General features: G+C 76.1%; 57 protein-coding genes, 2 rRNA genes and 1 pseudogene (1 of these 60 only partly in view). 34 read left to right on the top strand and 26 right to left on the bottom strand.

Annotated elements, in window-relative coordinates; genetic code table 11:
* Nucleotides 1–451: the end of an ATP-binding protein gene (locus tag BM414_RS00280; RefSeq protein ID WP_175551351.1), read on the top strand. 2975 nt of this gene lie to the left of the window's left edge; 451 of the gene's 3426 nt are visible here — the last part of the coding sequence; its start codon lies beyond the left edge, outside the window; the stop codon is at nucleotides 449–451.
* Here BM414_RS00280 and BM414_RS00275 read toward each other — a convergent pair.
* Nucleotides 448–1215, bottom strand: a complete 768-nt coding sequence (locus tag BM414_RS00275; protein ID WP_093577469.1) for an SDR family oxidoreductase — start codon at nucleotides 1213–1215, stop codon at nucleotides 448–450. The two genes, BM414_RS00280 and BM414_RS00275, sit on opposite strands and share 4 nt — an antisense overlap.
* A gap of 71 nt (nucleotides 1216–1286) precedes the next feature.
* Here BM414_RS00275 and BM414_RS00270 point away from each other — a divergent pair, with 71 nt between their 5' ends.
* The 3 genes from BM414_RS00270 (at nucleotide 1287) to BM414_RS00260 (ending at nucleotide 5512) form a co-directional block, all read left to right on the top strand.
* Nucleotides 1287–2513, top strand: a complete 1227-nt coding sequence (locus tag BM414_RS00270) for an arginine deiminase (protein WP_245784350.1) — start codon at nucleotides 1287–1289, stop codon at nucleotides 2511–2513.
* Nucleotides 2514–2594: 81 nt separating this feature from the next.
* Entirely contained in the window at nucleotides 2595–4079 is a 1485-nt protein-coding gene (locus BM414_RS00265) for an MFS transporter (RefSeq protein ID WP_093577468.1), read from the top strand.
* Nucleotides 4076–5512, top strand: coding sequence for a M20/M25/M40 family metallo-hydrolase (locus BM414_RS00260; RefSeq protein WP_217644437.1), 1437 nt, complete (start codon nucleotides 4076–4078; stop codon nucleotides 5510–5512). The genes BM414_RS00265 and BM414_RS00260 overlap by 4 nt, the downstream gene beginning before the upstream one ends.
* Nucleotides 5513–5660: 148 nt before the next feature.
* On the opposite strand, the gene BM414_RS00255 is transcribed toward BM414_RS00260, so the two are convergent.
* On the bottom strand, nucleotides 5661–6596 hold the full coding sequence (locus BM414_RS00255) for a DUF5926 family protein (protein ID WP_093577467.1): 936 nt from the start codon (nucleotides 6594–6596) through the stop codon (nucleotides 5661–5663).
* A gap of 56 nt (nucleotides 6597–6652) precedes the next feature.
* Here BM414_RS00255 and BM414_RS00250 point away from each other — a divergent pair, with 56 nt between their 5' ends.
* From BM414_RS00250 to BM414_RS00240, 3 genes are read left to right on the top strand one after another with little or no spacing between them, the layout of a single operon-like run.
* The gene (locus tag BM414_RS00250) at nucleotides 6653–7861 is read left to right on the top strand and encodes a cytochrome P450 (RefSeq protein ID WP_093577466.1); all 1209 of its coding nucleotides are present in this window, start codon (nucleotides 6653–6655) and stop codon (nucleotides 7859–7861) included.
* Entirely contained in the window at nucleotides 7861–8523 is a 663-nt protein-coding gene (locus BM414_RS00245; RefSeq protein ID WP_217644432.1) for a DNA alkylation repair protein, read from the top strand. The genes BM414_RS00250 and BM414_RS00245 overlap by 1 nt, the downstream gene beginning before the upstream one ends.
* Before the next feature lie 32 nt (nucleotides 8524–8555).
* Nucleotides 8556–10172, top strand: a complete 1617-nt coding sequence (locus BM414_RS00240; RefSeq protein ID WP_093577465.1) for a long-chain fatty acid--CoA ligase — start codon at nucleotides 8556–8558, stop codon at nucleotides 10170–10172.
* 21 nt (nucleotides 10173–10193) lie between these two features.
* On the opposite strand, the gene BM414_RS00235 is transcribed toward BM414_RS00240, so the two are convergent.
* Nucleotides 10194–10523 carry a rhodanese-like domain-containing protein gene (locus tag BM414_RS00235; RefSeq protein WP_245784418.1) on the bottom strand — a complete coding sequence of 110 codons (330 nt, stop codon included), beginning with the start codon at nucleotides 10521–10523 and terminating at the stop codon, nucleotides 10194–10196.
* A gap of 84 nt (nucleotides 10524–10607) precedes the next feature.
* Here BM414_RS00235 and BM414_RS00230 point away from each other — a divergent pair, with 84 nt between their 5' ends.
* Nucleotides 10608–11123 carry a PH domain-containing protein gene (locus BM414_RS00230; protein WP_093577833.1) on the top strand — a complete coding sequence of 172 codons (516 nt, stop codon included), beginning with the start codon at nucleotides 10608–10610 and terminating at the stop codon, nucleotides 11121–11123.
* Complete coding sequence (locus BM414_RS00225; RefSeq protein WP_245784349.1) at nucleotides 11120–12634, top strand: PH domain-containing protein; 1515 nt, start codon at nucleotides 11120–11122, stop codon at nucleotides 12632–12634. The genes BM414_RS00230 and BM414_RS00225 overlap by 4 nt, the downstream gene beginning before the upstream one ends.
* A gap of 159 nt (nucleotides 12635–12793) precedes the next feature.
* Here the strand turns inward: BM414_RS00225 and BM414_RS00220 are convergent, their stop codons facing one another.
* A complete protein-coding gene (locus BM414_RS00220) occupies nucleotides 12794–13486 on the bottom strand; it encodes a response regulator (protein ID WP_245784348.1) in 693 nt (230 codons plus the stop codon).
* Nucleotides 13487–13548: 62 nt separating this feature from the next.
* Here BM414_RS00220 and BM414_RS00215 point away from each other — a divergent pair, with 62 nt between their 5' ends.
* From BM414_RS00215 to BM414_RS00205, 3 genes are all read left to right on the top strand, one after another.
* Nucleotides 13549–14295 carry a sensor histidine kinase gene (locus BM414_RS00215; RefSeq protein ID WP_093577463.1) on the top strand — a complete coding sequence of 249 codons (747 nt, stop codon included), beginning with the start codon at nucleotides 13549–13551 and terminating at the stop codon, nucleotides 14293–14295.
* 349 nt (nucleotides 14296–14644) lie between these two features.
* Nucleotides 14645–15505, top strand: a complete 861-nt coding sequence (locus tag BM414_RS00210) for a manganese catalase (RefSeq protein ID WP_093577462.1) — start codon at nucleotides 14645–14647, stop codon at nucleotides 15503–15505.
* A 38-nt stretch (nucleotides 15506–15543) separates the two neighbouring features.
* The gene (locus tag BM414_RS00205) at nucleotides 15544–15876 is read left to right on the top strand and encodes a hypothetical protein (protein WP_139245662.1); all 333 of its coding nucleotides are present in this window, start codon (nucleotides 15544–15546) and stop codon (nucleotides 15874–15876) included.
* Between the two features lie 115 nt (nucleotides 15877–15991).
* On the opposite strand, the gene BM414_RS00200 is transcribed toward BM414_RS00205, so the two are convergent.
* Nucleotides 15992–17635: a solute symporter family protein gene (locus tag BM414_RS00200; protein WP_175551350.1), complete on the bottom strand. Its 1644-nt coding sequence runs from the start codon at nucleotides 17633–17635 to the stop codon at nucleotides 15992–15994.
* On the bottom strand, nucleotides 17628–18026 hold the full coding sequence (locus BM414_RS00195; RefSeq protein WP_093577460.1) for a DUF485 domain-containing protein: 399 nt from the start codon (nucleotides 18024–18026) through the stop codon (nucleotides 17628–17630). Before BM414_RS00195 ends, BM414_RS00200 begins: the two co-directional genes overlap by 8 nt.
* A 150-nt stretch (nucleotides 18027–18176) precedes the next feature.
* Between BM414_RS00195 and BM414_RS00190 the strand changes: the two genes are divergently transcribed.
* A complete protein-coding gene (locus BM414_RS00190; RefSeq protein WP_093577459.1) occupies nucleotides 18177–19478 on the top strand; it encodes a Rieske 2Fe-2S domain-containing protein in 1302 nt (433 codons plus the stop codon).
* A gap of 95 nt (nucleotides 19479–19573) precedes the next feature.
* Here the strand turns inward: BM414_RS00190 and BM414_RS28960 are convergent, their stop codons facing one another.
* Nucleotides 19574–19747 carry a hypothetical protein gene (locus BM414_RS28960; RefSeq protein ID WP_175551349.1) on the bottom strand — a complete coding sequence of 58 codons (174 nt, stop codon included), beginning with the start codon at nucleotides 19745–19747 and terminating at the stop codon, nucleotides 19574–19576.
* 115 nt (nucleotides 19748–19862) lie between these two features.
* Here BM414_RS28960 and BM414_RS00185 point away from each other — a divergent pair, with 115 nt between their 5' ends.
* Nucleotides 19863–21077, top strand: a complete 1215-nt coding sequence (locus BM414_RS00185; RefSeq protein ID WP_093577458.1) for an MBL fold metallo-hydrolase — start codon at nucleotides 19863–19865, stop codon at nucleotides 21075–21077.
* A gap of 3 nt (nucleotides 21078–21080) precedes the next feature.
* Here the strand turns inward: BM414_RS00185 and BM414_RS00180 are convergent, their stop codons facing one another.
* Nucleotides 21081–21416, bottom strand: a complete 336-nt coding sequence (locus BM414_RS00180) for a substrate-binding domain-containing protein (protein ID WP_281246696.1) — start codon at nucleotides 21414–21416, stop codon at nucleotides 21081–21083.
* Nucleotides 21417–21692: 276 nt separating this feature from the next.
* Entirely contained in the window at nucleotides 21693–22565 is an 873-nt protein-coding gene (locus BM414_RS00175; RefSeq protein WP_093577456.1) for an Fpg/Nei family DNA glycosylase, read from the bottom strand.
* Between the two features lie 186 nt (nucleotides 22566–22751).
* Here BM414_RS00175 and BM414_RS00170 point away from each other — a divergent pair, with 186 nt between their 5' ends.
* The gene (locus tag BM414_RS00170) at nucleotides 22752–23462 is read left to right on the top strand and encodes a zinc metalloprotease (protein ID WP_139245661.1); all 711 of its coding nucleotides are present in this window, start codon (nucleotides 22752–22754) and stop codon (nucleotides 23460–23462) included.
* 45 nt (nucleotides 23463–23507) lie between these two features.
* Here BM414_RS00170 and BM414_RS00165 read toward each other — a convergent pair whose 3' ends face one another.
* Both BM414_RS00165 and BM414_RS00160 read right to left on the bottom strand, forming a co-directional pair.
* Nucleotides 23508–24998: an NAD-dependent malic enzyme gene (locus tag BM414_RS00165; protein WP_217644430.1), complete on the bottom strand. Its 1491-nt coding sequence runs from the start codon at nucleotides 24996–24998 to the stop codon at nucleotides 23508–23510.
* 35 nt (nucleotides 24999–25033) lie between these two features.
* Entirely contained in the window at nucleotides 25034–25420 is a 387-nt protein-coding gene (locus tag BM414_RS00160; RefSeq protein WP_093577454.1) for a hypothetical protein, read from the bottom strand.
* 132 nt (nucleotides 25421–25552) lie between these two features.
* On the opposite strand from BM414_RS00160, the gene BM414_RS00155 reads away from it, so the two are divergent.
* The 3 genes and pseudogenes from BM414_RS00155 (at nucleotide 25553) to BM414_RS28940 (ending at nucleotide 29680) form a co-directional block, all read left to right on the top strand.
* Nucleotides 25553–26443 (top strand): CPBP family intramembrane glutamic endopeptidase, encoded by an 891-nt coding sequence (locus BM414_RS00155; protein ID WP_093577453.1) that lies wholly within the window; start codon nucleotides 25553–25555, stop codon nucleotides 26441–26443.
* A pseudogene (locus BM414_RS31685) lies at nucleotides 26421–27647 on the top strand (AfsR/SARP family transcriptional regulator); the annotation flags it as partial. The gene BM414_RS00155 and the pseudogene BM414_RS31685, both read left to right, overlap by 23 nt.
* 1202 nt (nucleotides 27648–28849) lie before the next feature.
* A complete protein-coding gene (locus BM414_RS28940; protein ID WP_175551347.1) occupies nucleotides 28850–29680 on the top strand; it encodes a hypothetical protein in 831 nt (276 codons plus the stop codon).
* Nucleotide 29681: 1 nt separating this feature from the next.
* On the opposite strand, the gene BM414_RS28935 is transcribed toward BM414_RS28940, so the two are convergent.
* Both BM414_RS28935 and BM414_RS00145 read right to left on the bottom strand, forming a co-directional pair.
* A complete protein-coding gene (locus tag BM414_RS28935) occupies nucleotides 29682–30119 on the bottom strand; it encodes an SRPBCC domain-containing protein (protein WP_175551346.1) in 438 nt (145 codons plus the stop codon).
* The gene (locus tag BM414_RS00145; RefSeq protein ID WP_093577451.1) at nucleotides 30116–30613 is read right to left on the bottom strand and encodes a DUF309 domain-containing protein; all 498 of its coding nucleotides are present in this window, start codon (nucleotides 30611–30613) and stop codon (nucleotides 30116–30118) included. Before BM414_RS00145 ends, BM414_RS28935 begins: the two co-directional genes overlap by 4 nt.
* Before the next feature lie 176 nt (nucleotides 30614–30789).
* Between BM414_RS00145 and egtA the strand changes: the two genes are divergently transcribed.
* The 9 genes from egtA to egtE all read left to right on the top strand — a co-directional run bounded on the left by egtA (nucleotide 30790) and on the right by egtE (nucleotide 39219).
* Nucleotides 30790–32037, top strand: a complete 1248-nt coding sequence (gene egtA, locus BM414_RS00140) for an ergothioneine biosynthesis glutamate--cysteine ligase EgtA (RefSeq protein ID WP_093577828.1) — start codon at nucleotides 30790–30792, stop codon at nucleotides 32035–32037.
* Entirely contained in the window at nucleotides 32034–33317 is a 1284-nt protein-coding gene (gene egtB / locus BM414_RS00135) for an ergothioneine biosynthesis protein EgtB (RefSeq protein ID WP_093577450.1), read from the top strand. The genes egtA and egtB overlap by 4 nt, the downstream gene beginning before the upstream one ends.
* 2 nt (nucleotides 33318–33319) lie before the next feature.
* Nucleotides 33320–34009 (top strand): ergothioneine biosynthesis protein EgtC, encoded by a 690-nt coding sequence (egtC, locus tag BM414_RS00130; protein WP_093577449.1) that lies wholly within the window; start codon nucleotides 33320–33322, stop codon nucleotides 34007–34009.
* A 25-nt stretch (nucleotides 34010–34034) separates the two neighbouring features.
* Nucleotides 34035–35012: an L-histidine N(alpha)-methyltransferase gene (gene egtD, locus BM414_RS00125; RefSeq protein ID WP_093577448.1), complete on the top strand. Its 978-nt coding sequence runs from the start codon at nucleotides 34035–34037 to the stop codon at nucleotides 35010–35012.
* Between the two features lie 86 nt (nucleotides 35013–35098).
* A complete protein-coding gene (locus BM414_RS00120) occupies nucleotides 35099–35923 on the top strand; it encodes a DUF4397 domain-containing protein (protein ID WP_093577447.1) in 825 nt (274 codons plus the stop codon).
* A gap of 14 nt (nucleotides 35924–35937) precedes the next feature.
* Nucleotides 35938–36579, top strand: coding sequence for a class F sortase (locus tag BM414_RS00115; RefSeq protein ID WP_093577446.1), 642 nt, complete (start codon nucleotides 35938–35940; stop codon nucleotides 36577–36579).
* Nucleotides 36580–36674: 95 nt separating this feature from the next.
* Nucleotides 36675–37274, top strand: coding sequence for an RNA polymerase sigma factor (locus BM414_RS00110; protein WP_245784347.1), 600 nt, complete (start codon nucleotides 36675–36677; stop codon nucleotides 37272–37274).
* Nucleotides 37255–38040, top strand: a complete 786-nt coding sequence (locus tag BM414_RS00105; RefSeq protein WP_093577444.1) for an anti-sigma factor — start codon at nucleotides 37255–37257, stop codon at nucleotides 38038–38040. Before BM414_RS00110 ends, BM414_RS00105 begins: the two co-directional genes overlap by 20 nt.
* 48 nt (nucleotides 38041–38088) lie before the next feature.
* Complete coding sequence (gene egtE, locus BM414_RS00100) at nucleotides 38089–39219, top strand: ergothioneine biosynthesis PLP-dependent enzyme EgtE (RefSeq protein ID WP_217644429.1); 1131 nt, start codon at nucleotides 38089–38091, stop codon at nucleotides 39217–39219.
* 55 nt (nucleotides 39220–39274) lie between these two features.
* Here the strand turns inward: egtE and BM414_RS00095 are convergent, their stop codons facing one another.
* Nucleotides 39275–40657: an 8-oxoguanine deaminase gene (locus tag BM414_RS00095; RefSeq protein WP_217644427.1), complete on the bottom strand. Its 1383-nt coding sequence runs from the start codon at nucleotides 40655–40657 to the stop codon at nucleotides 39275–39277.
* Between the two features lie 119 nt (nucleotides 40658–40776).
* Between BM414_RS00095 and BM414_RS00090 the strand changes: the two genes are divergently transcribed.
* From BM414_RS00090 to pucD, 3 genes are read left to right on the top strand one after another with little or no spacing between them, the layout of a single operon-like run.
* Complete coding sequence (locus BM414_RS00090) at nucleotides 40777–41652, top strand: FAD binding domain-containing protein (RefSeq protein WP_093577442.1); 876 nt, start codon at nucleotides 40777–40779, stop codon at nucleotides 41650–41652.
* Entirely contained in the window at nucleotides 41643–42158 is a 516-nt protein-coding gene (locus BM414_RS00085) for a (2Fe-2S)-binding protein (protein ID WP_093577441.1), read from the top strand. Before BM414_RS00090 ends, BM414_RS00085 begins: the two co-directional genes overlap by 10 nt.
* Nucleotides 42155–44524, top strand: coding sequence for a xanthine dehydrogenase subunit D (gene pucD / locus BM414_RS00080; RefSeq protein WP_175551345.1), 2370 nt, complete (start codon nucleotides 42155–42157; stop codon nucleotides 44522–44524). The genes BM414_RS00085 and pucD overlap by 4 nt, the downstream gene beginning before the upstream one ends.
* Before the next feature lie 55 nt (nucleotides 44525–44579).
* Here pucD and BM414_RS00075 read toward each other — a convergent pair whose 3' ends face one another.
* Together BM414_RS00075 and alc are read right to left on the bottom strand one after the other, a co-directional pair.
* Nucleotides 44580–45341 (bottom strand): SDR family NAD(P)-dependent oxidoreductase, encoded by a 762-nt coding sequence (locus BM414_RS00075; protein WP_093577440.1) that lies wholly within the window; start codon nucleotides 45339–45341, stop codon nucleotides 44580–44582.
* Nucleotides 45342–45435: 94 nt separating this feature from the next.
* Nucleotides 45436–46425, bottom strand: coding sequence for an allantoicase (alc, locus tag BM414_RS00070; RefSeq protein WP_093577439.1), 990 nt, complete (start codon nucleotides 46423–46425; stop codon nucleotides 45436–45438).
* 83 nt (nucleotides 46426–46508) lie between these two features.
* Here alc and BM414_RS28930 point away from each other — a divergent pair, with 83 nt between their 5' ends.
* Nucleotides 46509–46670, top strand: a complete 162-nt coding sequence (locus tag BM414_RS28930; protein WP_175551344.1) for a hypothetical protein — start codon at nucleotides 46509–46511, stop codon at nucleotides 46668–46670.
* A 2-nt stretch (nucleotides 46671–46672) separates the two neighbouring features.
* Here the strand turns inward: BM414_RS28930 and allB are convergent, their stop codons facing one another.
* The 8 genes from allB to BM414_RS00030 are packed head-to-tail and all read right to left on the bottom strand — an operon-like array spanning nucleotide 46673 to nucleotide 53602.
* Nucleotides 46673–47986, bottom strand: a complete 1314-nt coding sequence (gene allB, locus BM414_RS00065) for an allantoinase AllB (protein ID WP_093577438.1) — start codon at nucleotides 47984–47986, stop codon at nucleotides 46673–46675.
* Nucleotides 47983–48666 (bottom strand): urease accessory protein UreD, encoded by a 684-nt coding sequence (locus BM414_RS00060; RefSeq protein ID WP_093577437.1) that lies wholly within the window; start codon nucleotides 48664–48666, stop codon nucleotides 47983–47985. Before BM414_RS00060 ends, allB begins: the two co-directional genes overlap by 4 nt.
* Nucleotides 48663–49340 (bottom strand): urease accessory protein UreG, encoded by a 678-nt coding sequence (ureG, locus tag BM414_RS00055; protein WP_093577436.1) that lies wholly within the window; start codon nucleotides 49338–49340, stop codon nucleotides 48663–48665. Before ureG ends, BM414_RS00060 begins: the two co-directional genes overlap by 4 nt.
* Nucleotides 49341–49358: 18 nt before the next feature.
* The gene (locus tag BM414_RS00050) at nucleotides 49359–50009 is read right to left on the bottom strand and encodes an urease accessory protein UreF (protein ID WP_175551343.1); all 651 of its coding nucleotides are present in this window, start codon (nucleotides 50007–50009) and stop codon (nucleotides 49359–49361) included.
* Nucleotides 50009–51730: an urease subunit alpha gene (locus tag BM414_RS00045; protein WP_093577435.1), complete on the bottom strand. Its 1722-nt coding sequence runs from the start codon at nucleotides 51728–51730 to the stop codon at nucleotides 50009–50011. The genes BM414_RS00050 and BM414_RS00045 overlap by 1 nt, the downstream gene beginning before the upstream one ends.
* Nucleotides 51730–52113 (bottom strand): urease subunit beta, encoded by a 384-nt coding sequence (locus BM414_RS00040; RefSeq protein ID WP_093577434.1) that lies wholly within the window; start codon nucleotides 52111–52113, stop codon nucleotides 51730–51732. Before BM414_RS00040 ends, BM414_RS00045 begins: the two co-directional genes overlap by 1 nt.
* Complete coding sequence (locus tag BM414_RS00035) at nucleotides 52110–52412, bottom strand: urease subunit gamma (RefSeq protein WP_093577433.1); 303 nt, start codon at nucleotides 52410–52412, stop codon at nucleotides 52110–52112. The genes BM414_RS00040 and BM414_RS00035 overlap by 4 nt, the downstream gene beginning before the upstream one ends.
* 59 nt (nucleotides 52413–52471) lie before the next feature.
* A complete protein-coding gene (locus BM414_RS00030; protein ID WP_093577432.1) occupies nucleotides 52472–53602 on the bottom strand; it encodes an epoxide hydrolase family protein in 1131 nt (376 codons plus the stop codon).
* Between the two features lie 109 nt (nucleotides 53603–53711).
* Between BM414_RS00030 and BM414_RS00025 the strand changes: the two genes are divergently transcribed.
* The 3 genes from BM414_RS00025 to BM414_RS00015 are packed head-to-tail and all read left to right on the top strand — an operon-like array spanning nucleotide 53712 to nucleotide 55710.
* The gene (locus BM414_RS00025) at nucleotides 53712–54074 is read left to right on the top strand and encodes a GntR family transcriptional regulator (protein WP_093577431.1); all 363 of its coding nucleotides are present in this window, start codon (nucleotides 53712–53714) and stop codon (nucleotides 54072–54074) included.
* Entirely contained in the window at nucleotides 54071–55015 is a 945-nt protein-coding gene (locus tag BM414_RS00020) for an ABC transporter ATP-binding protein (protein WP_093577430.1), read from the top strand. Before BM414_RS00025 ends, BM414_RS00020 begins: the two co-directional genes overlap by 4 nt.
* Entirely contained in the window at nucleotides 55012–55710 is a 699-nt protein-coding gene (locus tag BM414_RS00015) for a hypothetical protein (protein WP_093577429.1), read from the top strand. Before BM414_RS00020 ends, BM414_RS00015 begins: the two co-directional genes overlap by 4 nt.
* 132 nt (nucleotides 55711–55842) lie before the next feature.
* Here the strand turns inward: BM414_RS00015 and rrf are convergent.
* Both rrf and BM414_RS00005 read right to left on the bottom strand, forming a co-directional pair.
* Nucleotides 55843–55959: ribosomal RNA gene (gene rrf / locus BM414_RS00010) — 5S ribosomal RNA — on the bottom strand.
* A gap of 102 nt (nucleotides 55960–56061) precedes the next feature.
* A 23S ribosomal RNA gene (locus BM414_RS00005) occupies nucleotides 56062–56184 on the bottom strand; the annotation flags it as partial.

Below are 56184 nucleotides of genomic sequence, written 5' to 3'. Positions count from 1 at the left end.
CCCGCTGCTGCAGCTCATGGCCGTGCTGGCCGCCGCGGAGTCCGGCGACCTGGCCGAGGCGAGGCGGCTGCGCGCCCGCTGGGGCCGCACCCAGATCCGGGACTGGGCCAGCGACGTCGCGGTGCTGCTGCAGGCCGAGGCCGCGCTGCACCTCGGCGACGAGCCCGAGCTGACGATGGCCACGGTGCAGCTGCTGCCCTTCCGCGGCCGGCAGGCGGTGCTCGGCACCCCGGCGTTCAGCCTCGGCGCCTACGACGAGGTGCTCGGGCGGATCGCCGAGCGCACCGGCGACACGGTGGCCGCCCGCGACTGGTGGACCGGCGCCCGCGAGCAGGGCCGCAGGGTGGGCTCCCCGCAGCAGGTGGCGCTGGCCGAGGCGCACCTCGCCCGGGTGCCGGCCGAGGAGGCGCGGCGCCCGCCCCGGCGGCGGCCGGCGCCCCGCTCCGCCTAGAGGGTCGTCGCCCGGCCGCCGTCGACCGGGATCACCGCGCCGGTCACGTACGCGCCGGCCCGGCTGGACAGGTAGACGACGACGCCGGCCATGTCGTCGGGGCGGCCGATGCGGCCCAGCGGCGCGCTGGCGGCGATCTCGTCGCCGCGGGCGGCCAGGGTGGCGGCCATCATCTTCGACTCGAACGGCCCCGGGGCGACGGCGTTGACGGTGATCCGCCGGGGCCCGAGCTCCTTGGCCAGGTGCCGGGTGAGCTGGTGCACCGCGGCCTTGCTCGACGAGTACGAGTAGGTCGGCAGCACCGGCACGTGCAGGCCGTCGATGCTGCCGACGTTGACCACGCGGGCGGGGTCGTCGTCGGTGGCGGCGGCCTCGAGCAGCGGCAGCATCGCCCGGGTGAGGAAGAACGGCGCCTTGAGGTTGAGGTCGAGGACCTTGTCCCAGGCCGAGGCGGGGAAGGTCTCGAACGGCTCGCCCCAGGTGGCGCCGGCGTTGTTGACCAGCACGTGCACGCGCTCCTCGCGCCGGCCGACCTCCTCGGCCAGCCGGAGGCACTCGGCCTCGGTGCTGACGTCGGCGGGGATCGACTCGACCCGGCCGTACTCGGCGAGCTCGGCGGCGGCCTGCTCGCCGGCCTCCGGCTTGCGCGAGGAGACGTAGACCGACGCCCCGGCCCGCAGCAGGCCGCGGGCCATCATCAGGCCGATGCCGCGGGTGCCGCCGGTGACCACGGCGACCTTCCCGGTCAGGTCGAACAGGTCCACGCGGTGCCTCCTGGGGCGTCGGGACGGCAGTGTCGTGCGACGGCCCGGTCACTGTGCCAGCCTCGGTCCCCGTGACGACCGCGGCCCCCCGCCCCCTGGGCGTGACCAGCGAGGTCGGCCCGCTGCGGACGGTGGTCCTGCACCGGCCGGGCGCCGAGCTGCGCCGGCTGACCCCCCGGAACAACGACCAGCTGCTCTTCGACGGCGTGCCGTGGGTGGCCCGCGCGCAGGAGGAGCACGACGCGTTCGCCGCCGCGCTCACCGACCGCGGTGTCGAGGTCCTGTACCTGGACCGGCTGCTCGCCGAGGTGCTGACCTCGCCGGAAGCCCGCGAGGAGCTGGTGGCCGCCGCCGTCGACGACCCGCGCCTGGGGGCCACGCTCACCCGGGCCGCGGCCGCCCACCTGGCGGACCTGGCGCCGGAGGACCTGGCCACCGCGCTGATGGCCGGGCTGGCGCACCACGAGCTGCGCGGCGGGCGGGGCCTGGCCTACGAGGTCATGGACCGGCACGACTTCGTCGTCCCGCCGCTGCCCAACCTGCTGTTCACCCGCGACTCCTCGGTGTGGGTGGGCGACCAGGTGGCGATCACCTCGCTGGCCATGCCCGCGCGGCACCGGGAGAGCACGATCACCCACGCGGTCGCCACGCACCACCCGCGCTTCGCCGGCGCCGAGCAGCTCTACGACTCCTCGCTGGAGCACCTCGAGGGCGGCGACGTCCTGCTGCTCGCCCCCGGGGTGGTGGCGGTGGGGGTCGGTGAGCGGACGACGCCGGGCGGCGCCGAGCGGCTGGCCCGCCGGGTGTTCGCGCGGGGGCTGGCGCAGACGGTGCTCGTCGTCCCGATCGCCCAGGAGCGGGCGACCATGCACCTGGACACCATCGCGACGATGGTCGACGTCGACGCGATGGTCATGTACCCCGCGGTCGCCGACACGCTGGTGGCCTGGACGGTCACGGCGGACACGGTCCCGGACGACGACGACACCACCGACCTCGTCGTCCGCGGGCCGGCGCCGTTCGTCGTCGCCGCGGCCGAGGCCATGGGCATCGAGCGGCTGCGGGTGATCGACACCGGCCTGGACCCGGTCACCGCCGAGCGCGAGCAGTGGGACGACGGCAACAACACCCTCGCGCTGGCCCCGCGACTGGCCGTGGCCTACGAGCGCAACACCGTCACCAACGCCGCGCTGGAGGCGGCCGGCATCGAGGTGGTGCCCATCGCGGGCTCCGAGCTCGGCAGCGGCCGCGGCGGGCCCCGGTGCATGTCCTGCCCGGTGTGGCGCGACCCGCTCTGAGCCTCCCGGCACGACACTGCCGCTCAGTACGCTGCCGTACCCCTCCCGTCCCGGGGAGGCCTCGGGGAGAGGACGCGAGGCGTGATAGGTACGGGGACGGCCCGGCGGACCGGCCGGATCGCGGGGCTCGGCGGGGGACTGGTCGGCTGGCTCGTCTTCGTCGAGTTCACCAGCGGCGTGCTCCAGGGCTACTACGTCCCGCTGCTGACCGACGTGGCCCGGCACCTCGGCATCCACGACGCCGACGTCAACTGGCTCGAGGCCGCTCAGCTGATGCTCTCGGCGATCGCCGTGCCGGTCCTCGCCAAGCTCGGTGACCTCTACGGCCACCGCCGGATGCTGCTGACCTCGGCGGCGGTGGTCGCGGCGGCCACGGTGGTGCTGGCGACCGCCCAGGACTTCGGCGTCTTCCTCGTGGCCTGGGCGGTGCAGGGCGCCTACGCCGCCTGGCTGCCGCTGCAGGTCGCGCTGATCCACTCGCGGTCCCGCGGCCGGGCCGACGCGGCGGCGAGCACCCGCCGGGCGACCGGCCTGATCGTCGCCGCGCTGCAGGCCGGCGCGATCGTGGGCGCACTCGGTGGCGGGCAGGTCGGCGCCGCGCTCGCCGGGCAGTTCTGGCTGGTGCTGCTGCTCCCGGGCCTGCTCGTCGTCGGCGTCTGCGTCGTCGTGCTGACCCGGGTGCCGGAGAGCACGGACCGCCGGGACGGGGACGTCGACGTCACCGGTGTCGCGCTGCTGAGCGTCGTCCTGCTGGTGATCACCGGCGGCCTCACCTTCGTGCGCATCAACGGCGCGAGCGAGCCGTGGCCCTGGCTGGTCACCGCGCTCGGCGTGCTGCTGGTCGTGCCGTTCGTCCGCTACGAGCTGCGCCGGGAGGACCCGCTGGTGGACTTCCGGGTGCTGCGCTCCCCCAGCATGTGGCCGGTGCAGCTGACCGCCGGGCTGTTCGGGGTGAGCGTGCTCGGCGCCCAGGGCCCGCTGTCGACCTACGCCCGCACCGACCCGGCGGTCTACGGCTACGGCCTGGGCCTGTCCACGAGCGAGGTGTCGATCGTCATCGGCGGCTACGTCGTGTCGATGCTGGCCGGCGCGAGCCAGTTCTCCCGGGTCTCGCAGGCCACCACCCCGCGCGTGACGCTCATCGGTGCCGCGACGCTCACCGGCCTCGGGTACCTCCTGCTCGTCCCGCTGCACGACACCCTGCCGCAGGTCCTCGGGGCGATGGTGGTCGCCGGCCTCGGCTCCGGGGCGCTGGTGGCGGCGCTGCCGGCTGCCGCGGCCGCGGCAGCACCGGCCGGCCGCACCGGCGTGGCCACCGGGCTGACCAACACGACCAAGGTGCTCGGCGGGAGCTTCGCCTCGGCCGTCTTCGCCGTCGCCCTGGCGGCCGGCGCACCGGCGGCCGCCGACGGGTCCGAGGGCACGGCCGGGTCGCTGTCGGGCTACGTCACGGTCTGGGTGGTCTGCGGGGCGACGGCGTGGCTGGCCGCGCTGTCGTTGGTCTTCGTGCCGCGGCTGGCGTTCTCCGACCGGCCGGAGGCCGTGGGCGTGCGGGAGGTCGCGTGAGGACCGTGCCGCTCCTCCTCGGCTCGGCGGCCGCGGGAGCCGCCGCGGTGGCACGCCGGGTCGCCCGCTTCCGGCCGGTCGAGGCCCCCGTCCCGCCCGCGGACGCCGCCGGCCTGGACGCCGACGCCGCCGCTGCCCGGCTGGCCGAGCTCATCCGCATCCCGACCGTCTCCTCACCCGACCCCGGCCAGGTCGACAGCGCGGCGTTCTCGCGGTTCCGCGACCGCCTGGCCGAGCTGTACCCCCACACCCACCGGGTGCTGGAGCGGGAGGTCCTCGACGGCGGGGCGCTGCTCTACCGCTGGCGCAGCGGCACGGACCGCCCGCCGCTGGTGCTCATGGCCCACCACGACGTCGTCCCGGTCACCGGCCAGGCCTGGACCCGCGGCCCGTTCTCCGGGGCGGTCGAGGACGGCTGGGTGCACGGCCGCGGCGCCATCGACGACAAGGGCTCGCTGGTGGCGGTCCTCGAGGCGGTCGAGTCGCTGGCCGCGGCCGGGCACACGCCGGCGCGCGACGTCTACGTCTCCTCCAGCAACGACGAGGAGGTCCTCGGTGTCGGCGCCCAGCAGGCCGTGCAGGTCTTCCGCGACCGGGGCATCACGCCGTGGGCGGTGCTCGACGAGGGCGGCGCCGTGGTGACCGGCGTCTTCCCGGGCGTGCCGGGGCAGATCGCTGTCGTGGGGTTGGCCGAGAAGGGCGTGCTCGGCGTCGACCTGGTGACCTCCGACCCCGGCGGGCACGCGTCCTCGCCCCTGGCGGACGGCGCCCCGGCCCGGCTGGCGCGCGCGATCCTGCGGCTGGACGCCGCCCCGTTCCCGGCCCGGCTCGACGAGGTCCTGCTGGGGATGGTCGACGCCGCCGGCCGGCACGCCTCCGGGGCGTACCGGGCGCTGTTCGCGCACGCCCGCGTCCTGCGGCCGCTGCTCGCGACGGCGCTGGCGCGGGCCAGCCGGGAGGCGAACGCCCTGGTGCGGACGACGGTGGCGGTCACCGAGCTCGAGGGCAGCAGCGCGCGCAACGTGCTGGCCACGCGGGCCCGGGCGCACCTGAACATCCGCATCGCTCTCGGCGAGACGGTGCAGTCGACGGTCGAGCGGCTGCGCCGGGTGGTCGGCGACCCGTCGGTCGAGGTCCGGGTGCTCTCGGGCAACGACCCCTCACCGGTCTCGCGCACCGACACCGAGGCCTACGCGGCGCTCGGCGCGGCGGTGCGGGCGGTGTACCCGGAGGCCGCCGTGGCGCCGTACCTGATGGTGCAGGCCAGCGACGCCCGGCACTTCGCGCAGATCAGCGACAGCGTCTACCGGTTCATGCCCTTCGACCTGTCCCGCGGCGAGCTCGACTCCCTACACGCGGCCGACGAGCGGATCAGCGTCGCCGCCCTGCACCGGGGCGCCGTCTTCTTCCGGCACCTCATCCGGCACCTCTGAGGCCCGCCGGCCGGGCTGCACTCCTCCGTGAACGCTCGTGCTCTGCCCACGACTGTGGGCAGAGCACGAAGGCCGGCGGCACAGGTGTCCTGCGCGCTGTCGTGCTCTGCACACGACTGTGGGCAGAGCACGACAGACGGCGGGATCCCTAGCGGAGGGTGACCTGGCGGGAGAGCAGGCCCGCGCGGGCGCGGCGCTCGTCGGCGGTCAGCGGGCCGGTCTGCGCCAGGGCCTGCTCGAGGCGGGTGGCGAACTCCGCCGCCGGGCCGGCCCACTCCTGCGCGGGGGTGTCGGCGGGCAGGTCCCACACCGGGACGACCAGCCCGTGGGCGCGGAAGGCGCCGGCGTAGCGGGTGCCCTCGCCCAGCAGCAGCTGCTCGGAGGCCGAGAGCCGGGCCAGCGCGTCGAGCAGCGGCTCCTCGGCCTCGGGCCGCACCCAGCGCAGGTGGGCCCGCTCGTCGCCCGGCCGCACCCAGTAGGCCGCCTCGAGCCCCTCCAGGCGCTCGGTCGGCAGCACGGCCTCGTTGGCCCGCTCCAGGCCGGCACGGGCCGCGGCGTTGGCGTCGGTCCCCTCCAGCCAGAAGCCGAAGTCGGGGTGCACCGTGACCTCGAGCGGCGCGGTGAGGTCCAGCACCTCCTGAAGCCGGGGCCCGGACGAGCCGGCCGCGCCGATGGGACCCGGGTCCACCGGCGCCCCGGCCGGGGACTCCAGCGCGGCAACGAGCGCGGTGCCGAGGTCGCGGCTGACGTCGTCGGAGGAGGCTGCCAGCTGGACGCCCAGCAGGATCTCGCCGTTGCTCCGGACCAGCGCCGGCGCCCCGCCGGGCAGCACGCTCGCGAGGGTGACCGCGCGCCCGTCCGTGGTCGTCAGGGGTGCGGTGGCGGCGGGCACCAGCTCGCGCAGCGCCACCCAGTCCGGCTCGCCGGGCAGGCCCTCGAAGGGGCGGGTGACCGGCGGCGCGTAGCCCGAGCCGTGGCAGTGCTTGTACCGGCGGCCCGACCCGCAGGGACACGGGGCCTTGGGGTTGACCTCGCCTGCGGCGGGTGCGGGCGCGGGACGGCGGCGGGTCGAGGAACGGGCCATGCAGCCCAGCGTATGTGGGGTCGCGGCGCCACCCGCGCCGCATAGGGTCGGCAGCCGTGACCTCCGTGACGGCACCGCTCGACCTCACCGACCCCGCCGTCGTCGTCGATCCCTACCCGGCGTTCGCCGCCGCCCGCGCCGTCGCGCCGGTCCAGTGGCACGAGGGGCTGGGCCTGTGGCTGGCGTTCACCCACGCGGAGAGCAACGCCGTCCTGCGCGACCGGCGGCTGGGCCGCATCTGGCGGGACAGGGAGCCGGCCGAGCGGTTCGGCTCGTTCAACCTGATCCACCGCAACGCCATCCTCGAGATGGAGCCGCCCGACCACACCCGCCTGCGCCGGCTGATCAGCGCCGCCTTCGCGCGGGGCCACGTCGAGCGGCTGCGCCCGTGGGTGCAGGACCTGGCCGGCGAGCTGGTCGACGGCCTGGCCGAGCGCTCGGGCGGCCGCGAGCCCGTCGACGTCCTGTCGGGGATGGCCGAGGAGCTGCCGGTGGCCGTCATCGCCGAGCTGCTCGGCGTTCCGGCGGCCGACCGGCCGCTGCTGCGGCCGTGGTCGAACGCCATCGTGAAGATGTACGAGTACGGCCGGGCGACGGCGATCGAGGACGCCGCCGAACAGGCCGCCGCGGAGTTCGTCGCCTACCTGCGCGAGCTCGCCGCGCAGCGCCGCCGCGCCCCGGGCGAGGACCTGCTCTCGCACCTGGTCACCGTCCGCGACTCCGAGGGCGACCGGCTGACCGAGGACGAGCTGGTCACCACCTGCATCCTGCTGCTCAACGCCGGCCACGAGGCCACGGTCAACGTCAGCGGCAACGGGCTGCTCGCGCTGCTCGAGCACCCCGGCCAGCTGGCGCGGCTGCGGGCGGACCCGGGCCTCCTGCCGACGGCGATCGAGGAGCTCATGCGCTTCGACTCGCCGCTGCAGCTGTTCGAGCGCACCGCCACGGCCGACGTCGACATCGGCGGCGCGACCGTGCGCGAGGGGCAGAAGGTGGCCGCGCTGCTCGGCGCCGCCAACCGCGACCCCGCCGTCTTCGCCGCCCCCGACACCCTGGACGTCGGCCGCACCGACAACCCGCACATCTCCTTCGGCGCGGGCGTGCACTTCTGCATCGGGGCACCGCTGGCCCGCGTGGAGCTCCAGGCCTCCTTCGGCGCGCTGCTCGAGCGGACCTCTCGGCTGGAGCTGGCCCACCCGGCGCGGCGCCGTCCCGAGTTCGTCATCCGCGGCCTGGCCGAGCTGCCCGTCGTCCTGACCCGGTAGTGGCCGACACCGCCGACGTGCTCGCCCGGCTGCGCGGGCTGGCCGACCCCGCCCGACTGGAGGGCATGGCCCGCTACGGCATCGGCGGCGCGCAGACCCTCGGTGTCACCGTGGCCGAGCTGCGCGCGCTGGCGAGGGAGCTGGGCCGCTCGCACGAGCTGGCGGCGGGGCTCTGGAGCTCCGGCGTCCACGAGGCCCGCATCCTGGCCAGCCTGGTCGAGGAACCGGCGGCGGTCGACGAGCGGCAGCTCGACGAGTGGGCTGCCGCGTTCGACTCGTGGGACGTGTGCGACCAGGTCTGCCAGAACCTGGTCCGGCACACCCCGTTCGCCCGGGCGAGGGCGCTGGAGTGGAGCGGGCGGCCGGAGACGTTCGTCAAGCGGGCCGGGTTCACCGTCATGGCCGGTCTCGCGGTCGCCGACAGGCGGTCGGACGACGACCGGTTCGAGCCGTTCCTGCGGGCGGTCGCCGAGCAGGCCGACGACGACCGGCCGCTGGTCCGGAAGGGCGCGAGCTGGGCGCTGCGGCAGATCGGCAAGCGCAGCCCCGGTCTGCACGCCCGCGCCGTCGCGACCGCGCAGGAGCTGAGGTCGGGGGGCCGCGGCGCCCGCTGGGTCGCAACCGACGCCCTCCGGGAGCTGGAGCGGCGCGCTCCCCGGTAGAGGGTGAGCCCCGTCACTGGCACGATGCGGCCATGCGCGGGCTCATGCAGGACTTCCCCCTCACCATCGACGCGATCTTCCGGCACGTCGAGCAGCACTACGGCGACGGGACGATCGCGACCAACAGCCCCACGGGCGTCACCAAGGTGACCTACGCCGAGTGGGCCGAGCGCACCCGCAAGCTGGGCGGCGTCCTCGACACGCTGGGGATCAGCGCCGAGGGCCGGGTGGGCACCTTCGGCTGGAACAGCCAGCGGCACCTCGAGCTCTACTTCGCCGCGCCGTCCAGCGGCCGCATCCTGCACACGCTGAACATCCGGCTCTTCCCGGAGCAGCTGACCTACATCGCCAACCACGCCGAGGACGAGGTCGTCTTCGTCGACCGCTCCGTGCTGCCGCTGTTCTGGCCGCTCGTGGACACGATGAAGACCGTGCAGCACGTCGTGATCATGGACGACGGCAGCGACAACGAGATCCCCGACGACCCGCGCATCTCCGACTACGAGGCGCTGCTGGCCGAGGCCTCGCCGGTCGAGTTCCACGTCGAGGACGAGAACTCCGCTGCCTCGATGTGCTACACGTCCGGCACCACCGGCAACCCCAAGGGCGTCGTCTACTCGCACCGCTCGACGTTCCTGCACACCATGGGCGTGCTGATGCCCAACGCCTTCGGGCTCAGCATCCGCGACGTCGCCATGCCGGTCGTGCCGATGTTCCACGCCAACGCCTGGGGCATCGCGCAGGCCGCCCCGGCCGCCGGCGCCTCGCTGGTCATGCCCGGCCCGATGATGCAGCCCGAGGCGCTGGCCAGGCTCATCCTCGACGAGGGCGTCACCTTCACCGCCGGCGTCCCGACCATCTGGCAGGGCGTGCTGCCCCACCTGGCCGGCAAGCCGCACAAGCTGCGCGACATCGGCTGCGGCGGCTCGGCGGTGCCCAAGGCACTGTCGGAGGCCTACCGCGAGCAGGTCGGCCTGCCGATCCTGCAGGCCTGGGGCATGACCGAGACCCACCCGGTCGCCTCGTCGGGCATCCTGCCGCCCCGCTTCGACGACCTCGACGACGAGGGCAAGGCCGCGCAGCGTGCCCGCGCCGGCATCCCGTTCCTCGGCGTGGAGGCGCGCATCGTCGACTCCGAGACCCTCGAGCCGCAGCCCTGGGACGACCAGGCCACCGGTGAGCTGCAGGTCCGCGGCCCGTGGTGCGCGAAGGACTACTACAACCCCGACGCGGGCGTCGAGCTGACCACCGAGGACGGCTGGATGCGCACCGGCGACGTCGCGGCGATGGACTCCTTCGGCTCCATCCGCATCGCCGACCGCACCAAGGACCTCATCAAGTCCGGCGGTGAGTGGATCAGCTCGGTCGACCTCGAGAACGCGATCATGAGCCACCCGAAGGTCAAGGAGGCCGCGGTCGTCGGCATCCCGCACCCGAAGTGGGACGAGCGGCCGCTGGCCTGCGTCGTCCTCCGGGAGGGCGAGACCGCCACCGAGGAGGAGATCCTGGAGTACCTCAAGCCGCTGATCGCCAAGTGGTGGATGCCCGACGCCGTCGAGTTCATCGACGAGGTCCCCAAGACCAGCGTCGGCAAGTTCTCCAAGAAGGACCTGCGGTCGCGCTTCGCGGAGTACGCGCCGAAGTCCTGAGGCCGGCCCCCGCCAGGGGCCCTAGCGGATGAAGGGCGGCTGGCCGGTCTCGCTCACCAGGGGCCGGCCGGCCGCCTCCCACTCGCCCATGCCGCCGCCGACGTTCACCGCGTCGTAGCCGTTCAGGTTGAGCCAGGCGGCCACCCGCGCCGAGCGCCCGCCGCTGCGGCAGACGACGTACACCGGGTCGCCGTCGGGGACCTCGTCGAGCCGGGCCGGCACGTCGCCCATCGGGATGTGCGTGGCGCCCTCCGCGTGGCCGGCCACCCACTCGCCGTCCTCCCGGACGTCGAGGAGCGCGGCGTCCTCGGGGACCTCGACGGCGGACACGGTCGGGACCTGCTGCGGCATCACGCACCCCATCCTCCCAGGCGGGCCCGAGCCGTAGCAGCGCACCGGGGGCAGGTCCCCGACGGGCTGGGAGGATGGGCCGTGATGTCCGCTCCTCCCGCACCCCCGGTCCGCGAGCCGGCCTGGCCGCTGTCGCGCTCGGCCATCTGGCTGTGGGTCACCCAGGGGGTCCTCGGCACGCTGGTCTACGGCGTCCTGGTGGCGGTGTTCGTGATCGCGATGCCCGCGTCGACGGGCGGCCCGGTCCCGGTGCTGCGGTGGCTGCTGCCGGCGCTGGTCGTCGTCTACGCGGTCGTGGCGATCGGCATCCGCCCGTGGATCCGCTACCGGGTGCACCGCTGGGAGGTCACCGCGGACACCGTGCACGCCCTCACCGGCTGGCTGACCCGCACCTGGACGCTGGTGCCGGTCGCGCGGATCCAGACCGTCGACGTCACCCGCGGCGTGCTGCAGCAGCTCTACGGGCTGGCCAGCGTCGCGGTGCTGACCGCGTCGTCGCAGGGCACCGTCCGGGTGCCGCACCTGGAGCTCGGCGTCGCGGAGCGGGTGGCCGACGACCTCGCCCGCCGCGCGGAGCAGGTCCGGGACGAGGCCACGTGACGGGGGGTGAGGTGACGGAGGCGGGCCAGGAGACGCCGGAGCTGACCGCGGCCCGCCGCACCTCGCCCCTCGTCGTGGTGGTGCACACGGTCACCTTCCGGCAGGCCCGGCAGGTCGTGCCCGCCGCGATCCCCGTCGTCGCCGCGGTGGGTGTCGACGGCGTGGGCGTCGTCGTCGCGCTGGTGGCCGCGGTGACGGCGCTGTCACTGCTGTTCGCCGCGCTGTCGTGGTGGCGGTCCACCTACCTCGACACCGCCTCGTCGGTGGTCCTCACCCGCGGCCTGCTGGCCCGCTCGGTGCGCACCGTGCCCAACGACCGCATCCGCGGCGTCGAGGTGGAGGCGCCCGCGCTGCACCGGCTGTTCGGCCTGGTCCGGGTCCGCATCGACGCCGCGGCCGGGACTCTGACCGGCGGGGACGAGGAGGTCGTCGTCGACGGCGTCCCGCGGGCCGAGGGCGACCGGCTGCGCGCCTCGGTGCTCACCCACCGCCGCACCGCGCCCGTGCCCGCCGGGACGGACCCGTCCGCCCCGCCGCCGGAGGAGCCGGGCGAGGAGGAACTGGCACGCTTCGACCGCCGCTGGCTGCTGTACGCGCCGCTGGTGGGCAGCTACCTCGCGGTGCCGCTCGCAGCGGTCGGCGCGCTGTCACGGCTGCTGCAGGAGCTGCCCCGGGACCTGCGGCCCGACCTCGACGGCCCCGACCTCACCGACGTCCGCGTGCTGGTCGTCACCGCGGTCGCGGCGCTGCTGCTGCTCGTCCTCGGCGCCGTGACCGGGGCCGCGGTCGTCAACTGGGGGTTCCGGCTGGTGCGGCGCGGGGGCTCGCTGGTCGCCGTCCGCGGGCTGCTGACCCGGCGGCACACCGAGCTCGAGGTCGACCGGGTCCGCGGCGGCACCCTCGCCGAGGGGCTGGGCATGCGGCTGGTGCGCGCCGCCCGGGTCAACGCGCTGGTCACCGGCCTGGGCGCGGCCAACCGGCGCGGCCAGCTGTTCCCGCTCGGCCCCCGGACCGAGGCGGTGCGGCTGCTCGGCGTGCTCGTCGACGACCCGGGCCCCCTGGCACCGCACCCGCCGGCCGCGCGGCGGCGGGCGCTGGTGCGCGCGGTCGGCAGCGGGCTGCTGGTCATCGCGGCCGGCGCGGTGCTGACCGGCCTCACCGGGTTCTGGGGCCTGCTGGCCACCGGGATCGTGCTCACCGTGCTCGGCGTCCCGCTCGGCCTGGGCCGCTACGCCGCGCTCGGCCACGCCACCGGGCCGCGGTCGTTCAGCGTGCGCAGCGGGCTGCTGGTGCGCGAGCAGGCGGTGCTGCAGCGTCGCGCCGTCGTCGGCTGGCAGGTGCGGCAGACGTTCTTCCAGCGGCGCGCGGGCCTGGCCACCGTCGTCGCCTGCGTCGGCGCGGGCAACGGCGGTTACGCGGCGGTCGACATGGCCGCCGGCGACGTCGCGGCGTTCACCGGAGCGGCCTCCGGGCCGTGGGCCACCGCCCCGCCGACCGACCTCCCCGGCTGAGGCACGGCGGCTGAGGCCCGACGGCCCGGCCCGGGCGGGCCGCGCCGCGTCCCCGGCCGGTCGGTGGCCCGTCGGGGCCAGTTCACCGATACCGGCGCGTGTCGATCACGGGCCCGGGTAGCCCGCGGTTCGATGACGGCTGCTCCGCGGGAGACCCGCTCAGCTCAGTCCGCCGGTCCCCTTGCGGAGCCCGGCGCGGCCGGCGAGCGCGGCCGCCTCGACGCGGGTGCTCACCCCGAGGCTGCGCAGCAGCGAGGCCACCAGCCGCTTCGCCGTCCGCTCGGACACGTGCAGCGTGGTGGCGATGTCGACGGTGCTCGTGCCGTCGGCCACCAGCCGCCACAGCCGGCGCTCGTCGCTGGTCAGCCGGTCGGCGATCGTCTGCTCACCGGTCGGCGCGGCGTCGTCGAGCAGCTGGCGCAGCAGCGCCTCGGGGACCACCGACCAGCCGTCGAGCACCGCCAGCAGCGGGCGGACCAGCGACTCGGGGTCGGCGGTCTTGGGCAGGAAGCCGGCCGCCCCGGCCCGCAGCGCCTCCAGCGCCGCGTCGGCCTCGGCGAGCCCGGACAGCGCGACCACGCGGACCACCGGGTCGGCCCGGCGGATCGCCGCGATCGCCCGCACGCCGCCCGGCGGCGGCATGTGCAGGTCCACGACGGCGACGTCGGCGTGGTGCCGGCGCACCAGCGCGGCCGCCGCGGAGGCATCGTCGGTGGTGGCGACCACGCGCACCCGTCCCTCGCTGACCCCCGGGAGCAGCAGCGACAGCCCCCGGCTGAACAACGGGTGGTCGTCGACGACGACCACGTCCACGTGCGTCTGACGCTCAGCCCCGGCGTCGGTCGACCCCACGACCCTCCTCACCCGGCCCGTTGCGCCCGGCGGAACAGGCCCGACGCACCCCGGAGGTGCCCGTGACCCTGGCCCCCGACACACCCCGTACCGCCCGGTCCGGTTCCGGCTGGCTGCTCCCCGACCTCGCCCGCGTGGTGCGCGACCACGTGACCCGCGCGGTCCGCCGCCCCGCTCCCGAACCCGAGGTCCCGCCCACACCCGACAGCGCGCTGCTGCGGGCGATGTGCCACGACATGAAGAGCCCGCTGGCCTCCCTGGAGGCGCTGCTGCGCTCGCTGGACCGGGCGCCCGCCCAGCACGACGAGCTGCTGGACCTCGCCCGCGCGCAGACCGCCCACCTGTCCTCGATGCTGCGCACCGCCGACGCCTCCGGCGGGGCCACGCGGCGGGCACCCGGCGGCCGGCTGCTCGACGACGTCGTCCGTGCCTCGGTGGCCGCCTCCGGGCTGCCGCCGCGCCAGCTGACCGTCGGCGTGCAGGACTGCGCCGCCGACGTGACCGTCGGCGACGCCCGCGTGCAGCGGATCCTCACCAACCTGCTGGAGAACGCGCACCGGCACGGCGACGGCGCTCCCGTGCTGCTCACCGTGACCTGCCGGGGGGACTGCGTCCGGCTCGCGCTGACGCAGGACGTGGCCCACCCTGAGCGGGTCGTGCAGTACCTCCGCCACGACGCGCCGCCGGTCGACCTCACCGGCCTGGGCCTGTGGTCGGTGCAGCGGCACGCCCGGGACCTCGGCGGCACGGTCGTGTGGGCCACCTCCGCGGCCGGCCTCACCCTCTGCGTCCAGCTCCCGGACCGGTGAGGACAGCCTGGGGTGAGCCGCCCGGCGGGGCGGGTCGAGGAGCGGGGCCGCCGCGACGGTGGCCGGCGTGGGCTCAGCGCAGGTGCAAGAGGGCACCTGGCCGCTGGGGTGAGTCGCCCTGCGGGGCGGGTCGAGGAGTGGGGGCCGGAGGCCTCCGCGACGAGGACCGGGAGCGGCTCAGCGCAGGTGCGGGAGGGCACCTGGCCGCGGTGTCGGCCGGTAGGCCGACGGATGACATGGCACCGGGGGGCCACGGGACGGCACGGGCGGGCCACCCGGCGCGGGCAGATCTCCTGTGTCACCGCAGCGGCGGCGACACGACGACGCAAGCGCCATCGAGGGAGAACCCGTGTTCACGCACACCCACGCCCTGCAGTACGAGGCCAAGCCCGACGGTCCCGACCCGGACTTCGCCCGCAAGATGCAGGAGATCCTCGGCGGTCAGTGGGGCGAGATGACCGTCGCCACCCAGTACCTGCTGCAGGGCTGGAACTGCCGGCTGCCCGGCAAGTACAAGGACATGCTCCTCTCGATCGGCACCGAGGAGCTGGCCCACGTCGAGATGATCATCACGATGATCGACCGGCTGCTCGACCACGCGCCGCTCAAGCCCGACGCCGCCGACCGCAGCAAGGAGGCCGCCGCCGGCTACGGGCAGCACAACCCCCAGCACCTCATCGCCAACGGCCAGGGCGCCTCGTACATGGACGCCATGGGCAACCCGTGGACCGGCGCGTACGTGACGGCCTCCGGCAACCTCATGGCCGACTTCCACTACAACGCCACGGCCGAGATGCAGGGCCGGCTGCAGGTCGCCCGCATCTACAACATGACCGACGACCCGGGCGTCAAGGACATGCTGCGGTTCCTGATCACCCGTGACCACATGCACCAGCAGCAGTGGCTGGCCGCGATCGAGCAGCTCAAGGAGGACGGCCTGGAGGGGCTGCCCGTGCCCGAGGCCTTCCCGCTCGACGAGGAGGTCGGCGACCTGGGCTACACCTTCATCCAGGCCTCCGACGGTCCCGAGGCCGCCAACGGCCGCTGGGCCTCCGGTCCCTCGATCGACGGTCGCAGCGAGTTCCGCGCCGCGGCGATCGAGGCCACCGCCGACGCCCCGACGCTGCCCCCGGGCGACCCGCGGCTCTACAGCACCCCGCAGACCGAGGCCCACACGATGCTGCAGAAGGCCAAGGACCTGCTCAAGTGAGTCGCTGACCCACTGCTCCCCGCGCCGTCGCCGTGCCGGTGGCCGAGCCCTCGCAGCCCGGCCGCCGGCCCGGCGGGCGCACCCCGAACGACCGGCAGTCCCCGGAGGTCCCCGTGCACCTGCCCACCCCCGCCGTCGCCGTGACGGTGGTCTACGCCGCGGCGCTCGCCGTCGCCGTCGCCAGTGCCGCCACCGGCTCGACCCGCGAGGCGCTGGCCGGCCTGGTCGTCCTCGCCGCCCTGTTCACCCGCTGGGCGGTCCGCCGATCCCGCCGCACCGTCCCCTCGACCGCGGCCGCCGTCGTGACCGTCGACGCCGTCCTGCCCGACACCGTCCTCCCCGAGGCCGCGCCCGCCGTCCGGGCCGCCTGAACGCGCGAGGCGCGCGCCCCCGACGGGGACGCGCGCCTCTGGTGACGTGCTGACCGGCCCTCTGGCAGGGTCCCGCGCCGAGCGGAGCGGGGCGTGGGGGCCAGGGGGTCCTTCGTCAGTGCTGGACGGCCTTCTCCGCACCGATCCCGGTGAGCGACCGCACCTCGAGCTCGGCGTTCTTGTCGAGGTCCGGCTTCTCCTTGGACAGGATCGTGCCCAGCCAGCCGAGGAAGAACGACAGCGGGATGGAGATGATCCCCGGGTTGTTCAGCGGGAACCAGGAGAAGTCCACGTCCTGGAACAACGACGGGGACAGCCCGGTGGCCGGGTTGACCGGCGCACCCGACACGACCGGCGAGAAGACGATCAGCACCAGGCAGGTGATCAGCCCGCCGTACATCGACCACAGCGCGCCCTGGGTGGTGAACCGCTTCCAGAACAGCGTGTAGAGGATGGTCGGCAGGTTGGCCGACGCCGCGACGGCGAAGGCCAGCGCCACCAGGAAGGCGATGTTCAGGCCGGCCTGCAGCGCCAGGATGCCGAGGCCGATCGAGATGGCGCCGATGACCACGGCGGTGATGCGGGCGACCCGCACCTCACCGTTCGGCGACACCTGGCCCTTCTTGATCACCGATGCGTAGACGTCGTGGGCGAAGGACGCCGACGCGGTGATCGTCAGGCCCGCCACCACCGCGAGGATCGTCGCGAACGCGACGCCGGCGATGATGCCCAGCAGGATGGTCCCGCCCAGCTCGAAGGCCAGCAGCGGCGCGGCGGAGTTGACCGCCCCGGGTGCACCGAGGATCCGCTCCGGGCCGACGAGCGCACCGGCGCCGTAGCCGATGACCAGGCTGAACAGGTAGAAGATGCCGATCAGCCAGATCGCCCAGACCACGGAGCGACGGGCGTCCTTCGCCGTCGGCACCGTGTAGAAGCGCATGAGCACGTGCGGCAGGCCCGCCGTCCCGAGCACCAGCGCCAGGCCCAGCGACACGAAGTCGAGCTTCGAGGTGCTCGAGGCGCCGTACTGCGCACCGGGTGCGGTGACGTCGCGACCCTCGACCGCCAGCGCCTGCGCGTCACCGAGCAGCGAGGACAGGTTGAAGCCGAACTTGGTCAGCACCCACAGGGTCATCACCAGCGCGCCGGCGATGAGCAGCGTGGCCTTGATGATCTGCACGTACGTGGTGCCGCGCATGCCGCCGACCAGCACGTAGATGATCATCAGCGCGCCGACCAGGACCACGACGAGCGCCTGCGCGGCCTCACCGGTGACCCCGAGCAGCAGGGTGACCAGGCCGCCGGCGCCGGCCATCTGGGCCAGCAGGTAGAACAGCGAGACCGCGAGCGTGGAGATGGCGGCCGCGGTGCGCACCGGGCCCTGCCGCATCCGGAACGCGAGGACGTCGGCCATCGTGTACCGCGCGGTGTTGCGCATCAGCTCGGCCACCAGCAGCAGCGCCACGAGCCAGGCCACGAGGAAGCCGATCGAGTACAGGAAGCCGTCGTAGCCGTAGACGGCGATCGCCCCGGCGATGCCGAGGAACGAGGCCGCCGACAGGTAGTCGCCGGCGATGGCCAGGCCGTTCTGGGTGCCGCTGATGTTGCGGCCGGCCGCGTAGTAGTCGGCGGCGCTCTTGTTGTTGCGGCTGGCCCGGAAGGTGATCACCAGGGTGACCAGCACGAACGCACCGAAGATCGAGATGTTGACGGCCGGGCTGCCGATGGTGGCATCGGCAGCGAGCACGTTCTCAGGCACGCGTGGCCCCCTTCTTGCCGAGGTCGGGACCGCTCTGGCCGGTGCCGTGGGCGTACTGGTGGCTCTCGAGCCGCTCGCGCATCTCGTCGGCGATCGGGTCGGTCCTGCGGTTCGCGTGCGAGACGTACAGGTGCGTGATCACGAACGTCGACACGAACTGGGCCAGCCCCAGCAGGATGCCGAGGTTGACGTTGCCGAAGACCCGGGTGGACATGAAGTCCGGCGCGTACGTCGAGAGCAGGACGTAGAGCAGGTACCAGGCCAGGAAGGCCACGGTCATCGGGAAGGCGAAGCGCCGGAAGCGCCTGCGCAGCTCGGTGAACTCCGGCGAGTCCTGTGCCTGCCGGTACTCCTCCGGCGTCAGCAACCGCCGTTCGGCGGGTTCGGTCACGGTGTCTCCCTCGTCGACTGGGCTGTGAGCGCGCTCACTGTAGGTCGGGGACCGTTGAGTCGGAAACCACCGAAGTTTTCGGTGCCGAGCCGTGACCTGAGCTTCTGGCGGCCGTAACGCCGCGGTAGCGCGGGAACGCTGCAATGGGGCATGACCGCGACGGCACGGACGTCGACCGCTCGGTCGACGGGTTGGTTCCCGGTGGCGCGCGCCGCCGAGGTCGGGACGACGCCGGTGCCGGTGGGCGCCGGAGGGCAGGCGTACGTCGTCGTCCGGCTGCGTCCCGGCGGCGAGATCAGCGCCTTCCCGGCCCGCTGCCCGCACCGGCTGGTCCCGCTGGCAGCGGCCCGTGTGGTGCAGGGCCGGCTGCAGTGCCCGTACCACGGGTGGCGGTTCGACGCCGAGGGCCGCTGCGTGGACGTCCCCTCGCTCGGTCCCGGCGGCAGCGCGCCGCCGCGCGCGGACCTGCCGGTGCCGTGGGCCGTCGAGGAGCGGCACGGCTGGATCTGGCTGGCGCCCGAGCGCACCGACGTCGTCGCGCCGCCGGCTCCCGCGGCCGAGCCGGTGCCCGAGCCGGCGCCCGCTCCCGGGCCGCCCCCGGGTCCGGTGTTCGGCAACCTCGACCCGTCGCTGGAGCACGCCTGGCACCCGGTCGCCCTCTCCCGCGAGCTGCGTCCCGGCGGGTGGCTGCAGGTACGGCTGCTGGGCCGGACGTGGTCGCTGTCCCGCGGCCCCGACGGCCTGGTGGCCGACCCGCCGGCCTGGGGCGTGCGCGAGCGGTTCGGCGTCCTCTGGCTGGCACCGGCGCAGCCGCGCGACGTCGCCCTGGAGCTGCCCGAGGACGGCGACCGGCGCTTCGTCCGCGGCTGGCTGCCGCCGGCCCGCTCGGCCGGGCCGGCCGGGCCGCTGGCCGATGCCTTCCTCGACGTCGCGCACTCCCCGTTCGTGCACGCGGCCACGTCCGGCGCGGCCGACGAGGTCGAGGTGCCCGCCTACGACGTGGCGCCGGACCCCGGCGGGTTCACCGGCGTGCAGGAGCAGTGGTCCGACGACCCGACGGACCCGGGCGCCGGGGAGCGGCCCCTGCGTCGGCGGCGCCGGGCTACCTACGTCTACCGGGCGCCGTTCCAGCTCCGGCTGCGGCTGGACTCCCTCGACACGGGCGCGGCGACGACGATCCTGTTCCTGCTGCAGCCCGAGGACGCCGACTCGACGCGGATCTACACCTGCCTGCTGCTGGCGGCGCCTCCCGGCGAGCCGCTGCCCGGGCCGGAGGTGGTCGCCGCCGAGGTGGCCGTCGAGGAGCGGGTGCTCGCCGAGGACCTCGAGCTGCAGGCACGGCTGGCCAGCACGGGACTGCCGCTGTCGATGCGCGACGAGCTGCACGTGCGCTCCGACCGCCTCGGCGTGGCCCTGCGCCGCGCGCTCGCCGACTTCACCGCGGCCGGCTGAGGGGCGCGCCGCCACCGTCGTCACCTCGCGGTGCCCGTCCTCGCCGCACGGGGTGAGGACGGGCACCGCGGGCCGAGGCCCGCCCACCACCGTCGTCAGCCGGCGGGCAGCTCCTCGCCGCACGCGGCGCAGCGGGTCGTCGGGTCCTCGTCCGCGAGCCGGCCGCACGCCGGGCACACCCGCGCCAGCCAGCACGCCGGGTCCCCGCCCTCGTCGTCCGGCCCGGTCCCGCCGGCCGGCTTCGGGACCGGCCCGCGCTCCTGCGACATCGCGCCTCCTCGTGGTCCGGGCGCACCGCCCGGCGACGTACGCCCCGGTACAGGACGGTGCCAGGCCGCGGTGGGTGACGCGGGTCGCGGCGCCCGCCCGCGCCGGGCTGGGAGCATGGACGTCGTGCCGTCCCGCCGTCGCACCGCCCTGACCGCTGCCGCCCTCACCCTGCCCGTGGGCTTCCTCGCCCGCGCCGCCTGGGGGCTGCCCACGGCCATCGGCGCCGGACGGCGGGAGATCCGCCCGACCGTGGCCGGCTCGCCGCAGTGGTCGGAGGGGCGGTTCCGCAACACCCTCGCGACGCCGTCGCTGCCGCCGCCCAACGCCCGCCGCGGCCTGCTGCGGCAGTGGCACGACGACCGGCACGTCGGGCTCCCGGCCCGTCCGGTGCCGCTGGTCCGCCCCGAGGTCCCGGCCGAGGCCGGCGAGCTCGCCGTCACCTGGTTCGGGCACTCCAGCGCGCTGCTCGAGGTCGACGGCGCCCGCGTGCTGGTCGACCCGGTGTGGGGGTTCCGCGTCTCGCCGTCGCCGGTCTTCGGGCCGACCCGGCTGCACGAGCCCCCCGCGCCGGTCGAGTCGCTGCCGCGGGTCGACGCGATCCTGATCTCGCACGACCACTACGACCACCTCGACCTGCCCACCGTGCGGGCGCTGGTGGAGCAGCAGGATGCGCCGTTCGTGGTCCCGCTGGGTGTGGGCGTGCACCTGCGCCACTGGGGCGTGCCGGAGGAGCGGGTCGTCGAGCTGGACTGGGACGGCGCGACGACGGTCGGCGAGCTGATGATCACCTGCACCGAGGCGCGGCACTTCTCCGGGCGCTACCTGACCCGCGACACCACGCTGTGGTCCTCGTGGGTGGTGGCCGGTCCCCGGCACCGCGTCTTCTTCGGCGGCGACACCGGCTACACCCCGGCGTTCGCCGGCATCGGTGCCCGACTGGGTCCCTTCGACCTCACGCTCATGCCGATCGGCGCCTACAACGAGGCGTGGAAGCACATCCACATGGACCCCGAGGAGGCGGTCCGCGCGCACGGCGACCTCGGCGGCCGGGCGCTGCTGCCGGTGCACTGGGCCACGTTCAACCTGGCGTTCCACCGCTGGGCCGAGCCGGTGCAGCGGCTGCTGGCCGCCGCCGGGCGCTCCGGGGTGGAGGTCCTGGTGCCGCGGCCGGGCCAGCGGGTCGACGTCCTGGCACCGCCGCCCCTGGAGGACTGGTGGAGCGTCGTCGGGTCGGCTGCCGACACCCCGCAGCCCGACGACGACGCCGGCGTGGGCAGCGCCGTGCTCACGCGGCTGCTGTCCCGGCTGGGGTACCTGCTGCCCGACTGACGGTCAGGCGCTGGGGCGGACCACCAGCTCGGAGGGGAAGACCGTCTCCTCCACCGGAGCGGGATCGAGGGCGGCGCGGACCGCCGCCGCGGCGATCTGCTCCACCGGGTGCGTCGCCGTGGTCAGCTCCGTGACCTCGGTGACGGGGACGTCGTCGAAGCCGGCGACCGCGACGTCGCCGGGGACCTGCCGGCCGTGCCGGCGCAGGACCGCCAGGGCGCCGAGGGCGACGTCGTCGCAGCTCGCCACGATCGCGTCGGTGTCGGGCCAGCGCGTGAGGACCTCCTCCGCACCGGCCTCCCCCGCCCGCGCGTCGACGTCCCCGGCCACCGTCCGCACCGGCAGCCCCGCCGGCCGCGACGGCCGCGCGGAAGGCCGCGACGGGGCGCTCGGCGCACGGCAGCCACGGCGGACCGGCGACCATCGCGATCCGGCGGCGTCCCGGGCGCAGCAGGTGCGCGACGGTGGCCGCCGCCCCGGCCACCGTGGCCCGGGAGACGCCCGCGGCCAGGGCCACGTGCTCCAGGGTCACCGACCGGGACGGACGCTCGGCCACGGAGCCGTCGTACCACGGCATCCGCGCCGGCGGACCCCCTCGGCGGGCTGGGACCGCTCTCAGCGCAGCAGCTTGCTCATCCGCCGGTCGGCCAGCGGCTTGCCGCCGGTCTGGCAGGTCGGGCAGTACTGCAGGGAGGTGTCGGCGAAGCTGACCTCGCGCACCGTGTCGCCGCACACCGGGCACGGCAGGCCGGTGCGGGCGTGCACCTGCAGGCCCGACCGCTTCTCGCCCTTGAGCGTCGCCGCCTTCTGCCCCACCTGACGGTCGAGCGCGTCGGTGAGCGTGGCCCGCATCGCGTCGTAGAGGCGGACGAGCTCGTCGTCGGTGAGCTTGTCGGCCATCTTGAACGGCGACAGCCGCGCGGTGTGCAGGATCTCGTCGGAGTAGGCGTTGCCGATGCCGGCGAGCACCGTCTGGTCGGTCAGCGCGCCCTTGACCTGCCCGTGCCGGCCGGCCAGCAGCGCGGCGAACTGCTCGCGGTCGACGACCAGCGCGTCGGGGCCGAGCCGGCCGATGCCGGGCACCTCCGACGGCGAGTGCACCAGGTAGACGGCCAGGCTCTTGCGGGTCCCCTGCTCGGTGAGGTCGAAGCCCGGGGCGGGCGGGTCGGTGTCGAGGGGGTCGAGGTGCACGCGCAGTGCCAGCGGGCCCTTGCCCGGCTTGGGCGGGGCGGCGGGCAGGCCGGTGCGCCAGTGCAGCCACCCGGCGCGGGCCAGGTGGACGACGAGGTGCAGGCCCGAGACGTCGAGGTCGAGGAACTTGCCGTGCCGCGCGGTGCCGGTGACCTCGAGGCCAGCCAGCGCCGACAGCGGCGGGTCGAAGGTCTTGATCGCCTGCAGGGCGGTCAGGTCGGCGCGCGCGACCACCCGGCCGACGGCGTTCTCCCGGAGGAACGCCGCCAGCGCCTCCACCTCGGGCAACTCGGGCACGCGGCCATGATCCCCGCCGCAGCCGCCCGCCGTCGTCCCCGGCGTGCCCCGCCATCCGATCGAGGGGCGCGACGACAGACCGCCCCGATGTGACCCGGGTCACCTATCGTCGTCGCACCGAGGGGCCGCCAGGTCCGAACGCGGTCCACCCGGCGATCCGGACACGTCCCACCCGGGGAGGACCCGATGTCCCGACGACACCTCGCAGCCGTGCCGCTCACCCTGCTCGTGCTCCTGCTGTCGCTGGTCGTGGCACCCACCGCGTCGGCACGGTCGCACCTCGATTGCACCCTGCCGGAGTCGGACGCCGAGGGCCTCGTGGTCCTCAACGACTTCTGGCCGACCCGCTACTGGTGGGACCACACGGACCTCACCGTCGCCGTCCAGGCGCACCCGCGGGCCACCGACGAGCAGCTGACTGCCATCCACGACGCGATCGGCACCTGGAGCGCGGTGCTCGAGGACTGCTTCGACGGGCTGATCACGCTCACGGACGTGACCGGCACGCAGCCCGGGCGCCGCGGCGTGGACATCCTCGTCCACTACGTGCCGACCGCGGGCGGCGTCGTGTTCGGCGGCTACGCGATCTGCGGCGCCGGCCGGTGCCCCAACATCATCGTCCGCTCGGACCTCCCGCCGAGCCTGGGCATCGACCCCTACGACCCCGAGTACCTGGGCTGGGTGACCCTGCACGAGCTCGGCCACGCCCTGGGTCTGGGCCATGCCACCAACCTGCTGGAGAGCACCGACCTCATGGGGTACGGCTGGCCCGACCTCGGCGACCCGGTCCTGTCCGACTGCGACGTCGACGCGCTGGCGTACCTCTTCGCCTGGGCGCTCGCTGGGACCGCCCCGGCACCTCCCGGGCCCGGGCCGTACGACTGCTCCCTGGACTGACCGTCCGGGGTGGGCACGGGAGCCTACCCACGCCCACCCCGGGATTCAGCCGCCGAGGCTGGTCCGGTCGGTGACCTCCGCCGTGGCGCCGGGCTCGGCCCGCGCCTGCTCGGCGACCGCCGCGGCCACCGCCTGCGTGACGGCGGGGTCGAAGACGCTCGGGATGATGTAGTTGGCGTTGAGCTGGTCGTCGCGGACGATCGCGGCCAGCGCCTCGGCCGCCGCCAGCAGCATCCCGTCGCTGATCTCGCGGGCGCGGGCGTCGAGCAGCCCCCGGAAGACCCCGGGGAAGGCCAGCACGTTGTTGATCTGGTTGGGCAGGTCCGACCGGCCCGAGGCGACGACGGCGGCGTGCTGCCGGGCGCGCACCGGGTCGACCTCCGGCGTCGGGTTGGCCATCGGGAAGACCACCGCGTCGTCGGCCATGGCCGCGAGCGCCTCGACGGGCAGCACGTTGCCGGCACTGACCCCGATGAAGACGTCGGCGCCGACCAGCGCGTCGGGCAGCTCGCCGCGCACGCACGCGGTGTTGGTGCGCCGCGCCAGGTCGGCCTTGGCCGGGGAGAGCCGCTCGTCGTCGGGCGAGAGGATGCCCTCGCGGTCCCACACGAGCACCTGCCCCGCCCCGGCCTCCAGGAGCAGGTGCACGATCGCCGTCCCCGCCGCACCGGCCCCGGCGACGACGATCCGCACGTCGGGGAGCTGCTTGTCCACCACGCGCAGGGCGTTGCGCAGGGCCGCCAGCGCCACGATCGCCGTCCCGTGCTGGTCGTCGTGGAAGACCGGCACGTCGAGCCGCTCGCGCAGCCGCGCCTCGATCTCGAAGCACCGCGGCGCGGCGATGTCCTCGAGGTTGATGCCGCCGAAGCCGGGCGCGATGAGCTCCACGGTGCGCACGATCTCGTCGACGTCCTGGGTGTCCAGGCAGATCGGCCAGGCGTCGATGTCGGCGAACCGCTTGAACAGCGCGGCCTTGCCCTCCATCACCGGCAACGCCGCGCCCGGCCCGAGGTCGCCCAGGCCGAGGACGGCCGACCCGTCGGTGACGACGGCGACGGTGTTGCCCTTGATCGTCAGCCGGCGCACGTCCTCGGGGTGCTCGGCCAGCGCCAGGCAGACCCGGGCCACGCCGGGCGTGTAGGCCATCGACAGGTCGTCGCGGGTCTTGAGCGGCACCTTCGAGGCGACCTCGAGCTTGCCGCCCAGGTGCAGCAGGAAGGTGCGGTCGCTGACCTTGCGCACGGCCACGCCGGGGACGGCGCGCAGCGCGTCGACCACCTCGTCGGAGTGCGGGGCGTCGGCGGCCGAGCAGGTGACGTCGACGGTCAGCCCGTCGGGCCGGGACTCGACGACGTCGATGGCGGTCACCGCGCCGCCGGCCGAGCCCACCGCGGTCGCGATCCGGCCGATGCTCGCCGGGTCGCCGTCGGCGGAGAGCCGGACGGTGATCGAGTAGGACGCCGAGGTGACCGGCCCGCGCGGGATGCCGGTCGGCTCGCCCAGGGCGGTGGGGTCCGCAGCTGTGTCACTGGTCACACGACGATCGTGTCACCGCCGGGCCCGCGCCGCGCTCAGGTGCCGGCGATCGGCTCCAGCACGACCTCCAGCCCGCCGTCGGCCGCCGCCGCCACGAGCGCGGCGCCGTCGAGCGGGGGCAGCCCCAGCAGCGTGGCCAGTGTCGACTGCGGCCCGGCCGGCACGGCGACGACGACCAGCCGCGCCTCGGCGTCGGCCCCGGCCACCGACCACGGCACGCCCCGGGGGCAGACGACCGACGAGCCCGGCGGCCGCGGCTGCGCGGGCGCGGCACCGAGCGCCACGAGCGGGCAGCCGGCCACCACCACCAGCACGACGTCGGCACCGCGGGCGACCAGGCGGCGCGCCGGGGTGCCCGGCGGGACCGTCACCGCCTCGGCGGCGGGGCGGCCGGGCGGGGGGACGGGGTCCAGCGGCTCCATGTCCCGCACCGTGCGCCCGCGCGCTGGTGGGCCGCTGGTCGCCGCCGCGCCAGTGGTCGACCAGCGGCCGACCAGGCCCGGCCCCGACGGTGGGCGCCGTCCGAGACCGCATCCCGCCAGGAGCCGCCCGCCATGACCGCCACCCCGTCCCTGTCCGCCCCGCCGGCCGCACCCGCGGTCCGCCCGTCGCCGTGGCGGGAGGTCGCCGTCTTCCTCGGTACGACCGCCGGCCTGCTCACCGTCACCACCTCGCTCGCGGCCGCGGCCGACGCCGACGTCGCGCACGTCGACCAGGCGCCGCCGCTGGAGCAGGCGCTGCTGTTCGGCCAGGCGCTGATCCCGCTGCTGGCCGCGGTCCTGGCCCGGCTGGTCACCGCGGGGACCCTGCGCCGGCCCGGCTGGGGCTTCCGCCGGACGTCGTGGCGCAGCCTCGGGACCGCCTGGCTCTGGGGCCTGCTGCCGACCCTGGCCGCCGGGGGGCTGCTGTGGGCCACCGGGCTGGCCGGCTTCGCCTCCGACGGGCTCACGCCGACGGTCGCGCTGGGGCTCACCGTGCTGGTCCTGCCCTACGTCGCCCTCGCGCTCGCCGAGGACGTCGGCTGGCGCGGCCTCCTGGTGCAGCGCCTCGCCGAGGTCGCCGGCCCGCGCACCGTCGTCCTGGTCAGCGGGCTGGCCTGGTCGCTGTTCCACTGGCCGCTGGTGCTCTTCCTCGGCGGCTCGCCCGCCGGCGTCCCGGTGCCCTTCGCGCTGCTGTTCCTCACCGTGGGCACCACCTCGCTGGGCGCCGTGCTCGCCTCGATGCAGCTGCGCTGGGGGATCTGGCCGGGCGTGCTGGCGCACGCGGTGCTCAACGCGCTGCTCTACCACGTGCTCGCGCCGCTGACCGCCGACAGCGGGCCCACCGAGTGGTTCTCCACGGAGACCGGCGTCATGGGCGCCGGGACGCTGCTGCTCACCGCGCTCGCCTGGTGGCGGATCGCACCCCTGCGCCGGTCACCCGATGGCGGCACGGTGGTCGGCTGACCCCCGGGGGCGTGCCGAGCACCTACCCTCCGTCGCCGTGGACCTGCGGCTGGACGTGCTCGGGCCGACGCGGTTGCTGCGCGACGGCGTCGACCTGGACCTCGGCGGGCGCCGGCCCGCCGAGGTCCTGGCGTTGCTGGCCGCCGCCGAGGGCCGTCCGGTGCCGGCCGCCGCGCTGGCCGACCGCCTCTGGCGCGGCGCCCCGCCGGCCACGGCGACGACGACGCTGCAGGGCCACGTCAGCCGCCTGCGCCGGCTCCTCGACCCGGGCCGCGGGGCCCGCGACGCCGCCGTCCTGGTGACCCGCGGCGACGGCTACGCCCTGGTCCTGCCGCGCACCGCCGTCGACGCGCACGCCTTCGCCGACCTGGTCACCGCCGGCGCGGCCGCGGACGACGGCGCGGCCGCCCGGCTGCTGACCGAGGCGCTGGCCCGCTGGCAGGACCGGCCCTACGCCGACGTCGCCGACGTTGGGGACGTCGTCCCGGTGGTCGCGCGGCTGGAGGAGCTGCGGCTGGTCGCCGTCGAGCGGCTGGCCGGGGCGCGGCTGGCGCTGGGGGCCGGCGCCGAGCTCGTCCCCGACCTCACCGCGGCCGCCGCCGTCGCCCCGCTGCGCGAGCACACCGCCGCGCTGCTGGCACGGGCGCTGTACCGGGCCGGCCGCCAGGCCGACGCGCTCGACGTGCTGCGCCGCACCCGCGAGCGGGTCGCCGACGAGCTGGGCCTGGACCCCTCGGCCGAGCTGCGCGACCTCGAGGCCGCCGTGCTGCGCCAGGACGCCGCGCTGGCCACCCCGGCACGCACCCCGGCGCCCGCGTCGGCACCCGTCCCCGCACCGGCCGGCGACGGCTTCGTGGGCCGGCCGGAGGAGCTGGCCGCGCTGGCGGGCGCCTGGGCGGCGGCGGGCGCCGGCCGCGGCACCGCGGTCGTCGTCACCGGGGAGCCGGGCATCGGCAAGACCCGGCTGGTCGAGGCGTTCGCCGCCCGCGCCGGGGCCGCCGTCCGCTGGGGCCGCTGCGCCGAGATCGGCGGCGCGCCGCCGTACTGGCCGTGGCAGCAGGTGCTCGGCGGGCTGCCCGAGGCGGCGCTCGGCGCCGACACCGGCGCCCGGTTCGCCCTCGGCCTGGACACCGCCCGCCGGCTGCACGCCCTCGCCGCCGAGCGGCCGCTGCTCGTCGTCCTCGACGACCTGCAGTGGGCCGACGGCGACTCGCTGCACGTGCTCGAGGTGGTCCTCTCCCAGCTGGACGGCAGCCGGCTGCTGCTGGCGGCGACCTGCCGCGAGGAGGCCACCGGCGACCCGGCGCTCACCCGGGTGCTCGGGCTGGCCGCCCGGCTGCCGGGCGCGCGCCGGCTGCGGCTGGCCGGGCTGGCGGCCGGCGAGGTCGCCGACCTGGTCGCGGAGCTGCGCAGCGGCCCGCGCAGCGGCGCGGTCGCCGCCACGCTGGCCGAGCGCACCGGCGGCAACCCGTTCTTCGTCACCGAGCTGGCCGCGCTGCCGCCGTCGGCCGGGGAGGGAGTGCCGGCCGGGGTCCGCGACGTCGTCCGGCTGCGTCTGGCGGGCCTGCCCGCGTCCGCGCGGGACGTGCTCGCCGCGGCCGCGGTCGCCGGCCGGGACGTGCCGGTCGGCCTGCTGGCCGCCGTCGCGCCCGGCGACGACGGCGGGGTGACGACGGCGCTGGGCGCGGGGCTGCTGGTCGAGACGTCCCCGGGCCGGGTGCGGGTGGCGCACGACCTGGTCCGCGAGGTGCTGCTGGCCGACCTGGGCCCGGTCGAGCGGGCGCGCGTGCACGGCCGGGTGGCCGACGTCCTGGCGGCCGGCCCGGCGGCGGCGACCGCGGCCGGCGCCATCGCCGTGCACCGCAGCGAGGCCGCGGCTGGCGGGCCCGACCCGGCGGCCGCGCGGGCCTGCCTGCGGGCCGCCCGCGAGGCGCTCGACCGGGCCGGTGTCGACGAGGCCGGCGCGCTCGCCGACCGCGGGCTGGGGCACGTGCCGCCCGGGGAGGAGGCGCTGGCCGCCGACCTGCACCTGGTACGCGGCCGGGCGCTGCGGAGGCTGGGCCTGCTCGAGGAGAGCGGCGCGGCGCTGCGCGCGTCGGCGGACCTGGCCCGCGACCTCGGCGACCCCGCCCGGCTGGCCCGGGCCGCCGTCGCCTCGGCCGGCGGCGGGCTCGGCGGCTACTGGGCCTCGGTCGGCGCGCCGGCGGCCACCGACGTCGCGCTGCTGGAGGAGGCCGCCGCGGGCGCCGACGCGCTGCCGCCCGAGCTGGCGTCCGCGGTGCTGGCCGCGCTGGCGGTGCAGCGCGCCTCCGCGGGCGAGGCGGGCGCCGCGAGCTCGCCGACCGCGCGCTGGCCGCGGCGGGGAGCGTCCCGGCCGCGCGGCCGCGGGCCCGGGTCGCCCGGTTCGTGGCCGACTGGACGCCCACGCACGCCGCCCGCCGGGTGGAGCTGGCCCGGGCGCTGCTGCGCGAGTCGGCCGGCGACCCCGCCGCCGAGGCCACCGCGCTGCACCTGCTGCGCTGCGCGCTCACCGAGACGGTGCAGGCCGACGAGGCGGCGGCGGTCTCCCGCCGGTTCACCGAGCTGGCCACCCGCCGCGGCGACGGCGACCTGCTGCAGCTGGACGCCTGGTGGTCCGCGGGGATGGCGCTGGCCCGCGGGGACGCCGTCGAGGCGCGCTGGCTGGCCGACGCCGCCGTCCGCGAGGCCCCGACCACCTCCCCGGCCGCCGCCGACGTCACCCGGATGTCCCGGCAGACGATCGAGGGCATCGCCGCCTGGCACGAGCGGCGGATGGGCTCCCTGGTGCCCGAGATCGTCGACCTCGCCGCGACCGTCGACGCCAGCTGGCTGGCGATCCTGGCCCTGGCGCACGCCCAGGCCGGCCGGCGCGAGCAGGCGCAGGCCGTCGTCGAGCGGTGGCTCACCCTCCCGGCGCACGGTGCGCGGGAGCCGGTGCAGACCGTGCTGCTCGCCGACACCGCCCTGGAGCTCGGCGACCGCGACCTGGCCGCGCCGCTGCTGCCGGCCCTGGAGGGCTACGGGGACACCGTGGTGGTGCTGTGGGCCGGCACGACGGTCCTCGGGCCGACCGCCCTCTACCGCGGCGGCGTGCTCGGGCTGCTCGGCCGGCCCGGTGCGGAGGCGGAGCTGCGGCGTGCGCTGGAGGTGTGCGACGCCTTCGGCTTCGCGCCCTTCGCCGACCGGGCCCGCGCCCTGCTCGGCCGCTACCGCTGACTCAGCCCGACGCGCGGGACCGGCCCTCGGCGCGGGCCTTGACCCCGGCGCAGAACTGGCGGAACGACGGGTTGAGGTCCGGCGTCGAGCGCTCGGTCACCCAGGCCAGCGGGCCGGTCTGGTCCTCGCGGACGGTGAGCACCGTGCCGCCGTCGTCCTGCGCGTCGAGCTGGTAGGTGCGCTCGATGACCGCCAGTCCGAGCGGCAGCCCGCCGCGCCAGCGCATCGCCTCCCGAGGCCGGAGCTCGGTGACGGTCACGACGAACGGGCGGCTGCGGATCATCGTGGCGTAGAGCGTCAGCCGCTCCCCCAGCGCGACGCGGCCCTCGACCCGGTCGACGCCGGAGTCCCAGTCGCGCCAGGAGCCGACGTCGACGAGGTCGCGCCAGACCTCCTCCGGGCTCGCGTCGATCCGGACCGTCGCCTCGTAGCTCCTCATGGGGACCTCCCGTGCCGAGTCTGCCCGGGGTCAGCTGGCCGGGCCAGGCGCGCGCGCAGCAGGAACGGCCGGTCGGCGGCGACCGGCCGGCGCGCCCACTCCACCAGCCCGGCGACGTCGACCCCGTGCGGCGGTGCCGCCGCGTAGGGCGCCACGTTGCCCGCGCCCCGCTCGACCAGCCGGGCGGCGCCGCGGTCGTTGCCCCGAGCGGCGTGGGTCAGGCCGACGGCGAGCTGCGCCAGCCCCCGCCACAGCTGCCGCTCCTCCTCGGGCGCGGCCTTCCAGGCGTCCTCGAGCACCTCGTGGGCGTGGAACGGGCGGCCGGCGTCGAGCAGCCGCTGCGCCTCGGTGAGCGCCTCGTCCGGCGTGCGCGGCACCCCCTCCGGTGCCCGCTCCTCCCCGGCGGCGCCGTGCGGCAGCGGTCGGCCGAGGGCGTCGCGGGGACGGGCGTTGCGGGCCCGCCCCCCGGCGTCGCGGTCGCGGGGGGAAACCACCGGGGGATCCTCCCGCGAACACCGGACGACGGCGCGGTGCGCGTCCGCGGAGGGCTTGCCACCGCCGCCGTCGGGTGACTGGATGACAGACGAGGACGGCCCCCCGCGCGGAGCCGCCCCCGCACCGACCCGCGGTCGCCCCGGCGACCGGTCCGGACCTGGAGGGGGTGGGCCCCGTGGCCCCTGCCGTGGAGGAGCGCACCGCGCTCGACCTCGAGACCGCCGTCACCGCCGTCACCGCCGGAGCGCTGCGGCCGGGGCCGGGCGGCTCGGTAGGCCTGGAGCTCGAGGCGCACCTGGTCGACCTGGACGCCCCGGCCTGCCGCGTGCCCTGGGACCGGGTGACCGCCGCAGTGGCGGCCCTGCCCCCCCTCCCGGGCGGCAGCCGGGTGACCCTGGAACCCGGCGGCCAGGTCGAGCTGTCCGGGCCGCCGCTGCCCGGCGCCGCCGCCGCGGTCGCGGCGCTGCGGGCCGACCGCGCCGTCCTCGCCACCGCGCTGGCGGCCGCCCGGCTGGGCCTGGCACCGGTGGGAGCCGACCCGCTGCGCCGGCCGGCCCGGGTCAGCCCCGGGCCGCGCTACCGCGCGATGGAGCGGCACTTCACCGCCGTCGGCTGCGGCTCCGCGGGGACGGCGATGATGACCGCGACCGCGTCGCTGCAGGTCAACCTGGACGCCGGACCGCGGGACGGGTGGAGCGGGCGGGTGGCGCTGGCCCACCAGCTCGGCCCGGTGCTGGTCGCCGTCTCCGCGTGCTCGCCGCTGCTCGGCGGCCGGGCGACCGGGTGGCGCTCGTCGCGGCAGCGGGTGTGGGGCGCGCTGGACCAGGCGCGCTGCGGTCCGCTGCTCGGCGGGGACGACCCGGCCGGCGAGTGGGCGCACTACGCGCTGGCCGCCCCGGTGATGCTCGTCCGCGACGCCGACACCGGCGCCGCCGAACCGGTGCTGACCCGCACCCGCTTCGCCGACTGGGTGACCGGCGCGGTCCCGCTGGGCGGTCGCCGCCCCACCGCGGCCGACCTCGACTACCACCTGTCCACGCTCTTCCCGCCGGTGCGGCTGCGCGGCTACCTGGAGATCCGCTACCTCGACGCCGCGCCCGAGCCGTGGTGGCCCGCGCTGGCCGCGGTCACCACCGCGCTGCTCGACGACGCCGGCGCCGCCGACGCCGCGGCCGAGGCCAGCGCGCCCGTGGCCGGCGCCTGGGACCGCGCCGCCCGCGACGGACTGGCCGACCGCGACCTGCGCACCGCCGCGGTGCGGTGCCTGTCGGCCGCGCTGGCCGTCGTCGACCCGTCCCTGCGGCCGGAGGTCGAGGCGCTGGCCGCGCTCGCCGAGGCCGGCCGCTGCCCCGGCGACGCGCTGCCCCGCGACCCGGCCGCGGCCCTCCTGACCGCCACAGAGACCCCGGAGGTGCACCCGTGACCGCCCTGCGCGACCAGCTCGCCCGCGACCTGGAGACCGCCCGGCAGCGGACGCTCCTGCTCACCGACCACGACGACCCGGAACTGCTGCGCCAGCACACCCCGCTGCTCAGCCCGCTGGTCTGGGACCTCGCGCACGTCGCGCAGCAGGAGGACCTGTGGCTGCTGCGCGGCGGCGACGCCCGCCGCCCGGGCCTGCTGCCGCCCGCGGTCGAGGCGCTCTACGACGCCTTCTCCCAGCCGCGGGCGGTGCGCGCCCGGCTGCCGCTGCTGCCGCCGGTCGAGGCGCGCGCCCTCGGCCGGGAGGTGCGCGGGCGGGTGCTCGACCGGCTCGAGCGGTTCGGCCCGGACGACGACCCCTTCGACGTCGCGATGGTCGTCAGCCACGAGCAGCAGCACGACGAGACGATGCTGCAGGCGCTGGCCGTCCGCACCGGCCCGCCGCTGCTGGGCGAGGGCACCCCGCTGCCGCCCGGGCGGCCGGGCGTGGCCGGCACGTCGGTGCTCGTGCCGGGCGGCCCGTTCGTGCTCGGGGTCGACGCCGCCGACGAGCCGTTCTCGCTGGACAACGAGCGGCCCGCGCACGTCGTCGACGTCCCCGCCTTCCGCATCGGCCGGGTGCCGGTGACCAACGGCGAGTACGCGGCCTTCGTCGCCGACGGCGGCTACGACACCCCGCGCTGGTGGTCCGGGCGCGGCTGGGCGCACCGGCAGGAGGACGGGCTGGAGCGGCCGCAGTACTGGAGCCCGGGGGGCACGGTGCGCACCCGCTTCGGCGTCCTCGAGGAGATCCCGCCCGACGAGCCGGTCCAGCACGTCACGTGGTTCGAGGCCGAGGCCTACGCCGCCTGGGCCGGCGCCCGGCTGCCCACCGAGGCCGAGTGGGAGAAGGCCGCGGTGTGGGACCCGGCCACCGGCCGCCGACGACGCTGGCCGTGGGGCGACGCCGCGCCGACGCCGGCGCTGGCCAACCTGGGCGGCTCCGCGCTGCGGCCCGCGCCCGTGGGCGCCTACCCCGGCGGCGCGTCGGCGTACGGCGCCGAGCAGATGGTCGGCGACGTCTGGGAGTGGACGTCGTCGGGCTTCGAGGCCTGGCCCGGGTTCACGCCGATGCTCTACGCCGACTACTCCGCGCCGTTCTTCGGCGGCGACCACCGGGTGCTGCGCGGCGGCGCGTGGTCGGTGGAGCCCTCGATCCTGCGGCCGAGCTTCCGCAACTGGGACCACCCGATCCGCCGGCAGGTCTTCAGCGGGTTCCGGCTGGCCTGGACGGTGGACTGACCGTGTGCCGCCACCTCGCCTGGCTGGGCCGGCCGCGGTCGGTGTCCTCGCTGGTGCTCGAGCCGCCGTCGTCGCTGCTGGTGCAGTCGTGGGCGCCGCGGCGGCAGCGGTACGGCACCGTGAACGCCGACGGCTGGGGCGTGGGGTTCTGGACCGAGGGCCGCGAGGGCCCGGCTCGGTGGCGCTCGGCGCGGCCGCTGTGGGGCGACCCGTCGTTCGCCTCGGTGGCGCCGGTGCTGGTGTCCGGGTGCGTGGTGGCCGCCGTCCGCTCGGCGACGGTCGGCATGCCGCTGGAGGAGAGCGCCGTCGCGCCGTTCACCGACGGCCGCTGGCTGCTGTCGCACAACGGCCGGGTGGACCGCGCCGTGCTGCCGCCGGTGCGCGACGCCGAGTCCACGGTGGACAGCGCGCTGCTCGCCGCGCTGGTGTTCTCCCGCGGCGCCGGGGCGCTGGGCGACGTCGTCCGGGAGGTGGGCGCCGCCGACCCCGCCGCCCGGCTCAACCTGCTCGCCGCCGACGGCACCCGGCTGCTGGCCACCACGTGGGGCGACACGCTGTCCGCCCTGGTCACCGACGAGGGGACCGCGCTGGCCAGCGAGCCGTGGGACGACGACCCCGCGTGGAGCGACGTCCCCGACCGCTCCCTGGTCGAGGTGACCCCCGACGGCCTGACCGTCACCGCGCTGACCTGATGCCCACTCCGAGCAGAGGAGACCCGTGACCGACACGCTGACCAGTCACCTCGCCCCCGACGCCGCCCGGGCGGCCCTGCGCGCCGACGCCCTGACCGGGCTCACCGCGACGCCGAGGTCGCTGCCGCCCCGCTGGTTCTACGACGCGCGCGGCAGCGAGCTGTTCGACGAGATCACCCGGCTGCCCGAGTACTACCCGACGCGGGCCGAGCGCGCGGTCCTGGAGGCTCACGCGGACGAGATGGCGCGGGCCTCCGGTGCGGAGGTGCTCGTCGAGCTCGGCAGCGGCACCTCCGAGAAGACCCGGCTGCTGCTCGACGCGCTCACCCGGGCCGGCACGCTGCGGCGGTTCGTGCCCTTCGACGTCGACCCGACCGTGCTGGAGTCGGCCGGCGCGTCGATCGGCGCGGAGTACCCGGGCATCGCCGTCGACGCCGTCGTCGGGGACTTCACCGAGCACCTGGCCCTGCTGCCCCGCTCCGGACGGCGGCTGGTGGCCTTCCTCGGCTCCACCATCGGCAACCTCGAGCCCGGCCCGCGGGCGGCGTTCCTCGCCGAGCTGGCCGGCACGCTCGCGCCCGGCGACTCCTTCCTGCTCGGCACCGACCTGGTCAAGGACCCGGACCGGCTGGTGCGTGCCTACGACGACGCCGCCGGGGTGACCGCGGCGTTCAACCGCAACGTGCTCGCCGTGCTCGACCGCGAGCTCGGCGCGGACTTCGACCCGGACGCGTTCGACCACGTCGCGCTGTGGGACGCCGAGCGCGAGTGGATCGAGATGCGGCTGCGGTCGCGGTCCGACCAGGTGGTCACCGTGCCGGCGCTGGACCTGACCGTGCGCTTCGCCGCGGGTGAGGAGCTGCGCACCGAGGTGTCGGCCAAGTTCCGCCGGGCGGGCGTGGAGGCCGAGCTCGCCGCGGCCGGGCTGCGGATGACGCACTGGTGGACCGACCCCGACGGTGACTTCGCCGTCTCCCTGTCCGCGCCGGCTCGGCCCTCGTAGCGACGAGGGATCCACCGGGACTGCATCCGGACCCGTGGGGACGCCGGAAGAGGTGGTGTCAGCACCCCCAAGACCCGGAGGTCTCCGTGACCCGGACCCGCACTCTCGGCATCGCCACCGTCGCCGGCACCGGCGCGCTGCTCGCGCTCGGCGTCGCACCGGCCTCGGCCGCCGACACCGCCACCGTCTCCGTGCTGCACGCCGTCCCGGACACCCCGGTCGACGTGTACGCCAACGGCGAGCGGCTGATCGACGACTTCCAGCCCGGCACGCTCACCGACCCGCTGTCGCTGCCGGCCGGCTCCTACGACCTGGCGGTGTTCCCCGCCGACGCCCCCGACGGCTCCGGCGCGCCGCTGCTGTCGGCCAACGGCGTCGCGGTGCCCGCGGGCGCCGACGCCACGGTGGTCGCCCACCTCACCGCCGACGGCCGGCCCGCGCTCACGCCGTTCGTGAACGACACCTCCGCGGTCCCCGCGGGCCAGGGCCGGGTCGTGGTGCGCCACACCGCGGCGGCCCCGGCCGTCGACGTCCGCGCCGGCGGCCAGGTCGTCGTGCCCGGTCTGACCAACCCGGACGAGGCGGCGCTGGAGGTGCCGGCCGGCACGGTCAGCGCCGACGTCGTCGTCGCCGGTACCTCCACGGTCGCGATCGGCCCGGCCGACCTGGCCGTGACCGAGGGTGCCACGACGATCGTCTACGCGTGGGGCTCGGAGGACTCGGGCTACGAGCTGGCCGTGCAGACGATCAGCGGCGGGCACTCGGCGCCGTCCGGGGTCCCCGGCGGCAGCGCCGGCCTCGCCGACTCCGCTGCCGACGACGACCTGCCGCTGCCGCTGCTCGGTCTGACCGCGCTGGGGCTGCTCGGTGCGGGCGTGGCCGCGCGCCGGCTGGCCACCACCCGCGGCTGACCGGAGGACCGGACGTGCGACCCGCCGTTGCCGGCGTGGCCCTGGGCCTCGCCCTCGCCGTGGGCGTGCCCACGACGTGGGCGCTGACCCGGCCGCCGGCAGCGGCGGGCGCGCCGGTCGAGCAGGTGCTCAGCGCGCCCGCCCCGTCGAGCGCTCCTCCCGCTCCGGGCGTGCCCGTCCGCGACGCCGCCCCGCCGCCGTTGCCCGACGTCGTCCCCCCGGTGCGGCTGGAGGTCCCGGCGCTGGGCGTCGACGCGCCGCTGGAGCGGGCCGGCGTCCGCCCCGACGGCCAGATGGAGCTGCCGGACGACGTCGGGAGGGCCGGCTGGTACCGCTTCGGGCCCGCGCCGGGCGCCCCCGGGTCGGCGGTCCTCGCCGGCCACGTCGACGACGCCGAGCAGGGCCTCGGCGCGCTCGCCCCGCTGCGGGAGGCCGCGCCGGGCCAGGAGGTGCTGGTCACCGACGCCGCGGGCGCGACGACCCGCTGGCGGGTCGTCTCGCGCGAGCTGCTGGACAAGCAGGCGCTGCCGGTGGACCTGCTGTTCGGGCGCGAGGGGCCGCCGCGGCTGACGCTGGTCACCTGTGGCGGACCGTTCCTCCCCGACGTCGGCGGCTACCGCGACAACGTCGTGGTCGTCGCGGAGCCGGCCCCATGATCAAGGACCTCCCTGCCCCCCACCACTCGCAGGCTCGCGGCGGGACCCTGCAGGAAGGCCGACGGACGGACTCCCGACGGCATAGGGTCGAGCGGGTGACCACCGAGGCCGAGCGTGCGCCCGCCGGCGCAGGCGGGCCCGACGACGCCGAGGTCGGCCGCCGCTTCGCCGCGGGCGAGGAGCAGGCGCTGGCCTGGGCCTACGAGCGGTGGGCGGCGCAGGTGCACGGCATGGCGGTCCGCGCCTTCGGCCCCGGCCCCGACGCGGAGGACGTCACGCAGCAGGTGTTCGTCTCCGCCTGGACCGGCCGCGCCGGCTACCGGCCCGAGCAGGGTCCCCTCCCCGCGTGGCTGACCGGCGTCTGCCGGCACAAGATCGCCGACACGTGGGCCCGGCGCGACCGGCAGCGTCGCGTCACCGAGGCCGCCGTCGCCGAGCTGAACGCCGCGCCCGCCCGCGGTCCCGCCCCGGTCGACAGCACCGTCGCCGACCGCGTGCTGCTGCTCGGCGAGCTGGACCGCCTCGGTCAGCCCCAGCGCGGCATCATCGAGCTCGCCTTCTTCGCCGACCTCACGCACACGCAGATCGCCGAGCGCACCGGTCTGCCGCTGGGGACGGTCAAGAGCCACATCCGGCGCACCCTGGAGCGCCTTCGCGACCGGTTGGAGGTGGACGGTGCCGCACTGCACGCCTGAGGACCTCGGCCTCGCGGCGCTGCGCGAGCCGCTGGCCGACGACGAGGCCGCGCACCTGGAGGGCTGCGAGAGCTGCCGCCGCGAGGTGGCGCGGCTGCGCCGGGCCGTCGAGGCGCTGGCCGTGCCGGAGCTCGCCGCGCCCGGACCACCGGTGGCACCGCCGCCGGGGCTGTGGGCCGGCATCGCGGCGGCCACCGGGGTCGCCGCGGCTCCGCGGGCGGACGTCGTCGCGGCGTCCGCGCCGGCCGCCGGCCCGGTCCCCGACGTCGTCCCGGAGACGACGCCCGCACCTCCACCGGCCGCACCGCTGGCGCCGGTGGTCCCGCTGCGGCCGCGCCGGTCGCGGCTGCTGCTCGCCGCCGCGGCGGCGCTCGTCGTCGGGCTCGGCGTGGGCGCGGGTGCGGTGGCGCTCGCGAACCGGGACGACGACGGCGTCCCCGTGGCCGCGACCGTGCTCGACCCGCTCGACGGCAGCGACGCCTCGGGCCGCGCCGAGGTGGTCGAGCGGGCCGACGGCACCCGGGTGCTGCAGGTGGAGCTCACCGCGGGCGCCCCGTCCGAGGGGTACTACGAGGCGTGGCTGCTCGACGAGTCGGTGTCCGGGCTCATCCCGCTCGGCGTCGTCCGCGCGGGCACCGAGGAGTTCGAGCTGCCCGCCGGCCTCGACCTCGGTGAGTACCCGGTGGTCGACGTCTCCGTGGAGCCGCTCGACGGGGACCCCGCCCACTCCGGCGTCTCGGTGGCCCGCGGCCTGCTCGACACCTGACGGACGGCGTCGGGCGGCGTCACGCGCGGCTCGCCTACCGTCGGGCAGGTGACCGCGCTCGACCTCCGCCTGCCGCACGACGACCTCGCCGACGCCTGGCGCACCGCCCGGCCCCGCCCGGCCGGCCGGCACCTCGACACCGCCGCCTGCAGCCGGCAGAGCAACCGGGTGCTGGAGGCGGTGGCACACCACGCCCGGCACGAGGCCGAGCTGGGCGGCTACGTGGCCGAGGCGACCGCCGGCGACCTGCTCCAGCAGGGGCGCAGCGTGATCGGCGGGCTGGCCGGCATGGCTGCGGCCGACGTGGCCTTCGTCGAGTCCGCGCAGGCCGCGCTCGCCGGGCTGCTGGCCGCGTGGCGGCTGCCCGCCGGCACGCGGGTGGCCCGGCTGCCCGGGGAGTACGCGCCGAACGTCGCGATGCTGCGCGCCGCCGGGCTGGAGGCCGTGCCGCTGGCGGTCGACGGCGACGGGCGGGCCGACGTCGCGTCGCTCGAGCGGCTGCTGGCCACCGACCCGCCGCGGTTCGTGCACCTCACCCACGTGGCCAGCCACCGCGGCGTCGTCCAGCCGGCGGCCGAGGTCGCGGCGCTGTGCCGGGAGCACGGGGTGCCGCTGGTGCTCGACGCCGCCCAGTCGCTGGGCCACGTCGACGTCGACCTCGGCGCCGACGTCGTCTACTCGACCTCGCGCAAGTGGCTGGCCGGCCCGCGCGGCGTCGGCTTCCTGTGCGTCCGGCCGGCGGTCGCCGCGCAGCTGCAGCCGGTGCTGCCCGCCGCGGCCGACCTGCCGCCGGTGCGCGGGCTGGAGAGCGGCGAGGCGCACGTGGCCGGCCGGGTCGGGCTGGTGCTCGCGGTCGGGGAGCACCTGGCGGCAGGACCGGTGCGGGTGCGCGAGCGGCTGGCGGCGCTGGGCCGGGCGGGGCGGCAGGTCCTCGACGGCGCCGCGGGCTGGCGAGTCGTGGAGCCGCTCGACGAGCCGACCGCCACCACGACGCTGCGCCCGCCGGACGGGGTCGACGTCGTCGCCACGCGGGCGCGGCTGCTCACCGAGCACGGCATCGTCACCACGGCGGCGGGGCCCGAGCGCGCGCCGGAGGAGATGACCGGCCCGGTGCTGCGGGTGTCGCCGCACGTGGACGGCACCGTCGACGACCTCGAGGCCCTCGCCGCCGCCCTCTGACGAGGCATAGGAAGCTCTCCGCACGTATTCGCACCGGATACGTGCGGAGAGCTTCCTATGCCTGGTCCAGGGGCGCCTGCAGGCGCTCGGACACCCGGCGGTGGACGGCGAGCTGTTCGTCGAGGCCGGGGTGCACGGGGACGCCGTCCTCCACCACGAACCGCCCGCCGACGACGGTGTGCCGCGCCGCCACCGGCCCGCAGCGCAGCCACGCCTCCACCGGGTCCGACAGCGCACCGGCGAACGCGGGCCCGGTCAGCGGCCAGACGGCGAGGTCGCCGCAGGCACCCACCGACAGCTGCCCGATCTCGCCGGTGCGCCCGAGGCACGCCGCGCCGCCGCGGGTGGCGACCTCCAGGGCGTCGCGGGCGCTGAAGGAGCCCGCGCCGTGGCGGAGCTTGCCCTGCAGCATCGCCGTCCGGGCCTCCAGCCACAGCGACGCCGCGTCGGCCGACGCCGACCCGTCCACGCCCAGCCCCACCGGCGCCCCGGCGGCCCGCAGCTCGGCCACCGGCGACAGCCCGCTGCCCAGGATCATGTTCGACGACGGGCAGTGCGCCGCCCCCACCCGCGCGGCGCCCAGGCGCGTGACCTCGTCGGCCGACGGCCACACGACGTGCGCCAGCCACACCCGGTCGCTCATCCACCCGACGTCGGCGAGGTAGTCGACCGGGCGGCGGCCGAAGCGCTCGAGGCAGAACGCGTCCTCGTCCTGCGTCTCGGCGAGGTGGGTGTGCAGCCGCACGTCGAGCCGCCCGGCCAGCTCGGCGGTGCGCGTCATGAGCTCGGTGGACACGCTGAACGGGGAGCACGGCGCCAGCGCCAGCCGGGTGAGCGCCGTCGGCGAGCGGTCGTGGTGGGCCTCCACCAGCCGCTGCGACTCCGCCAGGATCTCGTCGTCGTCCTGCACGACCGAGTCCGGGGGCAGCCCGCCGTCCTTGACCGACAGCGACATCGAGCCGCGGGTGAAGTGCGAGCGCATCCCCAGGTCCTGCGCCGCGCGCACCTCCGCGCCGATCAGGTCGCCGGCGCCGCGCGGGTGCACGTAGAGGTGGTCGGTCGAGGTGGTGCAGCCGGCCAGCGCGAGCTCGGTGAGCCCCACGTAGGCCGACACGTACGCCGCCTCCTCGTCCAGCCGCGCCCACAGCGGATAGAGGGTGACCAGCCAGTCGAACAGCCCGCCGGTCAGCGCGGGCGCGAAAGCGCGGGTGAGGTTCTGGTACAGGTGGTGGTGGGTGTTGACCAGCCCGGGCGTCACCAGGCAGCCGCGCGCGTCGACCGTGCGGGCGGCGGCCGGCCGCGGGTCGCCCGGCCCGCCGATGCCGCTCACCACGCCCCCGGTCACGGCGACCCACCCGCCGGCGACCTCCCGCCGATCGTCGTCGACGGTGGCCAGCAGGTCGGCGTCGTGCACGAGCAGGTCGGCGGTCGTCTCCACCCGCCGCATCCTGCCCAGCCCGTGTGAACACGGCGAGTCGCCACGGGACGTCGCGCAACCCGACCGGAACGAACCCGGACTACCGTGACCGTCCCCCGCACATCCGACGAGGAGCGACGATGGACTTCCTGCAGCCCGCGACGTGGGAGGAGGCGCTGGAGGCGAAGGCCGCCCACCGCGACGCCGTCCCCATCGCCGGGGGCACCGACGTCATGGTGGGGATCAACTTCGGCCGGCTGCGCCCCTCGCTGCTGCTCGACCTCACCCGGGTCCCCGAGCTGCAGCAGTGGGCCGACGACGACGGCGCGGTCCGCCTCGGCGCGGGCGTTCCCTACGCCCGGGTCATCTCCGAGCTGGGCGACCGGCTGCCGGGCCTGGCGATGGCCGCGCGCACGATCGGCTCACCGCAGATCCGCAACCGCGGCACCGTCGGCGGCAACCTGGCCACCGCCTCCCCCGCGGGCGACGCGCACCCCGCCTTGCTGGCCGCCGACGCGGAGGTCGAGGTGGCCTCGACCCGCGGCACCCGCCGGATCCCGGTGACCGAGTTCTACCGGGGGGTCAAGCGCTCCGCGCTGGCCGACGACGAGCTGATCGCCGCGGTCCGCATCGTGCCGCCGCGCGGCCCGCAGCAGTACAGCAAGATCGGCACCCGCAACGCGATGGTCATCGCCGTCGCCGCGTTCGGGCTGGCGCTGCACCCCGACCGCCGCGCCGTGGGCACCGGCATCGGGTCGGCCGCGCCGACGCCGCGCCGCGCCCCCGCCGCCGAGGAGTACCTCGCCGGCGAGCTCGACGGCCTCTGGGACTCGCGCGCCGAGCTCCCCGCCGCCACCGCCACCCGCTTCGGCGAGCTGGTCGCCGAGGCGTCGGCGCCCATCGACGACGTCCGCGGCACCGCCCGCTACCGCGTCCACGCGCTCTCGGTCATGGCGCGGCGTGCGCTGACCTGGGCCTGGGCCGACTACCGGAAGGGAGACCCGACGTGCGCCTGAGCTGCACCGTCAACGGCACGCCGCAGCAGGTCGACGACGTGTGGGAGGGCGAGAGCCTGCTCTACGTCCTGCGTGAGCGGATGGGCCTGCCCGGCTCGAAGAACGCCTGCGAGCAGGGCGAGTGCGGGTCGTGCACCGTCTACCTCGACGGGCTGCCGGTCTGCGCCTGCCTGGTCGCCGCCGGGCAGGCGCAGGGCCGCGAGGTGGGCACCGTCGAGGGGCTGACCCCCGCCGGCGCCGCGCCCGGCGAGCTGCACCCGGTCCAGCAGGCGTTCCTCGAGGCCGGCGCCGTCCAGTGCGGCTTCTGCACGCCCGGGCTGCTGGTCGCCACCGACGACCTGGTCCACCGGTCCCTCGCGGAGGGACGGAAGCCCGCCGACGCCGAGATCCGCGAGGCGCTGGCCGGCAACCTCTGCCGCTGCACCGGCTACGAGAAGATCCTGGACGCCGTCCGGCTCGCGGCCGACCGCATGGCCGCCGACCCGACGGCGGAGGCCGCGCGATGAGCACCCCCACCCGCACGCCGAGCGGTGCGCCGGCGCAGATGACCGGCGCGGGCGGCCGGGTCGGCGACGACGCGCAGCGCCCCGACGGCGTCCTCAAGGTCCGCGGCGAGTTCGCCTACAGCAGCGACCTGTGGATGGAGGACATGCTCTGGGGCGTCACCCTGCGCAGTCCCCACCCCCACGCCCGCATCCGCTCGATCGACGTCGGCCCGGCGCTGGCCGTGCCCGGCGTGTACGCCGTCCTCACCTCCGACGACGTGCCCGGGGAGAAGGTGTACGGCCTCGAGCTCGCCGACCAGCCGGTGCTCGCCCTCGACGTCGTCCGCTACCAGGGCGAGCCGGTGGCGCTGGTCGCCGCCGACCACCCCGACACCGCCCGCCGCGCCGCCGCGCGGATCGTCGTGGACTACGACGTCTGGGAGCCGGTCACCGACGCGCGCGTGGCCCTCGGCCACCCCACCTGGAACCAGCTGCACGACGCCCCCGCCGAGGTCACCGAGCTCAGCCGGGAGAGCGCCAACCTGCACCCGCACGGCAACCTGGTGCGCCACCTCAAGGTCCGCAAGGGCGACCCCGAGCCCACCGCCGACGTCGTCGTGGTGGGCGAGTACGAGGTCGGCATGCAGGACCAGGCCTTCCTCGGCCCCGAGTCCGGCCTCGCGGTGCCCGGTGAGGACGGCGGCGTCGACCTGTACGTGGCCACCCAGTGGCTGCACGTCGACCAGCGGCAGATCTGCGCGGCGCTGGCCATGCCGCCGGACAAGGTGCGGCTGACCCTCGCGGGGGTCGGCGGCGCGTTCGGCGGCCGCGAGGACCTGTCGATGCACGTGCACGCCTGCCTGCTCGCGCTGCACACCGGCAAGCCGGTGAAGATGTCCTACAACCGCGAGGAGTCCTTCTTCGGCCACGTGCACCGCCACCCGGCGACCATGCGCTACGAGCACGGCGCCACCCGCGACGGCGACCTGGTCTACGTGAAGGCGACCATCTACTTCGACGGCGGCGCCTACGCCTCGAGCACGCCGGCGGTGGTGGGCAACGGCGGCACGATGGGCATCGGCCCCTACGTCGTCCCGAACGTGCACGTCGACTGCTACGGCGCGTACACCAACAACCCGCCGTGCGGCGCCATGCGCGGGTTCGGGTCGGTGCAGACCGCCTTCGCCTACGAGTCGCAGATGGACGCGCTCGCCGCCGAGCTCGGCACGGACCCGGTCGAGCTGCGCTGCCGCAACGCGATGGAGCAGGGCTCGGAGACGCCCACCGGCCAGGTCGTCGACAGCCCAGCGCCCGTCGTCGAGCTGCTGCGCCGGCTCGAGGCGATGCCGCTGCCCCCGGATGTCCCCACCGGCGACGACGTCGACCTGCGGGACATGCCCGGCGGCGTCTCCAACACCACGCACGGGGAGGGCGTGCGGCGCGGCGTCGGGTACGCCGTCGCCTACAAGAACGTGGCCTTCTCCGAGGGCTTCGACGACCACTCCACCGCGCGGGTGCGGTTGGAGGTGGTCGGCGGCGAGGCGGTGGCCACCGTGCACACCGCGGCGGCCGAGGTCGGCCAGGGACTGGTCACCGTCGAGCAGCAGATCGCCCGCACCGAGCTCGGCGTCGACCAGGTGACCGTGCACCCCAAGGACACCTCCGTCGGCTCGGCCGGCTCCACCTCGGCGTCCCGGCAGACCTACGTCACCGGCGGGGCGGTCAAGGCCGCCTGCGAGGCGGTCCGCGCCCGGGTGCTGGAGATGGCGCGGTCCGTCGTCGGCCGGCCGGTGGTCGACCTGCGGCTCGACGGCGGCAAGGTCGTGTCCGACCTCGAGGGCGTCGCGCTGCCGCTGGCCGACGTGCTCGGCGACGAGGTGGTCGAGGAGACGCTCGAGTGGCGGCACCGGCCCACCGAGGCGGTCGACCCCGAGACCGGGCAGGGCTTCGCGCACGTGCAGTACGCCTTCTCCGCGCACCGGGCCGTCGTCGACGTCGACACCGAGCTGGGGCTGGTCAAGGTCGTGGAGATGGCCTGCACCCAGGACGTCGGCAAGGCGATCAACCCGCAGGCCGTCGTCGGACAGATCCAGGGCGGCACCGCGCAGGGGCTGGGCCTGGCGGTGATGGAGGAGATCCTGGTCCGCGACGGGCGGGTGCAGAACCCGTCGTTCACCGACTACCTCATCCCGACCGTTCTCGACATGCCGCCGATGCGGGTGGAGATCCTGGAGTACGCCGACCCGCACGCCCCCTACGGACTGCGCGGGGTCGGCGAGGCGCCCAACATCTCCTCCGGCCCGGCGGTGCTGGCCGCGATCCGGCAGGCGACCGGCCTGCCGCTGACCCGCGTCCCCGTGCGTCCGGAGCACCTCACCGGCACCTGACGGTGTGCGCCGACGCCGCACTCCCGGTCCCCGGATGCGGCGTCGGCGCACACCCTCAGCTCGGTGCGGTCCCGACACCCGCCAGGCGGTCCATCGCGGCCAGCACCCGGTCCTGCAGCACCGGGTCCTCCAGCGCGCGCGGCGTGCGCGCCCGGGAGCTCCCGGCGGTGTAGCCGCCGGCCCACTCGCCGGCCGCCGCCCGCGCCACCCGCTCGGCGCCGTCCTCGACGTCCCCCGGCGCGCCCGGCGAGGCCAGCTTGGTGCGCACCCAGCCCGGGTCGACCGCACCCACGCGCAGGTGCGGCAGGGAGCGGGCCCAGGCCAGCGCCAGGACGACGTCGAGCGCCTTGGAGTCGGCGTACGCGCGCCGCGGCGGGCGCGGGCTGCCGAGGTCGTCGGGGTCGACCCGGCCCGAGCCGACCATGCCGCTGCCGAGGAAGACCAGGCGCTCGCGCACCCGCTCCTGCAGGAGCGCGGTGAGCAGGTGCGGGGCGAGCGCGTTGACGGCGAACGCCAGCTCGTGGCCCTGCCGGCTCGGCGGGGCGCCGTCGGGCGGCCACACGCCGGCGTTGTGCACGAGCGCGTCGAGGTCCCCCAGGCCGGCGAGCTGCTCGCCCAGCGCGCGCACCTCGTCGAGGTCGGCGAGGTCGCCGGTGACCAGCCGGACGTCGCCGAGCCGGCCGAGCTCCTCGGCGACCGGCGCGCCGCGGGCCTCGCTGCGGGCGTGCAGGACGACGGTGTGCCCGCCGGCCAGCAGCCGCCGCGCGGCCGCGCGGCCGATGCCGTCGGTGGAGCCGGTGATCGCGATCGTCGCCATGGACGGCACCTACCCGCTGCCCGCAGGGCCAGACGCCCCCCGAATCCGAGCGCCTGGGCGGCAGGAATGGCCGTTTCTGCCGCCACGGGGAGGCTCAGAGCGCCCCGGACCAGCGGCGGTACAGGGCGGCGCGCCCGGCGTCGGTGGGGCGGCCCCACAGCCGCAGCCGGGCCATGCCGCCGTCGGGGAAGACGTCCATGCGCACACGGGCGACGCCGGTGTCGCCGGGGAGCACGAAGCGGTGACGGGTGTCGGGCTGCAGCGGCGTGCGCGGCAGCAGCGCCACCTCTCGCCCGTCGGCGGTGGTGCCGGTGAGCGCCGCCGAGCCCGGCGCGTTGCCGAGGAACCACGAGGTGTCGAGCTCGGCGAGGGTCACGGTGCCCTCGCAGGCCAGGGCCACGTCGACCCAGTCGTTGCCGTCGTCGCGCCGGCGGGCGTTCTCCCAACCCTCGCCCATCGAGCGGGCCTCGCCGCGGCCGATGAGCTGGTGCGGGCTGCCGTAGAAGGCGTTGCTCACGCCGGTGATGCGCCCGCCGTTCTCCAGCGCCGCGAGGTCGCAGGGGCCGGCGTCGAGCAGCCGCGGGTCGGGCACGACCTCCCCGTGCACCCGCAGCCGGGCCACGCCGCCGTCGGGGTGGATCGACAGCCGCACGTGCGTGACCCGCGGTCCCGGCTCGACGACGAAGCGGTTCGCCGTGCCGCCGGCGAGGTCCGACAGCGGCAGCAGCGGCACCCAGTCGGCGTCGGCCAGCGCGGACGGGGGCGGGTGCCCCTCCACCGCGGCCCCCTCGAGGGAGGCGTGCGGCGGGTAGTTGCCGAGGAAGAACGCGGTGTCGACGACGACGGCGTGCACGATCCCCGGCATCCCGAGCCGCACGACCGCCCGGTCGGTGCCCGGCTCGCGCCGGCGGCGGGTCTCCCAGCCGTCGTACTCCTTGCCGCGGGCACCGAAGTCGTCCCGCGCCCGCGCGGGCCCGGGCAGGACCAGGTTCTCCTTGCCGGCGAAGAACTCGTCGTCGGCGGCGACCACGGCACCGCCCTGGGTGCGCACGGCGAGGTCGGGCAGGTCGAACGGGTCGGTCACGGCTTCCTCCGCGGATCGGCGGGGGTCACTCTCGCACGGCGGGGGTAGGGGGCCCGCGTACCGCCAGAACCCGAGGAGGACCCGTGTCCGAACCGACCGACGACCTGCGCGAGCGCGCCCGCGAGCACGTCCGGCAGATGCCCGCCGAGACCGCGCTGGGCAACGCCGACCCCGCCGGGGGCTCCACCGACGACCCCAAGATCATGGACGAGGCCGCCCGCGAAGAGGGCGAGCAGCGCAGCTGACGTCAGCGGTCCCCTCGGTCGAGCAGCCTGCCGAGGGGGCTGCCGTCGGCCTCCCGCCCGCGCAGCCAGGTCCGGCGGACGACGCCGGTGAGCTCGCGTCCGGCGTAGGGCGTCACCGGGTTGCGGTGCTCGAGCCGGCCCACGGTGAACGGCTCGTCGGGCGCGAAGGCCACCAGGTCGGCGTCCCTCCCCACGACGATCGCGCCCTTCCCCGGCAGCCCGGCGAGCCGCGCCGGCGCCGCCGACATCCAGCACACCACCTGCGACAACGGCACCCCGCGGGCGCGCGCGCCGGTCCACACCGCCGGGAGCGCCACCTGCAGCCCGGCGATCCCGCCCCACGCCAGCCCGAAGTCGCCGACGTCGAGCCGCTTGAGCTCCGGCGTGCACGGCGAGTGGTCGCTGACGACCAGGTCGACGTCCCCGGCCGTCAGCGCGCCCCACAGCGCCTCCCGGTGAGACGACTCCCGGATCGGCGGACAGCACTTGTACGCGGTGTCGCCGTCGGGGACGTCCTCGGCGGCGAAGGTCAGGTAGTGCGGGCAGGTCTCCACGGTGACCCGCACGCCGGACGCCCGCGCGGCCCGCAGCAGCGGCAGCGCGTCGCCGTCGGCCAGGTGGACGACGTGGCTGCGCGCACCGGTGTCCCGGGTGGCGGCCACCAGCCGGCCGATCGCCGTCTCCTCGGCCGCGGGGGGCCGGGAGGTGAGGAACGCCGCGTAGCTCGCGCCCGCGGGCTCCGGCGCCGCCGCGATCACCGCCTCGTCCTCGGCGTGCGCGATGAGCAGCCCGTCGAACGTCGCCAACTCGGCCAGCGCCGCGCGCAGCCCGGCGTCGTCCAGCGGCGGGAACTCCGGGACGCCGGAGTCGAGCAGGAAGCACTTGAACCCGACGACGCCGGCCTCGTGCATCGCCCGCAGCTCGCCGGCGTTCCCCGGCACGGCGCCGCCCCAGAACGCCACGTCGACGGCGATCTGCCCGGCGGCGACCTCCCGCTTCACCCGCAGCGCCTCGACCGTGGTGGTCGCCGGCACCGAGTTCAGCGGCATGTCCACGATCGTGGTGACGCCCCCGGCGGCCGCGGCGCGGGTGGCGGTGGCGAAGCCCTCCCACTCGGTGCGGCCGGGCTCGTTGACGTGCACGTGGCTGTCGACCAGGCCGGGCAGCAGCACCTCGTCGTCGGCGAGGGTGACCGCGCCGGCGGGGACGTCGTCGAAGCCGGTGACCGCGGTGACCACGCCGCCTGCGGTGTGCACGGCGGCCGCGCGCTCGCCGTCGGGCAGCACCACCCGCCGGGCGCGGACGACGAGGCTCACGCCACCGCCTCCGCCGCCCGCACGACCCGGTGCAGCTCGGCGCCCCACGCAGTGGCCACCCACCCGTCCTCCAGCGGCAGGCGGACGGCGTCGTCCCCGGTCAGCACCCCCGCAGCCTGCCCGACGTGCACGGTGGACGCGTAGGCACGCGGCGCCACCGGCGGCAGCCAGGCCGGCGCCCCGGGGCCGAGGCCGACGGTCGTGTGCAGCAGCGGACGTCCGTCGACGACCACCCGCGTCGTGCCGGTCCAGCGCCCGGGCTCCTCGCCGGTGCGGCCGAGCAGCACCTGCTCGCGCGCGGTGAGGACGGCGCCGGGCGCGAGCGTCGCCGAGAGCTCCGCCCGGTGGTGCGCGCCTCGCGCGACGACGGTGGGCTCCGCCCGCAGGTCCAGCGCGCCGGCCACCTCGGCGGCGACCCGCTGCACCGACGGCCGGTCGCCGTCGCGGGCGGGCAGCGCCACGGCGGCGGCCACGGTGCGCACCGCCAGCGTGGCGCCCTCCTCGACCACCAGCCGGATCTCCGCGTCGTCGCCGCCCAGCGGGCCGAACGCCGTCGCGACCAGGTGCACCGACGCCGGGCCGGTGCGCCGCACCGCCAGCTGCCCGCTCGCGCGGACCACCGGCAGCACCGTGCGCCCGCCGGGGCCCCGCCGCGCGACGACCTCGACCCGGGTGATCACGCCTGCTGCAGCGCGCGGGCGCGCACCTGCTCCCGCACCCACGCGGCCACTGCAGTGGCGGCCGGGTCCTCCCGCAGCGAGATGAGCAGCGTCGGCTTCTCCCCGCGGACCGCCGCCGAGTCGCGCCGCATGACGTCGAGGTCGGCGCCGACCAGCGGGGCGAGGTCGATCTTGTTCACCACCAGCAGGTCCGACGTGGTGACGCCGGGGCCGCCCTTGCGCGGCACCTTGTCCCCGCCGGCGACGTCGACGACGAACACCTGGACGTCGACCAGCCCGTAGCTGAAGCTCGCCGTCAGGTTGTCCCCGCCGGACTCGACGAACACCAGCTCCAGGCCGGGGTGGCGCGTCTCGAGCAGCTCGACGGCGTCGAGGTTGGCGGTGATGTCGTCGCGGATGGCGGTGTGCGGGCAGCAGCCGGTCTGCACCGCCTCGATCCGGTCGTCGGGGAGGACGGCGTTGCGGCGCAGGAAGTCGGCGTCCTCGGTCGTGTAGATGTCGTTGGTGACGACCGCGAGGTCGTACTCGCTGCCGAGCGTGCGGCACAGCGCCGCGGCCAGGGCGGTCTTACCCGAGCCGACGGGACCGCCGAGGCCCACGCGCAGCGGCCCGCCGTGCCGGTGCCCGTGCTCGTACGGGTCCACGTAGTCGTCGAGGTTGTGGTCAGGCGGCATGGGGACTCCCGGTGACGGTCATGAGGCGAAGAAGCGGTCTCTGCGTGCGGCGTGCACCTCGGCGAGGAGGTCGAGGAGCGGGTCGCTGTCGGCCGGCAGGTCCCGGTGGCAGACATGGCCATTTCTGCCACTCGCGGCATCCGCGACGGCGTCGATCTCGGGGGCCAGGCGTGCGGTGACGGCGGCGACGGTGAGCGGGTCCATGGCCAGCAGCCGCTGGGCCGCCGTCGCCGGGCCGCTGACCGACAGGTAGGCGGCGGCCGCGGCGGCGTCCCGGGGCGTCAGGCCGCCGGCGGCCGCGGCGACGCCCAGCGCGACCGGGTGGTGCGGCGCGCGCGGCAGCGCGTCCCACAGCGGCGAGGCCCAGGCCCGGCGGCCCACCCGCACCAGCCCGCGCCCCTGCTGCCGGGAGGCCGCCCGCACGGCCGGTGACGGCGTCCGGGCGTCCGCCTCGTCGTCCAGACCGGCCGGGTCACCACCTCCGCACGCGGCGGCCGCCAGGCCGGCAGCGACCGCCCCGGAGGTCGTGAGCCGGCGCAGCAGGAACCCCGCCAGCGACGACGGGTCGTGCACCAGCCCGGCCGCGATCGCCTGCTCCACCCCGCCGGAGTGCGTGTGCCCCCCGGCCGGCAGCCGCGAGTCGGCCAGCGTCAGCAGCGCCGCCGTCATCAGAAGAGGAAGTACCGCTGCGCCATCGGCAGCTCGCGCACCGGCTCGGGCTCCCACACCTCGCCGTCCACGGTCACCGTGAAGGTGTCCGGGTCGACGCGGATCTCCGGCAGCGCGGTGTTCTGCGGCATGTCGGCCTTGGTCAGCCGCGTCGTGTCGGTGACCGCGGCCAGCCGCCGGTCGATCGCCAGCCGGTCGCCCAGCCCCGCCTCGAGCGCCGCCGGCGCCACGAAGTGCAGCGACGTCAGCGCCGGCACCTTCCCGTAGGCGCCGAACATCGGCCGGGGCAGCTGCGGCTGCGGCGTGGGGATGGAGGCGTTGGCGTCGCCCATCTGCGCCCAGGCGACCATGCCGCCCTTGAGCACCGCGTGCGGCCGGACGCCGAAGAACCGCGGGTCCCACAGCACCAGGTCGGCGAGCTTGCCCGGCTCCACCGAGCCGACCTCGCCGTCGATGCCGTGCGCCACGGCCGGGCAGATCGTGTACTTCGCGACGTACCGGCGGGCCCGCAGGTTGTCCGCCACGCCGTCACCGGCGAGCGACCCGCGCTTGCGCTTCATGACGTGCGCCGTCTGCCAGGTGCGCAGGACGACCTCGCCCACGCGGCCCATCGCCTGCGCGTCCGAGCCGATCATCGAGATGGCGCCGAGGTCGTGCAGCAGGTCCTCGGCGGCGATCGTCGTCGGCCGGATCCGGCTCTCGGCGAAGGCCAGGTCCTCCGGCACGGAGGAGTCCAGGTGGTGGCAGACCATGAGCATGTCGAGGTGCTCGTCGAGGGTGTTCACGGTGTGCGGCCGGGTCGGGTTGGTGCTGCTCGGGAGCACGTTCGGGTGCCCGGCGACGGTGATGATGTCCGGCGCGTGCCCGCCCCCGGCACCCTCGGTGTGGTACGCATGGATGCTCCGCCCGGCGATCGCAGCCAGGGTGTCCTCGACGAAGCCCGCCTCGTTGAGCGTGTCCGAGTGCAGCGCCACGGGGACGCCGTTGCGCCCGGCCACGGTGAGGCAGGCGTCGATGGCCGCGGGCGTGGAGCCCCAGTCCTCGTGCAGCTTGAAGCCGCTGGCCCCGGCGCGCAGCTGCTCCTCCATCGCCTCCTGCGAGACGGTGTTGCCCTTGCCGAGCAGCGCGACGTTGACCGGCCAGGGGTCCATCGCCTCGAGCATCCGGGCCAGGTACCAGTCGCCCGGCGTGATGGTCGTGGCCTTGGACCCCTCGGCCGGGCCGGTGCCGCCGCCGATGAGCGTGGTGACGCCCGAGCCGAGCGCCGTCGGGACGATCTGCGGGCAGATGAAGTGCACGTGGCAGTCGATGCCGCCGGCGGTGAGGATCCTGCCGTTGCCGGCCATCACCTCGGTACCGGGGCCGATGACCAGGTCCGGGTGGACGCCGTCCATCGTGTCGGGGTTGCCGGCCTTGCCCAGCGCGACGATCCGCCCGTCGCGGACGCCGACGTCGGCCTTGACGACCCCCCAGTGGTCGAGGACGACCGCACCCGTGATCACCAGGTCGGGCGCACCCTCGGCGCGGGTGGCCCGGCCCTGGCCCATCGACTCGCGGATGACCTTGCCGCCGCCGAACACCGCCTCCTCCCCGGCCCGGCCGGGGCCGCCGCAGCGGTCCTCCTCGACCTCGATGAGCAGGTCGGTGTCGGCCAACCGGACGCGGTCGCCGGTGGTCGGGCCGTACAGCTGGGCGTAGCGCTCGCGGGACAGCTGCACCATCAGCCGAGCCCTCCCTCTGCGGTCGAGCTCTCTCCACGGGCCTGACGGCGCGCCCCGGTCCGCTCCTCGCTCGTTCCTCGCTGCGATGCTCCCGGGGCTGTCGTCAGGCCGGGGACGACGCGCGCGCCGCCCAGCGGCACGAGGGTCACGGTGCGGGTGATGCCCGGCTCGAAGCGGACGGCGGTGCCGGCGGCGATGTCGAGCCGGTGCCCGTGCGCCGCACCCCGGTCGAAGGCGAGCGCCCGGTTGGTCTGGGCGAAGTGGAAGTGCGAGCCGACCTGGACCGGGCGGTCTCCGGTGTTGGTCACCTCGAGCTCGATCCGCGGCGCGCCCTCGAGGGTCTCGACGACACCGTCGGCCGGGAAGACCTCCCCGGGGATCACGGGATGGGGTGGTGGACGGTCACCAGCTTGGTCCCGTCCGGGAAGGTCGCCTCCACCTGCACCTCCTCCAGCAGCTCGGGGACACCGTCCATGACGTCGTCGCGGGTGAGGACCGTGCGCCCGGACTGCATGAGCTCGGCCACCAGGACGCCGTCGCGGGCGCCCTCCAGCACGTGGTCGGTGACGATCGCCGTCGCCTCCGGCAGGTTCAGCCGCAGCCCCCGCGCGCGCCGCCGGCGGGCGAGCTCTGCGGCGTAGGAGAGCAGCAGGCGCTCCTGCTCGTGCGGGGTGAGGTGCACGCGGGGTCCTCCGGGGGTCGGCCGAGCCCGGACGCTAACCGCCGCATGTGTCGCGGCCGTTACCTGAGCGGGCGGAAGAACTCCCGGACGTCGGCCAGCAGCTCCTGCGGCCGCTCCATCGCCGCGAAGTGGCCGCCGCTCTCGTGCTCGTGCCACAGGCGGATGTCGGTCAGCTGCCGCTCCGCCCAGGCGCGCGGGGGCACGAAGATCTCCCCGGGGAACATCGAGACGCCGGTGGGCACGTCCACCCGCGGCGTCCGCTCCTCCGGCGCCCGCGCCATCTCCCAGTACATCCGGGCCGACGACGTCGCCGTCCCCGTGAACCAGTAAACCGAGACGTGGTCGAGCAGCCGGTCGATGCCGAGCGTGCCGACCGGGTCGCCGCCGCTGTCGGTCCAGGCGTGGAACTTCTCGAGGATCCACGCGCACTGCCCGGCCGGGGAGTCGGTGAGTCCGTAGCCGAGGGTCTGCGGCCGGGTGCGGTGCTGGTGGCTGTAGGCCGAGCCGTCGGTCCGGAACGCCCGCATCCGGTCGAGGGCGCGCTGCTCGCGCTCGTCGAAGTCCGTCTGTCCCTCGGGCGGCTCGGTGACGACCATGTTGAGGTGCACGCCGACCACCCGGTCGGGGTGCCGCGCGCCGAGGTTGGCCGAGACGAACGACCCGATGTCCCCGCCCTGCGCGCCGAAGCGCCCGTACCCGAGCCGGCGCACGAGCTCCACCCAGGCGTCCGCGGTCCGACCTGGCCCCCAGCCGGGCACGGTCGGCCTGCCACTCCACCCGTAGCCGGGCAGGGAGGGGACGACGAGGTGGAAGGCGTCCCGCGGGTCCTCCGGGTCGGTGAGCGGGCCGACGACCTCGAGGAACTCCAGCACCGAGCCGGGCCAGCCGTGGGTGAGCACCAGCGGCAGTGCACCCTCGTGCGGCGAGCGGACGTGCAGGGCGTGCACCGGCAGCCCGTCGATCTCCGTGACCACCTGCGGGAAGGCGTTGACCCGCGCCTGCCGCGCCGGCCAGTCGTACTCGTCGGCCCAGTAGCGGCAGACCTCCTGCAGCACGCCGGGCGGCACTCCCTGCGACCAGTCGTCCACCGTGGGCGGGTCCGACCAGCGGGTGTCGTGCAGCCGGCGGCGCAGGTCGGTGACCGCGGCCGGCGGCACGTCGACGGTGAAGGGGCTGACGACGTCGTCCACGGCCCGACCGTATCGGCGCTTGACGTCTCGCACGAGCCGGTTCTACGGTTCATTACATGAGTAATGAACCCAGGGACCGCGACGACCCTGGCGGCGGCCGGCGCCTCCCGTGAACGAGGACTCGGGCCCGATCTTTCGGCAGATCGCCGCGCAGATCGAGAACGCGATCGTCGACGGCTCCCTCGACGAGGAGAGCCAGGCGCCCTCGTCCAACGAGCTCAGCGCCTTCCACCGCATCAACCCCGCCACCGCAGCCAAGGGGCTCAACCAGCTGGTGGCCGACGGGGTCCTCTACAAGAGACGAGGAGTCGGGATGTTCGTCACCACGGGCGCCCGCGAGCAGCTGCTCAAACGTCGTCGCAGCGAGTTCGCCGACCAGTACGTCCGTCCCCTGATGACCGAGGCCCAGAAGCTCGGCATCTCCACCCGCGAGCTGGCCACGATGATCGACCGCTGGGAGGACGAGCGATGAACGCCATCCCCGACGCCGCGGCCACCGTCACCGACGTGACGATGCGCTACCGGGAGCACACCGCCCTGGACGGGGTGACCACCTCCTTCGCGACCGACGGCATCACCGGCCTGCTCGGCCGCAACGGCGCCGGCAAGACGACCCTCATGCAACTGCTCACCGGCCACCGGGTCCCGACCCGCGGCCGCGTGCAGGTGCTCGGTGCCGACCCGTACGAGAACGACGCCGTCCTGCAGCGGATCTGCTTCGTCAAGGAGGGCCAGCGCTACCCCGACCACTTCCGGGTGCGCGACGCACTCTCGGCGGCGGCCACGCTCTTCCCCTCGTGGGACGAGGAGCTGGCCCGCTCGCTCGTGGCCGACTTCGAGCTCCCGGCGCGGCGTCAGGTCAACAAGCTCTCGCGGGGCATGGTCTCCGCCGTCGGCATCACCATCGGGCTGGCCTCGCGGGCGCCGGTGACGCTGTTCGACGAGCCCTACCTGGGCCTGGACGCCGTGGCCCGGCAACTGTTCTACGACCGGCTGATCGCCGACTACGCCGAGAACCCGCGGACCATCGTCCTCTCGACGCACCTCATCGAGGAGATCAGCGGCCTGCTCGAGCACGTCCTGCTCATCGACGCCGGCCGGGTGCTGCTCGACTCCGACGCCGAGGACCTGCGCGCGTCGGCGATGACCGTCACCGGCCGGGCCGACCGGGTGGCCGCCCTGGGGCGCGAGCACGAGATGCTCAGCACCGAGACGCTCGCCGGCTCCAGCAGGGCGGTGGTGCGGCTCTCCCGTCCACTCGACGACGGCGACCTGGAGGCGAGGGGGCTGACCGGAGAGCCGACACCCCTGCAGCAGCTCGTGATCACCCTCAGCAGGCACACCGCGGCCGCCCCGGCGCCTGACCGGGCCCCGGACCCCCGCTCCGCCGACTTCGAGGAGGTCACCCGATGAACCGCGTCCTGGCGGCGGCCCGCCTGCACACGATGAACCCGCTGCTGACGATCGGGATCCCGTGGGGCATCGCCCTGCTCAGCTTCGCCATCAACCTGCCGATCTGGGCGCTGACCGGCGCGAGTGACCAGCCCGGCGGCGGCATCACCGGCGGCGTGGTCTCCCTCTACATCACCGTGCTGGTCGTCTTCGTGCAGTCGGCGACGCAGCTGCTGCCGTTCGCGATGGGGATGAGCCTCAGCCGGCGCACCTTCTACCTGGGAACGGCGCTGGCAGCGCTCGCGCTGTCCCTCCTCTACGGCGTCGTCCTGTCGGCCCTGACGGCCGTCGAGAACGCCACGGGAGGATGGGGCGTACGCCTCAACTTCTGGGCGCCCGGCTCCTTCGACGTCGGTAACGCCGCACTGCAGGTCGTCGTGTCAGGAGCGCCGATGCTCGCCGCGGCCTTCGTGGGCGTGGCCATCGGCGTGGTGATGAAGCGGTGGGGTCCGACCGGCCTGTGGAGCCTGGTCGTTGCCTCGATCGTCGTGCTCGGCGGCCTGGCGATCCTGGTGTCCTGGCGGCGCGCCTGGGGCGACGTCGGCACCTGGCTGGTGGACCAGTCGATGTTGACGCTCGCGGTCGCCATCCCGCTGGTCCTGGCACTCGCCACCGCGGGGCTGTCCTACGCCGGCCTCCGCCGGGTCGTCCCCTGACCACTTCCCGCACGACGACGTCGGCCCCGGTTCCGCACTGACGGGACCGGGGCCGGCTCGTCTGTGCGTGCAGTGCCACCAGGAATGCAGAAGGGCCCCCACCGGGTGGTGGGGGCCCTTCTGTCAATGGTTGTCCGGCGGCGTCCTACTCTCCCACCCCGTCTCCAGGGCAGTACCATCGGCGCTGAGAGGCTTAGCTTCCGGGTTCGGAATGGGTCCGGGCGTTTCCCTCTCGCCATGGCCGCCGTAACACTGTGAACGGAACAACCCCGGGCCCCGCAATGGCGGGGGGGTTGGTGCGTTCAGAACCGCACAGTGGACGCGAGACACCAACCTGCAGGCTGGAGGTGTGTGGTCAAGCCCTCGGCCTGTTAGTACCGGTCAGCTCCACACCTTGCGGTGCTTCCACTTCCGGCCTATCAACCCGCTGGTCTGGGCGGGGGCCTTACCCGGTTGACCCGGTGAGAGACCTCA

The organism is Geodermatophilus amargosae, from assembly GCF_900116515.1.
GTDB lineage: Bacteria > Actinomycetota > Actinomycetes > Mycobacteriales > Geodermatophilaceae > Geodermatophilus > Geodermatophilus amargosae.
This window is presented reverse-complemented; position numbering and strand designations above follow the sequence as displayed.

Bases quoted from the DNA above. Each gene is read 5' to 3' on its own strand.
- BM414_RS00255 (WP_093577467.1), bottom strand. From the start codon at position 6,596: ATGGCCCGTTCCTCGACCCGCCGCCGTCCCGCGCCCGCACCCGCCGCA.
- BM414_RS00240 (WP_093577465.1), top strand. From the start codon at position 8,556: ATGCGCGGGCTCATGCAGGACTTCCCCCTCACCATCGACGCGATCTTC.
- BM414_RS00235 (WP_245784418.1), bottom strand. From the start codon at position 10,523: ATGCCGCAGCAGGTCCCGACCGTGTCCGCCGTCGAGGTCCCCGAGGAC.
- BM414_RS00230 (WP_093577833.1), top strand. From the start codon at position 10,608: ATGTCCGCTCCTCCCGCACCCCCGGTCCGCGAGCCGGCCTGGCCGCTG.
- BM414_RS00190 (WP_093577459.1), top strand. From the start codon at position 18,177: ATGACCGCGACGGCACGGACGTCGACCGCTCGGTCGACGGGTTGGTTC.
- BM414_RS28960 (WP_175551349.1), bottom strand. From the start codon at position 19,747: ATGTCGCAGGAGCGCGGGCCGGTCCCGAAGCCGGCCGGCGGGACCGGG.
- BM414_RS00185 (WP_093577458.1), top strand. From the start codon at position 19,863: ATGGACGTCGTGCCGTCCCGCCGTCGCACCGCCCTGACCGCTGCCGCC.
- BM414_RS00170 (WP_139245661.1), top strand. From the start codon at position 22,752: ATGTCCCGACGACACCTCGCAGCCGTGCCGCTCACCCTGCTCGTGCTC.
- BM414_RS00160 (WP_093577454.1), bottom strand. From the start codon at position 25,420: ATGGAGCCGCTGGACCCCGTCCCCCCGCCCGGCCGCCCCGCCGCCGAG.
- BM414_RS00155 (WP_093577453.1), top strand. From the start codon at position 25,553: ATGACCGCCACCCCGTCCCTGTCCGCCCCGCCGGCCGCACCCGCGGTC.
- BM414_RS28935 (WP_175551346.1), bottom strand. From the start codon at position 30,119: ATGAGGAGCTACGAGGCGACGGTCCGGATCGACGCGAGCCCGGAGGAG.
- BM414_RS00090 (WP_093577442.1), top strand. From the start codon at position 40,777: ATGGACTTCCTGCAGCCCGCGACGTGGGAGGAGGCGCTGGAGGCGAAG.
- pucD (WP_175551345.1), top strand. From the start codon at position 42,155: ATGAGCACCCCCACCCGCACGCCGAGCGGTGCGCCGGCGCAGATGACC.
- BM414_RS00075 (WP_093577440.1), bottom strand. From the start codon at position 45,341: ATGGCGACGATCGCGATCACCGGCTCCACCGACGGCATCGGCCGCGCG.
- ureG (WP_093577436.1), bottom strand. From the start codon at position 49,340: ATGCCGCCTGACCACAACCTCGACGACTACGTGGACCCGTACGAGCAC.
- BM414_RS00050 (WP_175551343.1), bottom strand. From the start codon at position 50,009: ATGACGGCGGCGCTGCTGACGCTGGCCGACTCGCGGCTGCCGGCCGGG.
- BM414_RS00045 (WP_093577435.1), bottom strand. From the start codon at position 51,730: ATGGTGCAGCTGTCCCGCGAGCGCTACGCCCAGCTGTACGGCCCGACC.
- BM414_RS00020 (WP_093577430.1), top strand. From the start codon at position 54,071: ATGAACGCCATCCCCGACGCCGCGGCCACCGTCACCGACGTGACGATG.
- BM414_RS00015 (WP_093577429.1), top strand. From the start codon at position 55,012: ATGAACCGCGTCCTGGCGGCGGCCCGCCTGCACACGATGAACCCGCTG.